54 protein-coding genes and 1 tRNA gene (1 of these 55 running past the window's edge) are annotated in these 57,671 nt (G+C 48.0%); 28 read left to right on the forward strand and 27 right to left on the reverse strand.

Annotated elements, in window-relative coordinates:
* Positions 1-137 precede the first annotated feature (137 nt).
* Positions 138-214, reverse strand: a tRNA-Ile gene (locus ICN12_RS06065).
* A 340-nt stretch (positions 215-554) separates the two neighbouring features.
* On the opposite strand from ICN12_RS06065, the gene ICN12_RS06070 reads away from it, so the two are divergent.
* Entirely contained in the window at positions 555-785 is a 231-nt protein-coding gene (locus tag ICN12_RS06070) for an AbrB/MazE/SpoVT family DNA-binding domain-containing protein (RefSeq protein WP_216271567.1), read from the forward strand.
* The gene (locus ICN12_RS06075) at positions 775-1,179 is read left to right on the forward strand and encodes a PIN domain-containing protein (RefSeq protein ID WP_216271569.1); all 405 of its coding nucleotides are present in this window, start codon (positions 775-777) and stop codon (positions 1,177-1,179) included. Before ICN12_RS06070 ends, ICN12_RS06075 begins: the two co-directional genes overlap by 11 nt.
* A 29-nt stretch (positions 1,180-1,208) precedes the next feature.
* Here ICN12_RS06075 and rpoD read toward each other — a convergent pair whose 3' ends face one another.
* The gene (gene rpoD / locus ICN12_RS06080; protein ID WP_370624958.1) at positions 1,209-3,344 is read right to left on the reverse strand and encodes an RNA polymerase sigma factor RpoD; all 2,136 of its coding nucleotides are present in this window, start codon (positions 3,342-3,344) and stop codon (positions 1,209-1,211) included.
* Between rpoD and ICN12_RS10980 the strand changes: the two genes are divergently transcribed.
* Positions 3,325-3,753 carry a hypothetical protein gene (locus ICN12_RS10980; protein ID WP_370624959.1) on the forward strand — a complete coding sequence of 143 codons (429 nt, stop codon included), beginning with the start codon at positions 3,325-3,327 and terminating at the stop codon, positions 3,751-3,753. The two genes, rpoD and ICN12_RS10980, sit on opposite strands and share 20 nt — an antisense overlap.
* A gap of 217 nt (positions 3,754-3,970) precedes the next feature.
* Here ICN12_RS10980 and dnaG read toward each other — a convergent pair whose 3' ends face one another.
* The 3 genes from dnaG to rpsU form a co-directional block, all read right to left on the reverse strand.
* Positions 3,971-5,920 (reverse strand): DNA primase, encoded by a 1,950-nt coding sequence (gene dnaG / locus ICN12_RS06085; protein ID WP_216271573.1) that lies wholly within the window; start codon positions 5,918-5,920, stop codon positions 3,971-3,973.
* A gap of 30 nt (positions 5,921-5,950) precedes the next feature.
* A complete protein-coding gene (locus tag ICN12_RS06090) occupies positions 5,951-6,397 on the reverse strand; it encodes a GatB/YqeY domain-containing protein (RefSeq protein WP_216271575.1) in 447 nt (148 codons plus the stop codon).
* 142 nt (positions 6,398-6,539) lie between these two features.
* On the reverse strand, positions 6,540-6,752 hold the full coding sequence (rpsU, locus tag ICN12_RS06095; RefSeq protein WP_011903537.1) for a 30S ribosomal protein S21: 213 nt from the start codon (positions 6,750-6,752) through the stop codon (positions 6,540-6,542).
* Between the two features lie 77 nt (positions 6,753-6,829).
* On the opposite strand from rpsU, the gene tsaD reads away from it, so the two are divergent.
* Positions 6,830-7,903, forward strand: a complete 1,074-nt coding sequence (gene tsaD, locus ICN12_RS06100) for a tRNA (adenosine(37)-N6)-threonylcarbamoyltransferase complex transferase subunit TsaD (RefSeq protein ID WP_216271577.1) — start codon at positions 6,830-6,832, stop codon at positions 7,901-7,903.
* A 3-nt stretch (positions 7,904-7,906) separates the two neighbouring features.
* Here tsaD and folE2 read toward each other — a convergent pair whose 3' ends face one another.
* The 4 genes from folE2 to xseB are packed head-to-tail and all read right to left on the reverse strand — an operon-like array spanning position 7,907 to position 11,849.
* Positions 7,907-8,734, reverse strand: coding sequence for a GTP cyclohydrolase FolE2 (gene folE2 / locus ICN12_RS06105; protein WP_216271579.1), 828 nt, complete (start codon positions 8,732-8,734; stop codon positions 7,907-7,909).
* Positions 8,735-8,759: 25 nt separating this feature from the next.
* Positions 8,760-10,676, reverse strand: a complete 1,917-nt coding sequence (gene dxs, locus ICN12_RS06110) for a 1-deoxy-D-xylulose-5-phosphate synthase (RefSeq protein ID WP_216271581.1) — start codon at positions 10,674-10,676, stop codon at positions 8,760-8,762.
* Between the two features lie 16 nt (positions 10,677-10,692).
* Positions 10,693-11,595 carry a polyprenyl synthetase family protein gene (locus ICN12_RS06115; protein ID WP_216271583.1) on the reverse strand — a complete coding sequence of 301 codons (903 nt, stop codon included), beginning with the start codon at positions 11,593-11,595 and terminating at the stop codon, positions 10,693-10,695.
* Between the two features lie 20 nt (positions 11,596-11,615).
* The gene (gene xseB / locus ICN12_RS06120; protein WP_216271585.1) at positions 11,616-11,849 is read right to left on the reverse strand and encodes an exodeoxyribonuclease VII small subunit; all 234 of its coding nucleotides are present in this window, start codon (positions 11,847-11,849) and stop codon (positions 11,616-11,618) included.
* A 162-nt stretch (positions 11,850-12,011) separates the two neighbouring features.
* Here xseB and ICN12_RS06125 point away from each other — a divergent pair, with 162 nt between their 5' ends.
* Together ICN12_RS06125 and ICN12_RS06130 are read left to right on the forward strand one after the other, a co-directional pair.
* Positions 12,012-13,118, forward strand: coding sequence for an aromatic ring-hydroxylating oxygenase subunit alpha (locus ICN12_RS06125; protein WP_216271587.1), 1,107 nt, complete (start codon positions 12,012-12,014; stop codon positions 13,116-13,118).
* Between the two features lie 38 nt (positions 13,119-13,156).
* On the forward strand, positions 13,157-13,987 hold the full coding sequence (locus ICN12_RS06130; RefSeq protein WP_216271589.1) for a sulfurtransferase: 831 nt from the start codon (positions 13,157-13,159) through the stop codon (positions 13,985-13,987).
* Here the strand turns inward: ICN12_RS06130 and ICN12_RS06135 are convergent.
* Genes ICN12_RS06135 through polA form a run of 3 tightly spaced genes read right to left on the reverse strand, consistent with a single transcriptional unit; the run spans position 13,984 to position 18,501 of the window.
* Positions 13,984-14,757, reverse strand: coding sequence for a ZIP family metal transporter (locus tag ICN12_RS06135; protein WP_216271591.1), 774 nt, complete (start codon positions 14,755-14,757; stop codon positions 13,984-13,986). The two genes, ICN12_RS06130 and ICN12_RS06135, sit on opposite strands and share 4 nt — an antisense overlap.
* Before the next feature lie 5 nt (positions 14,758-14,762).
* Entirely contained in the window at positions 14,763-15,656 is an 894-nt protein-coding gene (locus ICN12_RS06140) for a dienelactone hydrolase family protein (RefSeq protein WP_216271593.1), read from the reverse strand.
* Between the two features lie 16 nt (positions 15,657-15,672).
* Entirely contained in the window at positions 15,673-18,501 is a 2,829-nt protein-coding gene (gene polA / locus ICN12_RS06145) for a DNA polymerase I (protein WP_216271596.1), read from the reverse strand.
* An 81-nt stretch (positions 18,502-18,582) separates the two neighbouring features.
* Here polA and ICN12_RS06150 point away from each other — a divergent pair, with 81 nt between their 5' ends.
* The 3 genes from ICN12_RS06150 to ICN12_RS06160 are packed head-to-tail and all read left to right on the forward strand — an operon-like array spanning position 18,583 to position 20,791.
* On the forward strand, positions 18,583-18,990 hold the full coding sequence (locus ICN12_RS06150; protein WP_255537726.1) for a hypothetical protein: 408 nt from the start codon (positions 18,583-18,585) through the stop codon (positions 18,988-18,990).
* 44 nt (positions 18,991-19,034) lie between these two features.
* A complete protein-coding gene (locus ICN12_RS06155) occupies positions 19,035-20,012 on the forward strand; it encodes a homoserine kinase (protein WP_216271598.1) in 978 nt (325 codons plus the stop codon).
* Positions 20,009-20,791, forward strand: coding sequence for a BPSS1780 family membrane protein (locus ICN12_RS06160; RefSeq protein WP_216271601.1), 783 nt, complete (start codon positions 20,009-20,011; stop codon positions 20,789-20,791). The genes ICN12_RS06155 and ICN12_RS06160 overlap by 4 nt, the downstream gene beginning before the upstream one ends.
* A 24-nt stretch (positions 20,792-20,815) precedes the next feature.
* Here ICN12_RS06160 and ICN12_RS06165 read toward each other — a convergent pair whose 3' ends face one another.
* A complete protein-coding gene (locus ICN12_RS06165) occupies positions 20,816-23,206 on the reverse strand; it encodes a UvrD-helicase domain-containing protein (protein WP_216271603.1) in 2,391 nt (796 codons plus the stop codon).
* Between the two features lie 24 nt (positions 23,207-23,230).
* Here ICN12_RS06165 and ICN12_RS06170 point away from each other — a divergent pair, with 24 nt between their 5' ends.
* Positions 23,231-26,131, forward strand: a complete 2,901-nt coding sequence (locus ICN12_RS06170) for a valine--tRNA ligase (RefSeq protein WP_216271605.1) — start codon at positions 23,231-23,233, stop codon at positions 26,129-26,131.
* 30 nt (positions 26,132-26,161) lie between these two features.
* A complete protein-coding gene (gene galU / locus ICN12_RS06175) occupies positions 26,162-27,046 on the forward strand; it encodes a UTP--glucose-1-phosphate uridylyltransferase GalU (RefSeq protein ID WP_216271607.1) in 885 nt (294 codons plus the stop codon).
* A gap of 140 nt (positions 27,047-27,186) precedes the next feature.
* Here galU and ICN12_RS06180 read toward each other — a convergent pair whose 3' ends face one another.
* Positions 27,187-27,414: a sulfurtransferase TusA family protein gene (locus ICN12_RS06180; protein WP_216271749.1), complete on the reverse strand. Its 228-nt coding sequence runs from the start codon at positions 27,412-27,414 to the stop codon at positions 27,187-27,189.
* Between the two features lie 8 nt (positions 27,415-27,422).
* Positions 27,423-30,047 carry an alanine--tRNA ligase gene (gene alaS, locus ICN12_RS06185; protein ID WP_216271609.1) on the reverse strand — a complete coding sequence of 875 codons (2,625 nt, stop codon included), beginning with the start codon at positions 30,045-30,047 and terminating at the stop codon, positions 27,423-27,425.
* A gap of 125 nt (positions 30,048-30,172) precedes the next feature.
* Between alaS and ICN12_RS06190 the strand changes: the two genes are divergently transcribed.
* The 3 genes from ICN12_RS06190 to ICN12_RS06200 all read left to right on the forward strand — a co-directional run bounded on the left by ICN12_RS06190 (position 30,173) and on the right by ICN12_RS06200 (position 34,012).
* Positions 30,173-30,631, forward strand: a complete 459-nt coding sequence (locus tag ICN12_RS06190) for a tripartite tricarboxylate transporter TctB family protein (RefSeq protein WP_216271611.1) — start codon at positions 30,173-30,175, stop codon at positions 30,629-30,631.
* A gap of 19 nt (positions 30,632-30,650) precedes the next feature.
* Positions 30,651-32,156, forward strand: coding sequence for a tripartite tricarboxylate transporter permease (locus ICN12_RS06195; RefSeq protein WP_216271613.1), 1,506 nt, complete (start codon positions 30,651-30,653; stop codon positions 32,154-32,156).
* 83 nt (positions 32,157-32,239) lie between these two features.
* Positions 32,240-34,012, forward strand: a complete 1,773-nt coding sequence (locus tag ICN12_RS06200; protein ID WP_216271615.1) for a glutamine--tRNA ligase/YqeY domain fusion protein — start codon at positions 32,240-32,242, stop codon at positions 34,010-34,012.
* On the opposite strand, the gene ICN12_RS06205 is transcribed toward ICN12_RS06200, so the two are convergent.
* Complete coding sequence (locus tag ICN12_RS06205; protein ID WP_216271617.1) at positions 33,993-34,880, reverse strand: SDR family oxidoreductase; 888 nt, start codon at positions 34,878-34,880, stop codon at positions 33,993-33,995. The two genes, ICN12_RS06200 and ICN12_RS06205, sit on opposite strands and share 20 nt — an antisense overlap.
* Before the next feature lie 36 nt (positions 34,881-34,916).
* Here ICN12_RS06205 and ICN12_RS06210 point away from each other — a divergent pair, with 36 nt between their 5' ends.
* Both ICN12_RS06210 and ICN12_RS06215 read left to right on the forward strand, forming a co-directional pair.
* Positions 34,917-35,957, forward strand: a complete 1,041-nt coding sequence (locus ICN12_RS06210; RefSeq protein WP_216271619.1) for a CDP-6-deoxy-delta-3,4-glucoseen reductase — start codon at positions 34,917-34,919, stop codon at positions 35,955-35,957.
* A gap of 43 nt (positions 35,958-36,000) precedes the next feature.
* Positions 36,001-37,194, forward strand: coding sequence for an acetylornithine transaminase (locus ICN12_RS06215; protein ID WP_216271621.1), 1,194 nt, complete (start codon positions 36,001-36,003; stop codon positions 37,192-37,194).
* An 87-nt stretch (positions 37,195-37,281) separates the two neighbouring features.
* On the opposite strand, the gene ispH is transcribed toward ICN12_RS06215, so the two are convergent.
* On the reverse strand, positions 37,282-38,235 hold the full coding sequence (ispH, locus tag ICN12_RS06220) for a 4-hydroxy-3-methylbut-2-enyl diphosphate reductase (protein WP_216271622.1): 954 nt from the start codon (positions 38,233-38,235) through the stop codon (positions 37,282-37,284).
* 3 nt (positions 38,236-38,238) lie between these two features.
* Positions 38,239-38,685, reverse strand: a complete 447-nt coding sequence (locus ICN12_RS06225) for an FKBP-type peptidyl-prolyl cis-trans isomerase (protein WP_216271624.1) — start codon at positions 38,683-38,685, stop codon at positions 38,239-38,241.
* Positions 38,686-38,715: 30 nt separating this feature from the next.
* On the opposite strand from ICN12_RS06225, the gene radC reads away from it, so the two are divergent.
* The 3 genes from radC to rpmG all read left to right on the forward strand — a co-directional run bounded on the left by radC (position 38,716) and on the right by rpmG (position 39,968).
* Positions 38,716-39,411, forward strand: a complete 696-nt coding sequence (gene radC / locus ICN12_RS06230) for a RadC family protein (protein WP_370624961.1) — start codon at positions 38,716-38,718, stop codon at positions 39,409-39,411.
* A 144-nt stretch (positions 39,412-39,555) separates the two neighbouring features.
* Positions 39,556-39,789: a 50S ribosomal protein L28 gene (gene rpmB, locus ICN12_RS06235; protein WP_011903570.1), complete on the forward strand. Its 234-nt coding sequence runs from the start codon at positions 39,556-39,558 to the stop codon at positions 39,787-39,789.
* An 11-nt stretch (positions 39,790-39,800) separates the two neighbouring features.
* Complete coding sequence (rpmG, locus tag ICN12_RS06240; protein ID WP_015421876.1) at positions 39,801-39,968, forward strand: 50S ribosomal protein L33; 168 nt, start codon at positions 39,801-39,803, stop codon at positions 39,966-39,968.
* A gap of 93 nt (positions 39,969-40,061) precedes the next feature.
* On the opposite strand, the gene ICN12_RS06245 is transcribed toward rpmG, so the two are convergent.
* From ICN12_RS06245 to purN, 3 genes are read right to left on the reverse strand one after another with little or no spacing between them, the layout of a single operon-like run.
* Positions 40,062-41,261 (reverse strand): DesA family fatty acid desaturase, encoded by a 1,200-nt coding sequence (locus ICN12_RS06245; RefSeq protein ID WP_255537727.1) that lies wholly within the window; start codon positions 41,259-41,261, stop codon positions 40,062-40,064.
* 28 nt (positions 41,262-41,289) lie between these two features.
* Positions 41,290-42,879 carry an RsmB/NOP family class I SAM-dependent RNA methyltransferase gene (locus ICN12_RS06250; RefSeq protein ID WP_216271628.1) on the reverse strand — a complete coding sequence of 530 codons (1,590 nt, stop codon included), beginning with the start codon at positions 42,877-42,879 and terminating at the stop codon, positions 41,290-41,292.
* On the reverse strand, positions 42,876-43,505 hold the full coding sequence (gene purN, locus ICN12_RS06255) for a phosphoribosylglycinamide formyltransferase (protein WP_216271629.1): 630 nt from the start codon (positions 43,503-43,505) through the stop codon (positions 42,876-42,878). Before purN ends, ICN12_RS06250 begins: the two co-directional genes overlap by 4 nt.
* Before the next feature lie 51 nt (positions 43,506-43,556).
* Here purN and ICN12_RS06260 point away from each other — a divergent pair, with 51 nt between their 5' ends.
* From ICN12_RS06260 to dut, 5 genes are read left to right on the forward strand one after another with little or no spacing between them, the layout of a single operon-like run.
* Positions 43,557-44,507, forward strand: coding sequence for a bifunctional riboflavin kinase/FAD synthetase (locus tag ICN12_RS06260; RefSeq protein WP_216271630.1), 951 nt, complete (start codon positions 43,557-43,559; stop codon positions 44,505-44,507).
* Complete coding sequence (gene ileS / locus ICN12_RS06265) at positions 44,482-47,361, forward strand: isoleucine--tRNA ligase (RefSeq protein ID WP_370624966.1); 2,880 nt, start codon at positions 44,482-44,484, stop codon at positions 47,359-47,361. The genes ICN12_RS06260 and ileS overlap by 26 nt, the downstream gene beginning before the upstream one ends.
* A 30-nt stretch (positions 47,362-47,391) precedes the next feature.
* On the forward strand, positions 47,392-47,886 hold the full coding sequence (gene lspA, locus ICN12_RS06270; RefSeq protein WP_216271632.1) for a signal peptidase II: 495 nt from the start codon (positions 47,392-47,394) through the stop codon (positions 47,884-47,886).
* A gap of 9 nt (positions 47,887-47,895) precedes the next feature.
* Complete coding sequence (gene coaBC, locus ICN12_RS06275; protein ID WP_216271633.1) at positions 47,896-49,107, forward strand: bifunctional phosphopantothenoylcysteine decarboxylase/phosphopantothenate--cysteine ligase CoaBC; 1,212 nt, start codon at positions 47,896-47,898, stop codon at positions 49,105-49,107.
* A 51-nt stretch (positions 49,108-49,158) separates the two neighbouring features.
* Positions 49,159-49,608, forward strand: coding sequence for a dUTP diphosphatase (dut, locus tag ICN12_RS06280; protein WP_216271634.1), 450 nt, complete (start codon positions 49,159-49,161; stop codon positions 49,606-49,608).
* Positions 49,609-49,711: 103 nt separating this feature from the next.
* Here the strand turns inward: dut and clpA are convergent, their stop codons facing one another.
* Positions 49,712-52,018 carry an ATP-dependent Clp protease ATP-binding subunit ClpA gene (gene clpA / locus ICN12_RS06285; protein ID WP_216271635.1) on the reverse strand — a complete coding sequence of 769 codons (2,307 nt, stop codon included), beginning with the start codon at positions 52,016-52,018 and terminating at the stop codon, positions 49,712-49,714.
* Positions 52,015-52,371 (reverse strand): ATP-dependent Clp protease adapter ClpS, encoded by a 357-nt coding sequence (gene clpS, locus ICN12_RS06290; RefSeq protein ID WP_216271751.1) that lies wholly within the window; start codon positions 52,369-52,371, stop codon positions 52,015-52,017. The genes clpA and clpS overlap by 4 nt, the downstream gene beginning before the upstream one ends.
* 276 nt (positions 52,372-52,647) lie before the next feature.
* Between clpS and ICN12_RS06295 the strand changes: the two genes are divergently transcribed.
* Positions 52,648-52,851 carry a cold-shock protein gene (locus ICN12_RS06295; RefSeq protein WP_011903586.1) on the forward strand — a complete coding sequence of 68 codons (204 nt, stop codon included), beginning with the start codon at positions 52,648-52,650 and terminating at the stop codon, positions 52,849-52,851.
* A gap of 122 nt (positions 52,852-52,973) precedes the next feature.
* On the forward strand, positions 52,974-53,429 hold the full coding sequence (locus tag ICN12_RS06300; RefSeq protein WP_216271637.1) for a DUF192 domain-containing protein: 456 nt from the start codon (positions 52,974-52,976) through the stop codon (positions 53,427-53,429).
* A gap of 98 nt (positions 53,430-53,527) precedes the next feature.
* Here ICN12_RS06300 and ppnP read toward each other — a convergent pair whose 3' ends face one another.
* Genes ppnP through argF form a run of 3 tightly spaced genes read right to left on the reverse strand, consistent with a single transcriptional unit; the run spans position 53,528 to position 56,116 of the window.
* A complete protein-coding gene (ppnP, locus tag ICN12_RS06305; protein WP_215325668.1) occupies positions 53,528-53,833 on the reverse strand; it encodes a pyrimidine/purine nucleoside phosphorylase in 306 nt (101 codons plus the stop codon).
* Positions 53,834-53,878: 45 nt separating this feature from the next.
* Positions 53,879-55,108, reverse strand: coding sequence for an argininosuccinate synthase (locus ICN12_RS06310; protein ID WP_215301905.1), 1,230 nt, complete (start codon positions 55,106-55,108; stop codon positions 53,879-53,881).
* 60 nt (positions 55,109-55,168) lie between these two features.
* Entirely contained in the window at positions 55,169-56,116 is a 948-nt protein-coding gene (gene argF, locus ICN12_RS06315; RefSeq protein WP_216271639.1) for an ornithine carbamoyltransferase, read from the reverse strand.
* Positions 56,117-56,269: 153 nt separating this feature from the next.
* Here argF and ICN12_RS06320 point away from each other — a divergent pair, with 153 nt between their 5' ends.
* The gene (locus ICN12_RS06320) at positions 56,270-56,584 is read left to right on the forward strand and encodes a DUF3579 domain-containing protein (protein WP_216271641.1); all 315 of its coding nucleotides are present in this window, start codon (positions 56,270-56,272) and stop codon (positions 56,582-56,584) included.
* Positions 56,585-56,659: 75 nt separating this feature from the next.
* Here the strand turns inward: ICN12_RS06320 and rpsT are convergent, their stop codons facing one another.
* The gene (gene rpsT / locus ICN12_RS06325; RefSeq protein WP_015421893.1) at positions 56,660-56,926 is read right to left on the reverse strand and encodes a 30S ribosomal protein S20; all 267 of its coding nucleotides are present in this window, start codon (positions 56,924-56,926) and stop codon (positions 56,660-56,662) included.
* 153 nt (positions 56,927-57,079) lie between these two features.
* On the opposite strand from rpsT, the gene murJ reads away from it, so the two are divergent.
* A protein-coding gene (gene murJ, locus ICN12_RS06330; RefSeq protein WP_216271643.1) for a murein biosynthesis integral membrane protein MurJ crosses the window boundary here: on the forward strand, positions 57,080-57,671 show its start. Its footprint extends 962 nt past the window's final position; the window shows 592 of its 1,554 coding nt (coding positions 1-592); its start codon is at positions 57,080-57,082; its stop codon lies off the right edge, out of view.

Consider the following 57,671-nt stretch of genomic DNA (forward strand, 5'->3'; position numbering starts at 1 on the left):
GATATGGAGTCTTCTCGGGTACAGGCCCTAGAAAACCCATTTGGTCCCAAAGTATTGGGGATGTGATTGGTAAAGGTGTAAACCATGTGGTCGGTACCGGACGTAAAGCATGTGTCCGGTACGTACCTTTGCTTTTCTGGTGGGCCCACCAGGACTTGAACCTGGGACCAAAGGATTATGAGTCCTCTGCTCTAACCAACTGAGCTATAGGCCCGTTAATCTTTACATGCTGTTTTGTACTACTTAACCGCCTCAAAACCACACTAAAACTACATTTACTACACACCATGAAAAATGCCCTGGTGTGTAGTCGGTGTGTAGTGAATTTATACCGCCTAATTCACCACTAACCTCTTGAATCTATTGAGGTCTTTGTTACAAGACCCCTAGGGCTTCTTTCTTATGAGTCCTCTGCTCTAACCAACTGAGCTATGGGCCCTATGCCCTCATTGTAATTGAAGGGTCAATACATCCCCACATCCAGTGGGGGCGCTTGCGTTTACAGTAAGCAAGGATATACATTATTATATGTATATCTTAAGGAGCTAGTGATCATGATCGTTTCTAAATGGGGCAATAGTCTAGCGATTCGATTGCCTTCCCAAGTGGTTGAATATTTGAAACTTAAAGAGGGTGATGACATTGAGGTTCAGGTCACCGATAAAAAACATTTTCAAATTAGAAAGAAACCATCTCTGCAAGAGAGGATTGAGGGTCTGAGAAAATTCCGTGGACGTATGCCTAACGATTTTCACTTTGATAGATCCGAATTGAATGAACGCTAAGAAAATATTCTTTGATACAAATACCCTGCTTTACCTACTATCATCAGATAACAAAAAAGCAGATTGGGTAAGTAAAAATCTGCAGCAGAACAATGTGATCAGCGTTCAAGTGCTCAATGAATTTACTTCTGCTGGCCTGAGAAAGATAAAAATATCTAACGCTGAGTTGGATGAGTTTTTGGATCTATTTACATCCACATTTAATGTGAGATCGCTTGATATCGATACCTTTGAGACCGGATTGATGGTTTCCAGGCGATACGGCTATCAACACTATGATTCGATGATTATTGCTGCAGCGCTGCAGGCAGGTTGCGAAAGGCTCTACTCAGAGGATATGCAGCATCGACAAATCATTGATAAGAGACTGCAAATCGTGAACCCTTTTGCATAAAGGATTCACGATGTTTGAAGCTATAACTATCAATCTTCTTCGAGGAAGGTCTTGAGCTTGTCGCTGCGGCTTGGATGACGCATTTTTCTCAGAGCTTTGGCTTCGATCTGACGAATACGCTCACGCGTTACGTCAAACTGCTTACCCACTTCTTCGAGAGTGTGGTCGGTACTCATCTCAACACCAAAGCGCATACGCAATACTTTTGCTTCGCGTGGCGTTAATGAATCCAAGACATCCTTGACCACATCGCGCATCGAGTCATGCAAAGCCGCTTCTGCTGGAGCCAAGGTGTTGCTATCTTCAATGAAGTCACCCAAATTAGAGTCCGCATCATCACCAATTGGTGTTTCCATCGAAATTGGCTCTTTAGCGATCTTCATAATCTTGCGAATCTTGTCCTCAGGGATTTCCATCTTGAGAGCCAAGGTTGCAGCATCTGGCTCATGGCCAGTTTCTTGCAAGATTTGACGGCTAATACGGTTCATCTTGTTGATCGTCTCAATCATGTGCACTGGGATACGGATCGTACGTGCTTGGTCGGCAATAGAACGGGTAATTGCCTGACGGATCCACCAAGTTGCATAAGTAGAGAACTTATAACCACGACGGTATTCAAACTTATCTACCGCCTTCATCAAGCCGATATTGCCTTCTTGAATTAAATCCAAGAACTGCAAACCACGGTTAGTGTATTTCTTAGCAATCGAGATTACCAAGCGTAAGTTGGCAACAGTCATTTCACGTTTTGCTTCGCGCGCACGCTTCTCGCCCGCGATCATTTGCTTGTTCACTTCTTTTAATTCTGGAAGTGGCAATACAACACGTGTCTGGATATCGATCAACTTTTGCTGCAATTCCTGAATCGCTGGAACGTTACGTTGCAATAGCGCTGTATATGGCTTGTTTTCTTTAAGTAGCTTATTAGTCCACTCTAAATTCATAGACATCTTCGGGAAGTCCTTCAATACTTCACCGCGATTCACGCCAACCTTATCTACTAACAAGCTCACAATACCGCGCTCGAGCTTCCATACTTGGTCTACTTGTGAACGCATGGTGTCACACAATTTCTCAACACTCTTTGCAGTCAAGCGGAAACCAAGTAACTCACCACGAATTGCTTCTTGCGCCTTGATATAGGCTGGGCAGTTATAGCCCTCTTTATCAAAAGCACGGCGCATCTTGTCAGCTTGTGTGCGAACAATTGCAAACTTCTCTAAAGAGATCTGCTTCAATTCTTCTAATTGCTTAGCGTTGGCTGTAGCTGCACCGCCACCACCACCGCCTTCATCTTCACCCTCTTCGCCACCCTCTTCAGCATCCGGGTCAATCTCTGGCTCTTCAGGTCCTAACTTAATATCTTCAGCATTAGGGTCTACCAATCCGTCTACGAATTGATCAATCTCCATCTCACCACTAGCAATCTTATCGACGTTGCCAAGGATTTCAGCAATAGTGACAGGGCAAGCAGCCAGCGCCATCACCATGTCTTTAAGGCCAGCTTCAATCTTCTTCGCAATCACGATCTCGCCTTCGCGAGTCAGGAGATCAACAGTGCCCATCTCGCGCATATACATGCGCACTGGGTCGGTTGTACGACCAAACTCTGAATCGACAGTAGCTAAAGCGGCTTCCGCCTCTTCTTCGGCTTCTTCTTCGGAAGTAGTTGCTGAAGCATTTTCATTGAGCAACAGTGTTTCAGCATCTGGAGCCTGTTCGTAAACGGTAATGTTGATGTCGTTTAAGAGGCTAATCAACGTTTCCAATGCATCCGCATCAGACAACTCGTCTGACATCACATCATTCATTTCGCCATGAGTCAAGTAACCCTTGGACTTACCCATCTTGATCAATGTCTTCAGACGAGTACGACGCAACTCTTGTTGCTCTTCAGAGCCTAGCTGTTGTGCCGCGAATTCTTTTAAGAGTGCCTTTTCTTTTGCTTTACGCTCGCGCGCTTTTTGACGGTCCGTCAAAACTGGCTCAGCACCTTCAACTGGAGCATCTGCTTTTGGCTTGCGACCCTTCTTCACCTCTTCGGTCACTACAACCTCAAGCTCAACAGTCTTGGCTTTTTTGCCTTTAGTTTCTTTCACTTCTTTGGCTACTTTTTCTACTTCAGCCTTTGGGGCAGCAGTAGCTTTGCTTTTTTTAGCTGCCACAACCTTAACTTCTGGCTTAGCTGCAGACTTTGCTGCTGGCTTGACCGCTTTAACAGGAGTCTTGGCAGCTGGCTTGGCTGCAACTTTAGGCGCTGGTTTGGCTGGCGCTTTGACTGCTTTTGTAGGCGCTTTTGATACTGGTTTGGCTACTACCTTAGCCTTCACCGCAGGCTTAGCTACTACTTTAGCCACCGGTTTGGCTGCTTTTGCAGGCGCTTTAGGTGCTGGCTTAACTGGCTTGGCCACTACCTTTGCTTTTACTACCGGTTTAGCTGCTTTCGCTGAGGCCTTAGCTTTTACTGCCGGCTTAGCTGCAGCCTTGGCTTTTGCTACTGGCTTGGCTGCTGGTTTAGCTGCTGGTTTGGCTGCTGGTTTGGCTGGTTTTTTCTTGATATTTGGCATTTATTAGCACTTACTCACATTACTGATGATTGATCTCGGCCGATTCAGCATAGCCACGTTGTCCACTTGTCCTTAATTTCTTCAAAATAAAGCGCAAGTGGCTGAATTAAATCGGTTTTTTTCTGGGAATAGAGGATTATAGTCGATTGCGACTTTTTTACCCCAGCGCATACTAAAAATATGGGGTAAATTTCGGGTTTTTCTAGGGCTAAATCAGAAATTTCTTAAGAGAATTTCAATCTTTCACCCAGCTCGCGATATCGAGCTCGATCTTGCTCTGTTGCAGTGCTGCCAGCGATCTTTTGAGCAATCTCTGTCATCTCTGTTTTCAGGTGGGTAAGCTCCAGCTTTTTGAAGGCGCCATCCAAATCTGCAATCGCCCCTTCGATCTCCAAATCCGAGCCCATAACCCGCTTTCTCAGCACCTCATAGAGGGGAGCTAACTCGCTACGAGACAATTGTTCTTGGAATAAAGCAAAAGCGCCCGCACCAACAGCTGGTGGCTTGCCATTTTCACCAGGGATTAATTCAACCAAATCACACTGAGCCAATAAGTCCTTCATCAACTCCAGAGCTTTTGCAGACCGCAACTCAGAAGCTTGCAGAGCAAGCGCTCTCTTGTTGGCATCCAATGCTTTACCCAAATGCGGAAACTGAATCAACACACGCAACATCTGCTCTGCTAAATCTGTGGGAGCCTGTGGAGGAGGAATATTTTGCGTGGCCACTCTTTTGGCTGAGCCTTTGGATGCCTGCCATGGTGCGCCTTGTGTTCTATTGCCAGCATTACCCTGAATAAAGTTTGGTGCCCGCTGATTTGTATTGGCATAGGATCCCTGCTGTACTGGTGGGGGCACCACAGTCAGCCCACAGAAAGACTCTAAATCTGCAGGGGTAGAGTTAGTGCGAATCGCCAACTCTCGCAAAATTTGCGTACGCAAAGCAATCGGCGGCATGGATAGTAATAAGGGCTTTGCAGCGTGATGTGTTTGCGCCCTACCTTCAGGAGTGCTGAGCTCATGCTCTTGGCTCACGATCTTAAAGAAGAAACTTGAAATGGACATCGCTTCTTTAATGACTTTTTCAAATGCAGGTGCGCCATAGGCACGTACATAACTATCAGGGTCGTGCTCTGTAGGTAAGAATAAGAAACGAATCTCTTTGTCATCGGACATCAAAGGCAGGCAAGCTTCTAATGCGCGCTGTGCTGCACGTTGACCAGCAGAATCTCCATCAAATGAAAATACAACGCGGTCAGTTTGGCGCAATAACATGCGCACGTGATTAGCGGTACAAGCTGTGCCCAAGGTAGCTACGGCATTTGGGAAACCCAATTGCGCAAGCGCCACCACATCCATATAACCTTCACACACAAGCACATACTCTTGTGAGCGAATCGCCTGTCTTGCTTCGAACAAACCGTAGAGCGTATTGCCCTTAGAGAACAGTGGCGTCTCAGGAGAATTTAAGTACTTGGGCTCACCCTGATCTAAGATGCGTCCACCAAAGCCAATGGTCTGACCTTTGGGATTACGAATCGGAAACATAATGCGATCACGAAAACGATCGTAGCGACGCGCAGTTTGAGCGCTATCACTTTGCTCACTCTGAATGAGTAAGCCGCCCTCTAATAAAGTCTTAGCAACTTCATCATTGGCATAAGTACCAAAGACTGCTTCAAGGCCTTGCCAGCCATCCGGCGCATAACCTAATGCATAGCGTTTAGCGATTTCGCCAGTCAGACCGCGTCCCTTGAGGTATTCCACGGCACGGGGAGCTACCTTGAGTTGCTGGCGATACCAATCTGCTGCTGCACTCATCACTTCACTCAAGGCCATGGTTTGCTGTTGGCGCGCAACATCATTAGCGGTGCGTTCCTCACGCGGCACATCTAAACCTGCAGAACGCGCTAAGTCTTCAATTGCATCTACATAACCCAGGCCTGAGTACTCCATGAGAAAGTTAATCGCAGACCCATGTGCTCCACACCCAAAACAGTGATAGAACTGCTTCGTTGGAGAAACTGAAAACGAGGGAGATTTTTCTGAATGAAAGGGGCACAAACCTTGAAAGTTCGCGCCCGCTTTTTTTAACTTCACGTGCTGCCCAACGACATCAACGATGTCGACCCGATTTAATAAATCAGCAATGAAGGATTGGGGTATGAGAGCCATCAGTAATGGATGAGGCTTTAACTTAGCGGTCTACTTAGCCAGCGCAGCTTTTACCAAACCAGAAACTTTGCCCATGTCTGCTTTACCGGCCAACTGGCCTTTGAGAACGCCAATCACTTTACCCATATCTTGCGGACCAGCAGCACCCGTTGATGCTACAGCGGCAGCTACAGCAGCTTCCACTTCAGCATCCGACAACTGTGCTGGTAAGTAAGCTTGCAAGATAACCATCTCAGCAGCTTCAATCGCCACCAAATCATCACGACTGGCTTTTTCAAACTGGGAGATCGAGTCTTTGCGCTGCTTGATCATCTTCTCAACCGTAGCAATCACGCTGGCATCATCCATCACAATGCGCTCATCGACTTCGCGCTGCTTAATGGCTGCCAACAAAAGGCGAATTGTTCCTAAGCGTGCCACTTCTTTTGCGCGCATGGCGTTTTTCATATCTTCAGTGATTTGATCTTTAAGACTCATGGAATTAACTCCTAATAGGTTTGATGCTGATTCGATCTTTAGTGTATTGGCTTTTTGTGAATACCTTAAAAAGCAAAAACCCGCTGCGTTTCACCGTCAGCGGGTTTCAAAGCCTCTCGGTGAGGAGAGCTTTTAAATTCGATTAGTAAAGCTTCTTAGGCAACATCTGGCTGCGAATACGCTTGTAATGGCGTTTAGCAGCAGCAGCCTTCTTACGCTTACGTTCAGCCGTTGGCTTCTCGTAAAACTCGCGGGCACGCAAGTCGGTCAATAGGCCATTTTTTTCAATGGTGCGCTTGAAACGGCGCAATGCCACTTCAAAAGGTTCGTTCTCACGTAGGCGGACTGTAGTCATACTTGTTTAACTCGTATATGCTCGAAAAATATCGAAAAATTAACTGAAACGCGATTCTAGCACGACCAAGCAAAAAAATGATTGTTTTAGGCATAGAAACTTCCTGTGACGAGACCGGGGTGGCTGTATACAACACCACCCCCTGGGAAAACCACGCCCCAGCCCATGAGGGCATATTGGGGCAGGCCCTACACTCCCAAATCGCCATGCACCAAGAGTATGGGGGCGTTGTCCCTGAACTAGCCTCTAGAGACCATATACGGCGGGTTTTACCCCTCCTAGATGACGCCTTGCATGAGGCGGGACTTCAATTAAAGGATATCGATGCCGTGGCCTATACCCAGGGTCCTGGCCTGGCAGGCGCCCTACTAGTGGGCAGCGCTTTTGCTAAATCCCTTGCCCAAGGCCTCAATTTGCCGTCAATTGGAGTTCATCACCTCGAAGGGCACCTGCTTTCTCCGCTTTTAGGGGTTTCCGTACCGGAATTCCCTTTTATTGCCCTACTAGTCTCAGGCGGGCATACCCAACTCATGCTGGTGAGCGGGGTTGGCAAGTACCAACTTCTCGGTGAAACCCTGGATGATGCTGCTGGCGAGGCCTTTGATAAAACCGCCAAATTACTCGGTCTGGACTACCCAGGTGGCGCCGCCATCTCCAAATTGGCAGAAAAAGGGCAATCGGGGCGATTTGACCTACCCAAGCCGATGCTGCATTCAGGGGATTTGGATTTTTCCTTCTCCGGACTCAAAACAGCTGTTTTGAACCAAGTGAAAAAATTTGAGGCACTGGGAATTTCCGATCCTGATGCGATTGCAACATTTCAGGCGGATCTTGCACGAAGCTTTGTCGACTCTTTGGTAGCCGTCTTGGTCAGCAAATCAGAAAAAGCGCTCAAGCAAACTGGCTGCAAACATTTAGTGCTTGCTGGTGGTGTGGGTGCAAACCTGCAATTGCGTGCCGCCTTGAACGCGAATGCCAAAAAGAATCGATTTGAAGTGCACTATCCACCAGTGGATTTATGTACCGATAACGGCGTGATGATTGCTTTTGCTGGAGCGCTGCGCATGTTGGCAGAAAACAATGGCTCAACTACTTCAGGTGCTTTTGATATCAAACCCCGCTGGGATTTAGCGAGCAACAATCTCGCTTAAGAATTACTTAGCTAGACTAATCCTAGCGTAAGCACTGTGATTGTGAATAGATTCAAAGTTCTCAGCCTCAACCACTAAAGACAAAATGCGTTGATCGTCTTTGAGTTGCCCAGCCACATCACGTACAAGATCTTCCACAAACTTTGGATTGTCGTAAGCACGCTCGGTAACCCACTTCTCATCCGGGCGCTTAAGTAAGCCCCATAACTCGCTAGAGGCTTGGCTCTCCGCGGCTGCTACCAAATCTTCTACAGTCATTTTTGTCTGTGGATCAAGCTCTACCGACATCGTGACGTGGGAGCGTTGATTGTGCGCACCGTACTCAGAAATCTCTTTCGAGCAAGGGCACAAACTCATTACCGGAACTAAAGCGCGGAGGTTTAGCTCAACATCGATTGCACCGGACGCATTTTGCTTAGCCTTCGCCATCCAAGTCACTTCGTAATCCATCAAGCTTTCAACACCAGAAACTGGGGCGGCTTTTTTAACAAAGTGCGTATAAGTAAACTCAATGCGACCTTCGCTTGCGTTTAGTAGTGGCAACATCTCACGCACCATCGCAACAACAGAGGTGCTGTCAATCGGCTCATGGTGGTCTTGTAAGAGCGCGATGAAGCGGGACATGTGCGTACCCTTGACATGCGCAGGCAATGCCACATCCATTTCAAAATTACCAACCGCCGGCATCTCACCAGACTTGGTGCGAATGATCAGCGGATGACGCAAACCCCGAATACCCACCCGCTCAATTGGCAATGCACGCTCGTCATGCAAAGACTGAATGTCTGGCATGGCTTGCGGTTTGAGAAAAGCGGTATTGATATCGTTCATGGCTCTATTTTCAGACAAAAATGACTTATTTGCCCGTAAGCACGGTATTTACTTCCGTTTTAGCAGAATTTAGCCCTGGAAAACGCTGGGAAATCGACTTGGCAATCCCAGCTGCATCAAGTCCGCACCTACTCATCAAGAGCTTGTAATCGCCATGCTCCACAAATTCATCTGGAAGACCTAATTGGAGTAGGGGTTTATTGATACCCATAGCGGAGAGCGCCTCTAGACAAGCACTACCTGCGCCACCCTGAATTGCACCATCTTCAATCGTCACAAAATAATCATGGTCTTGCGCTAAAGATTTGAGGAGTTCGATATCCAATGGTTTTACAAAACGCATATTGGCAACTGAGGCATCAATCCGCTCAGCAACTTCGAGGGCTGCATACAGCAAAGTGCCAAAGGCCAAAATTGCCATACGCTGACCCGCTGGCGCATTAGACTTGCGACGCAATTCGCCCTTACCTAATGGAACGGTGCGCAACTCTTTGGATGGAATAGTTCCGACACCAGCGCCGCGCGGATAGCGCACTGCACTTGGATGCGGCTGATGAAATGCAGTCGTCAGCAAATCGCGGCACTCTGCCTCGTCAGCAGGCGTCAACACCAGCATGTTCGGAATACAACGCAAGAATGGAATGTCATACGCGCCCGCATGCGTTGCACCATCAGCGCCCACTAGACCAGCGCGATCTAAAGCAAACAACACTGGCAGATCTTGAATTGCCACATCATGAATGAGTTGATCGTAAGCGCGCTGTAAGAAAGTGGAGTAAATTGCAACAACAGGCTTCATACCTTCGCATGCCATACCCGCCGCAAAAGTCACCGCATGTTGTTCAGCAATACCGACGTCGTAATAACGCTTCGGGAAATTCATTTCAAACTCAACTAAGCCGGAGCCTTCACGCATGGCAGGCGTAATGCCGATTAAAAGTGGATCAGCGTGTGCCATATCGCACAACCACTCACCAAAGACTTGAGTGAAAGTTTTCTGCGATGGAGTGATTGATTTCTTGATACCCTCTTCTGGATTGAACTTACTAGGGCCGTGATAGAGCACTGGGTCAGCCTCTGCGAGCTCATAACCCTGACCCTTGCGAGTGACTACATGCAAGAACTGCGGGCCACGACCCTCCAGCGCCAAGCGACGGACGTTCTGCAGCATGGGAATCAAGGCGTCTAAATCATGCCCATCAATTGGCCCAAAGTAGTTAAAACCAAATTCTTGAAAAATGGTTGATGGTGAGACCATGCCCTTAGCATGATCCTCTAAACGTTTTGCAAACTCACGCAAAGGAGGGGCGATCGATAAAACACTATCAATCCCCTTCTTCGTTGCGGAATAAATATTGCCACTCAGCAATCTCGCCAAGTGACGATTCAGGGCACCCACTGCTGGCGAGATCGACATATCGTTGTCGTTCAGAATCACCACCAAAGGCAAATCGTCATAGACGCCAGCATTGTTCATCGCCTCAAATGCCATACCACCCGTCATCGCACTATCACCAATCACTGCAATAGCTACTTGCTTCTCACCCTTGGTCTGAAAAGCGCGAGCCATACCCATCGCCGCAGAAATACTCGTAGAAGAGTGGCCGGTACCAAAGGCATCGTATTCACTTTCAGCGCGACGTGGGAAACCAGACAAACCGCTGAACTGGCGCAAGGTATTCATACGATCACGACGACCAGTCAAAATTTTATGCGGATAACTTTGATGTCCCACATCCCATACGATCCGATCATGTGGCGTATCAAATACATAGTGCAGAGCAATCGATAACTCCACTGTTCCTAAATTAGAGGAGAGGTGTCCGCCGGTTTTAGAAACAGAATCCAGCACGAATTGACGCAACTCATCAGCAAGCGCAGGCAGTTGCTCTCGAGGAAGTTTTTTTAACTCTGCAGGGGAGTGAATGGAATTTAAAGTCATCAAATCTTCAGTAATCTTATTTACCTCTATTAACCACTAACAGAGCCAAATCTTTCAGAGCTTGGGCTTTAGCACCAAAACTCTCTAGGCTAGCAATTGCCGTTCCTTGCAAATCTTTTGCTGCCTTCTTTGCATAGTCTAAACCCATCAAGGTCACATAGGTCGGCTTATCGTTGGCAGCGTCTTTTCCTGCGGTTTTGCCTAAGGTGTTGCTATCTGCGGTTGCATCCAAAACATCGTCCACAATTTGAAAGGCCAAGCCCAAGGCTTCAGAATAATTCGCGAGATCTTGCATCTGGCTCGGCTTCAGTTGGGCGGCAATGCCACCCAGTTGCACCGAACAAGAAAGTAAGGCGCCTGTTTTCATTGCATGCATTTGCTTTAGGCCCGCAAGATCTAATTTTTTTCCAACACTCTCTAGATCAATCGCCTGGCCACCAGCCATGCCACGCGAACCTGAGGCACTAGCTAATGCAGCAATCATGGCCAAACAGGTCTCTGCATCGCATTGCGCATTTGCCAAAATCTCAAATGCGCGTGTTTGCAAGGCATCGCCTACTAACAAAGCAGTCGCCTCATCAAATGCCTTATGCACTGTTGGTCGTCCACGACGCAAGTCATCGTCATCCATACAAGGCAAGTCGTCGTGCACCAATGAGTAAGCATGAATACACTCAATCGCAACAGCGGCTGCATCTAAAGCTGCTTGTGTTTCTGCGCTAGCGTCATCACCCAATTCACCCGCGGCATAAACCAATAAAGGGCGAATGCGTTTACCACCACCCTGCGCGGCATAACGCATAGCTTCATGCAAACGAGCGGGATTGGCATTGGCAGCATCGAGCAAATTCTCCAAAGCCAATTCTGTTCGCTGCCCATGAGCGCGAATCCAGTCATCAAAAGAAAAGAACTTATTCATAAAAGAAGTTTTGGTGGAGCCTAGGCCTCAAATACCCGAACTTGCTGCTCAACTTGAGCCAGCATGCCCTGACAATGCTTCAAAAGTGCTGCGCCGCGCTGATAGGCCAAAAGTGTCTCCTCCAGCGAGAATTTGCCAGATTCCATGTCAGAAATAAGCTTTTCCAACTCCTTTACAGCCTGCTCGTAACGCAGGCTAGGGTCGATTTGAACCTCAAGACCGGGTTTCTGACCCTCAGATTTCTTTGCTGGCATTGGATTCATTCCTTCAAATTTCTTACAGATATAGCCCTACATATTAAAGCGAGACGGGGTTCAGATGGGTATAATCCCCTCCTTCCTTTCCAATATCGATCCGTCGATGGTTGGATTGGTTATTCCGCTTAGCTTCGGCTGACGTTTTCGGGGGTGGGGAGAATGACTAATCTGGCTACCGCGCAGCAGCTTGCGCCGTCCAATCTACAACTGCCGGTTTCGGCATATTTCGACGTTGATCTCTATCAGCGCGAAATTGAACTGCTTTTTAAACAGGGCCCAGGCTATGTAGGTCACGAACTCATGGTTCCTGAAGTTGGGTCCTATCAAACCCTGAGCTCGGAAAATGAAGGTCGTTTACTGGTTCGCAACCAGCAAGGCGTTGAACTCCTTTCCAATGTCTGCCGCCATCGTCAAGCACTGATGCTTAATGGCTCCGGCAAAACAGATAATATCGTGTGCCCACTCCATCGCTGGACCTATGATTTAAATGGCGAATTATTAGGCGCGCCCCATTTTGAAGATAAGCCCTGCCTGAATCTTGGCAAATCTCCTTTGCAAAATTGGCAAGGGCTCTTATTTGAAGGTCCTCGTGATGTTCGCGCCGATCTCGCCAAACTCGGTGTTGCAGGCGATCTCCAATTTGACGGATATGTGCTCGATCATGTTGAAGTCCACGAATGCAATTACAACTGGAAAACCTTCATCGAGGTCTATCTTGAGGATTACCATGTTGTCCCGTTTCATCCGGGCTTAGGTAAGTTTGTTTCCTGCGAAGACTTGCGTTGGGAATTTGGTGACTGGCATAGCGTACAAACTGTCGGCATTCATAAAGACCTAGAGAAGCCAGGCTCACCGGTTTATCAAAAATGGCATGAAGCAGTATTGCGCCAGCACGAAGGCAAGACACCGCGCCATGGCGCCATCTGGCTCACCTACTACCCCAATGTGATGGTGGAGTGGTATCCAGGCGTTCTGTGCGTTTCTACCTTACACCCAATGGGACCAAATAAAACGCGCAACATCGTGGAGTTTTACTACCCCGAAGAAATCGCCCTCTTTGAGCGAGAGTATGTACAAGCAGAGCGTGCGGCCTATATGGAAACCTGCATTGAGGATGACGAAATCGCCGAGCGCATGGATGCTGGACGTGCAGCGCTACTGGCTCGCGGCGAAAATGAAGTGGGTCCCTATCAAAGCCCCATGGAAGACGGCATGCAACATTTTCATGAATGGTACCGTCGCGCAATGAACTATCAAGACGCATAATCAAGTAACACTACATTCGCCCGAAATAGGAAGCCTTCATGACGCCTCTCATCACTGCAAACCAGTTAGAAGAAATCATTAATAGCGGCGAGAATGTTTTGCTTTGCGATTGCCGATTTGATTTAGTCGATCCGCAGGCGGGCAGAAAATCCTACTTAGAAGGTCATATTCCAGGGGCTGTTTATGTCGATCTTGATCAAGACCTATCTGGCCTCAAAACCGGCCAAAATGGTCGTCACCCATTGCCCACCCCAGAAGCTTGGGCCCAAACTAAGTCGCGCCTAGGAATTGACTCCAATACTTTAGTAGTTGCCTATGATGGTCAAGGCTCTGTGTATGCCAGTCGAATATGGTGGATGCTCAAAGCAACCGGTCATGCCAAAGTGCAAGTCTTGGATGGTGGCCTAGACACCTGGAACGGCCCAATCAGCACCCTGCCACGCGAAGCAAAACCGACAATCATGCCAGTAGCAGCAATGCCTTACGTTGGCCTGGTTTTGGTAGACGGTGTGATTGAAAATCTTCAAAGCAAAAAGAGTGTTGTGATCGATGCCCGTGCAAATGATCGCTTCCATGGTCAAAATGAAACCTTAGATCCTGTCGGTGGGCACATCCCCGATGCGATTAATTATTTCTTTAGAGATAACCTATCCGGAAAATCGTTTAAGTCACCTGAACAACTCTATAAAGACTTTTATGCTCTCCTGGGATCAACCAAAGCATCTCAGGTGATTCATCAATGCGGCTCTGGGGTGACAGCTTGTCATAACTTGCTAGCCATGGAAATTGCTGACCTTAAAGGCTCACGACTGTATGCGGGCAGTTGGAGTGAGTGGTGCGCTGACCCTAGCAGGCCAGTAGCGCTTTAATGCAATAGCGATAGCAAGATTACCAAGCCAACCCCACAGGCAATCAAAATCGTTTGACGTAAAGACTCAGCCCAATGCGGGCGACGATGCATTTGCGGAATGAGATCACTCACTGCGATATAAATAAAGCTACTTGAAGCAATCACCAATAGGTAAGGCATTGCTGCATGGGCTTTCTCCAAGAAGAAGTAAGCCAATACGCCGCCAACCACCGCTGATAAACCACAAATGAAGTTGTAGAACAAAGCGCGCGTGCGGGAGAAGCCCGCATTGAGCAGCACAATGAAATCCCCAATCTCTTGCGGAATCTCATGCGCGATGATGGCAATAGCAGTAAAGATACCCACTTGGTAATCCGCCATGAATGCAGCAGCAATCAAAACACCATCCACAAAATTGTGCAGTCCATCACCCACCAAAATCATCCAACCGCTACGACCGGCTACTTCAGCATCATGACCGTGGTGATGACCATGACCATCCCCTTCGTGATGATGGCTGTGACGCAATAGTGCAATTTTCTCCAGCAAGAAGAAGCCAAGGAGACCTGCAAGCAAAGTAGCAAACAGCAACTGTGGACTTGCCCCAGGCATTGTGAAAGCCTCAGGTAAGGAGTGCAGTAAGGCAGTGGCCAGCAAAATACCGACAGATACACTCACCATGCCATGAACCATCTTCGAGAGCAAAGATAATGAAAAGCTCGCTGCAACCAAGACGCTAGCCGTGCCCGCTAGCGCTGTTACCAACAAGATGCTTTGCAGTACTGACATATAAATTACGCTACCCCATTTTGTTTAAACCAAGCAATGCACTTTTCCCAGCCGTCTTTCGCTGGGCCTTCGCGATAAGTGGCGCGATAGTCTGCATGAAATGCGTGTGGGGTATCGGGATAAATTTCGAAGCGACATGCTTTGGCTGCTGGATTTTTGGGAGCCGCCTTTGCAAGCGCTTCACGCATTTGCTCAACACTCTCCAAAGAAATGCCAGTATCGGCGCCACCATATAAACCTAAGACTGGAGCCTTGAGGTCGGCGGCGATGTCCACTGGGTAACGAGGATTGCCCTCAGTTTTTTCACCGATAACACGACCATACCAAGCTACGCCAGCCTTAACCTGTGGCAATGTGGCTGACAGCCAAGTAATGCGGCCACCCCAGCAAAATCCAGTCACGCCTACTTTTTTCAAGTCACCGCTATTTTTTCCAGCCCAAATCAATGCAGCTTGCAAGTCATTTAGGACCTGCATATCCGAAGTTGGAGCCACGATATTTTTTTGAATCTCAGCAACAGTGCCATAGGCATTCGGGTCACCGGCACGGGTAAAGAATTCTGGGGCAATGGCCAAGTAACCTAATTTAGCAAAACGCCTAGTGACATCTGCAATGTACTCATGTACCCCAAAGATTTCGCTAGCGACAATCACAATCGGCAAACTTCCTTTGGCCTTCTCTGGACGAGAAACATAAGCGGGCATCTGAAAGCTACCGACTGGAATCATTTGCTCACCCGCTTTAATGCCAGTGAAATCCGTTTCAATCGCTGCAGCTAGGACTGGCTCAGAGGCGGCTACAAAACCAATGCCCATCGTTGTTGCAGTAATGGCAGAGGCTTTCATGAAACCCCTTCTATCGCTAGACACTATTTTTGAATCTTGATCTTTTTTTGTCATTTTTTAGTCTCCTGATTTAATGCGCTTCTTCCCAATTATCGCCAATCCCAATGCCAACCACCAAAGGAACCTTGAGCTCAGCCACCTTACACATCAAGTCGGGCAACTTTGCCTGCAAGAGCTCCAATTCATCCAAGGGTACGTCAAATACCAATTCATCATGCACCTGAAGCAACATACGGGTCTTTAACTGCTCCTTTTCAAGCCAGTTCTCGACCGCAATCATGGCCAATTTAATTAGGTCAGCCGCAGTTCCCTGCATCGGTGCATTAATCGCAGCCCGCTCTGCGCCTTGGCGACGAGGACCATTGGAACCCTTGATCTCAGGCAACCAGAGCCGTCTGCCAAAGACCGTCTCCACATAGCCATTCTCTCGCGCCTCGAGGCGAGTGCGCTCCATGTATTGAGCAACCCCAGGATAGCGATCGAAATACTTCGCAATATAGCTTTGTGCTGCCGAGCGTTCAATGCCGAGGTTACCCGCTAAACCAAAAGCACTCATGCCATAGATCAAGCCAAAGTTAATTACCTTAGCATAACGACGCTGCTCTGAAGTCACGCTTTCCAATGGCACACCAAAAATCTCAGCAGCAGTGGCTTGGTGCACATCCTTACCAGCAGCAAAAGCGGCCAGTAGATTTTCATCTTCAGCAATGTGCGCCATGATGCGCAATTCAATCTGAGAATAATCAGCTGACAGTAACTTACAGCCTTCTGCCGGAATAAATGCCTCCCGAATGCGACGACCCTCTTCTGTTCGCACGGGAATGTTTTGCAAATTCGGCTCGCTAGATGCCAAGCGTCCTGTCACTGCAGTGGCTTGAGAAAAATTGGTGTGTACGCGCCCAGTCTTAGGGTCGGCCATGCGTGGAAGTTTTTCAATATAGGTCGACATTAATTTAGCTAAGCTGCGGTAATCCAAGATCCGCGCTGGCAAGGGGTAATCTTCAGCTAACTTCTGCAAAACCTCTTCATCGGTTGATGGCGCACCCGATGGCGTCTTCTTAATAACGGGTAACTCCAACTGCCCAAACAAAATTTCTGCAATTTGCTTGGGTGATTGAATATTGAATGGTTGTCCTGCTAGCTTGTGAATCTCCCCCTCTAAAGCAAGCAGGCGCTTACCGACCTCTTGACCTTGTTGAGAGAGTAATGCCGAATCAATCCGAATGCCGTTGCGCTCCATGATGCCCAAGACGCGCATGGCCGGCATCTCAATGTTTTCATAAACATAGAGCAGCCCAGGGCTACCCTGAATTTGTGGCCATAAAGCTAAATGCAGGCGCAGGGTAATGTCGGCATCTTCAGCGGCGTAATCTGTCGCGATCTTCAGATCGACTTGATCAAAGCCAATTTGATGAACACCTTTTCCACAAACCTCTTCGTAACGAATCGTCTTCATGCCGAGATGTCGCTCAGCGAGGTTATCCATGTTGTGCGGCATATGCGATTCGAGCACATAGGACTCAAGCAAAGTATCAAACCGAATGCCCTGCAAAGTAATGTTGTAGTTTGCAAAAATATGTGCGTCGTACTTTAAGTTTTGCCCCACTTTAAAATGCGTAGAACTTTCGAGCCAAGGCTTTAGTTTTTCTAAGACCAGCTCGCGACTGAGTTGATCTTCTCCGTTGCGATGCGCCACCGGAATGTAGCAAGCCTCGCCCGGAGTCACACAAAGCGAGATGCCTACGAGCTCGGCAGCCAGAGCGTCTAAGCCGGTAGTTTCTGTATCAACAGCAGTCAGTTGCGCGCCCTCAATTTTCAAAAGCCAGCGATCTAATGCGGCTTCATCGACAACACATTCATAGTGCTTAGCAATAGCTCCTTGAAGATCGGTTGTTTCTTGAGATAAGGCAGTTGTAGCTGCTGTAGCAGTGGGGCCAAATGGATTGCTTGTAGCTTTTTCCTTCACTTCTGGCGCAGTTTTAATAGGGCTGCCTGCCAAATCAAAGCCTTCGCTGACTTCAGCGCCAGATCCACCAAGCTGTTTCTCCACATCACGTAGCCAAGTCTTAAACGCATAACGCTCAAACAACTCTCGCAACAGTGGAGCGTCTTCTGGTTTCGCATGCAGATCATCTAGCCCCGGCAAATGGGGGGATAAATCACAATCGGTTTTGACGGTAATTAATTGGCGCGCCTGTGGAAGCCACTGCAAGCTATTGCGCAGGTTTTCACCCACAACACCCTTCACCTGATCGGCATTCGCCATCAAACAATCCAAGTCACCAAACTCAGCTAACCACTTGTTAGCAGTTTTAGGTCCCGCTTTAGGAACCCCGGGAACGTTATCGACCGTATCACCAATGATCGAGAGGTAATCCACAATCCGCTCTGGAGGCACGCCAAATTTTTCGATCACGCCAGCAATATCTAGCTTTTCATTGGTCATCGTATTAATCAGGGTGACCGAAGGGTTGACCAACTGCGCTAAATCCTTATCACCCGTAGAAATGATGGTTTCCCATCCGGCTTGGGTTGCCTGACAAGCCAAGGTGCCAATGACATCGTCGGCCTCAACCCCAGAAACCATCAGTACTGGCCAGCCTAGAGCCTTGACCATGGCATGAATTGGCTCAATCTGCTTTACCAAATCCTCAGGCATGGGAGAACGGTGCGCCTTGTACTCAGAGTACATTTCGTCTCGGAAAGTCTTCCCCTTGGCATCAAAAACACAGGCAATATGGTCAGCCTTGAGTTCCGAGCGAGCCCGGCGCATCATATTAACCATTCCATAGATTGCCCCCGTCGGATCGCCCGCCCCATTTCTGAGGTCTGGCATGGCGTGAAAGGCGCGATAGAGGTAGCTAGAACCGTCTACCAACAAGAGTCTATGTTTAGTCATACCGCAATCGTACAATCTAGTTGCTAACTGCCTACAGATCAGGTTCAAATCCTCCTGAAAAGAGGCCTAAAAAGGTGAAAAATGATGCACGCTCTTACTAACTTACTCCACTCTTCCCTGAGCCAAACCCTTGTTCTTACAAGCTTTTTTGTGGCTTTTGCCTCTTTTGGCCTGCATTCAGCACACGCACAGAACAATAGTCAGGCCCTCAGCCCATCAGAACTGCAGCGCATTAATAGCCAGCCCTTGGCGCCTGCAGTGAGCGCATCCGAAGTGACAAACGCTCCTGAAGGCCGCAAACCGAGCTTTCAACATAAAGAAGCAACTGGCACTGAAGTTACCGAATACAAAGATGCTAATTCGCCGACCCAAGTGGACGTGAAGACGCGCTACACCAGCTACGAAATGGCGCCGCCAGCAACAGTCATGCCAGGCGCACCTAAAGAAACTGATCTGATCAGCGTACCTAGCATCAGCATCCCTTTCTAAATTTGATGATTGCATTTCATCTACCTATTTTTTCTTAATTAGTCATGGCCGTCTTCACCCCCATTGAACTAAGTGATATCTCCAGCTGGATTGCCAACGATTTTGATATTGGGCAAGCAAGTGATATTCGCGGAATTCATGGTGGCATTGAGAACTCCAATTTCTTTCTCGATACTGAGAAAGACGGCAAGAAACAAGAATATGTTCTGACTATTTTTGAAAGATTGTCAGCAGAACAACTTCCTTATTATTTAGAGTTGATGAGGCACTTGGCGAATAAGGGCATTCGAGTGCCCAAGCCACTTGAGAATACCAATGGAGAAATTCTGTTTTCTCTTAAGGGCAAGCCAGCCGCGATTGTCAGCAAGCTACCAGGCCTATCTAGACTGGCGCCAGAAGCCAAACACTGCGCATTGGTTGGCGAGAACTTAGCAAAGATGCATTTAGCGAGCGCAGACTTTCAGCAGACCCAAGAAAATCTTCGTAGCCTTTCTTGGTGGAAGAAAACCGTTCCGCAAGTTCTTTCACATCTTAGCGATACACAAAAAGAATTGCTCTCTACTGAACTTGCTACTCAAGAGCAATTCTTCGCGTCGGAGGCTTATGCCTCACTGCCCCAAGGCGCAAGCCATTGCGACCTGTTTAGGGATAATGTACTCTTTGATCCTCAAGGCGCCAGCGACACCTCACAAGATCAACTGGGTGGCTTCTTTGACTTTTATTTCGCCGGCACAGATAAATGGTTATTTGATTTAGCAGTCACTGCAAATGATTGGTGTCTTGCTGAAAATAAACAAGATTTAGATCCTGTACGGTTCAAGGCGCTGATGGATTCCTATCGGGCTGTTCGCCCACTTACTGACATAGAGCAACGTAGCTGGCCGCTGATGGTGCGTGCAGCAGCCCTACGTTTTTGGATTTCACGCCTGTGGGATTTTTACTTACCACGCGATGCTCAAATGCTCACGCCCCATGACCCCCGTCATTTTGAAAATATTCTCTTAAGCCGCAAAGCAATATGAAACTAAACTCCGTCGCCCCTAAAGAAGGCTACACCTGGATACGCCAAGGTATTTGGCTATTCAAACAAAATCCTCTCGGATTTCTGATGCTGGTATTTATGTACGTATTTGTTGCACAGTTAGCGGTGCTCGTACCAGTGATTGGTGTGTTTGCCGTTCTATTATTGACACCAACCTTATCAGTTGGCTTCATGACAGCCTGTCGACAAGCGATTCAAAAAGAACGTATCCGTCCAACGGTATATTTGATTGCCTTGCAATCAACCCCCCTGATTCGCAAGCGCATTCTGCAACTGGGCCTTGTGTACTCAGCACTCATTCTTGTCCTTAGCTTTATCTTAAGCATGCTGGTGGATTTTGAATTACTGCTACCGCTCATGACTGGTGATAAGCCGATTACACCCGAAGCCGTGCGCCAAATCTATTTGATTCTCTTTTTTGGCGGCTTACTCTACGTACCTGTAGCCATGTTGATGTGGTTCTCACCTGTGCTGGTTGCTTGGGCCGAGATGTCTGTGCCGCAGGCGCTTTTCTCTAGTGCGATCGCCTGCTGGGCAAATCGCGGAGCGTTCTTTTTATATATCGCTATTTGGGGTGCGATCTTGATCGCTATTCCCCTGACGATTGGCTCTATTTTTGATGCGCTCGATTTTGGTCAAGCCGCATCCTTCATCATCGCCCCACTCTCAATGGCGGGATTGACTGTGATGCACTGCTCTTTCTTTGCCACCTGGAAAGCGTGCTTCGCTGAAAAAGAATCAGCAACTTTAATTGCTTAATTGCTTGCTTAGTTGCTCAGCTAGTTAATCTATCGCAGCAAGCTTGGCAATACTAAGCTGCAACCACTTCACGCCATGACGCTTGAAGTTCACTTGTGCACGAGCATCGGCATCATTACCCTCTAAGCCTGTCACACGCCCCTCACCAAACTTGGTATGGAAAACATTTTGCCCAATCGTGAATGGGTAATTGCCTCGTGGCGGTGAAGCCATTCTGGTTACGGAGCTAGAGGCAGAGCCGACACGACCAAGTTGCTTAGCGGGTCGCTGACGATCACTGCCGGAGTCAAAGAAATCATTGGTGTCAGAATCACGCTGACGCGTGTAGCCATCTTGCCAAGTGGAGCCGGAGCGACCGCCATTACCGTAATTACTGCCTCCGCCCCAACGGGCATCCTTCACTTTCGGAGTGAGCCACTTTAGTGAATCAGATGGCAACTCTTCCAAGAAGCGGGAAGGCATGTTGTAACGCACTTGACCATGCAGCATTCTGGATTGGGTATGCGAAAGGTAGAGGCGTTCTTTGGCGCGAGTAATCGCCACATACATCAAGCGTCGCTCTTCCTCTAGGCCATTCTGCTCATTAACGCTGTTCTCATGAGGAAATAATCCCTCTTCCAAGCCGGTAATAAATACGGATGTGAACTCCAGCCCCTTCGCTGAGTGCACCGTCATGAGCTGCACAGCGTCTTGTCCAGCTTGCGCTTGGTTGTCGCCAGCCTCTAGTGAGGCATGCGATAAGAATGCAGCCAAAGGAGAAACCTCGACTACACCAGGCGCATTCTCGCCCGGTGGGGTGGCAGCAGTGGCATCTTGACCATAACCCTCTTCCGCAATAAATGCGGTGGCGGCGTTAATCAATTCTTGTAAGTTCTCTACGCGGTCTTGACCTTCACGCTCAGAGAGATAGTGCTGAATTAAGCCACTATGTTGGATAACGAACTCTACAGTTTCCGGCAAAGTGTTGTGACGTGTTGCTTCGCGCATGTGATCTACCAAGCGCACAAAGCCACCGAGAGTGGCACCCGCTTTACCATCCAATGTTGATGCCGCTAAATACAGAGAGCTATTCTGAGCACGTGCAGCATCTTGCACGGCCTCAATGGATCTAGCGCCAATACCGCGTGTCGGAAAATTAACTACCCGTGAGAACGAGGTGTCATCGTTGGGGTTTTCTAGAAGACGTAAATACGCTAAGGCATGCTTAATCTCAGCGCGCTCGAAGAAGCGCAATCCACCATAAACACGATACGGAATCGCCGCAGAAAATAAAGCGTGCTCAATGATGCGTGACTGCGCATTGCTTCGATAGAGCAAAGCAATCTCTGTACGCTTGATGCCACTATTAACTAGCGCTTTGATTTCATCAACAAGCCACGCGGCTTCTGCATGATCGCTTGGGGCGTCATAGATGCGGACTGGCTCACCATGGCCTGCGTCGGTCCGCAGGTTTTTACCAAGACGATCTGTGTTGCTAGAAATCAGATAGTTAGCGGTATCTAAGATGTGGCCATGCGAGCGATAGTTTTGCTCGAGCTTGACCATCATCGGGTGATATTGCTTTTCATAAAGGCGCATGTTCTCTACATCAGCACCACGGAAGGCGTAAATACTTTGATCATCATCACCTACAGCGAAGACTGCACTACTTCCAGCGCTGCTGACATTGACGCGGCTGGCATCGTGCCCAGAAAGTAATTTAAGCCAAGCGTATTGCAAGGCATTGGTATCTTGGAACTCATCAATCAAGATGTGACGGAAACGCTCTTGGTAATGTGTGCGAATCGCTTCGTTATGTTTGAGCAATTCATAACTGCGCAATAGGAGTTCAGCAAAGTCAACTACGCCCTCCCGTTGGCACTGCTCATCGTAGGCTTCATACAACTGAGCCATCTTGGCCTGGAAATCATCCCCTACGGATAGTTCGCGAGCGCGCTGACCACGCTCTTTGGCGTGGGCAATGAAATATTGCAGCTGCTTAGGGGGATATTTCTCATCATCGACCTTTAAACCCTTCAAAAGGCGCTTAATGGCAGATAGCTGGTCTTGGGTGTCCAAAATCTGAAAAGTAGATGGCAAACCGGCTTCTTTGTGGTGCGCACGCAATAAACGGTTACAAAGTCCATGAAAGGTGCCAATCCACATACCCCGGGTATTGATGGGCAACATGGCACTTAAACGCAGCATCATCTCCTTGGCAGCCTTATTGGTAAAGGTCACCGCGAGGACGCCAATAGGCGAAACCTGGCCTGTTTGGATCAGCCAAGCTATGCGGGTGGTGAGCACGCGGGTCTTGCCGCTGCCCGCGCCAGCCAAGATCAGGGCGGACTGGGCCTGACCATGTTGATTGACGGGCGGGAGGGTCACTGCCTCGCGTTGTTCTGGATTAAGGTTTGCGAGGAGGTCTGAGTACATCGCCCCAATTATAATTTGCCTCTTATGCCAAATGCTTCGAATACCCCTAATTCATCCAATTCTCAATTAGCTAGCTCTGTAGACGAACTAGCCAAATCCTACGAACCTGCCCCCATTGAAGCTTATTGGGGTCCGGAATGGGAACGCCGAGGTATTGCCGACGCTACTCTAGATGAAGGTAAGGAAGATTTCTCGATTCAGTTGCCACCACCGAATGTGACCGGCACTCTGCATATGGGTCACGCCTTCAACCAAACTATCATGGATGGCTTGGTGCGTCATGCTCGCATGTCTGGCAAAAATACTTTGTGGGTACCGGGTACAGACCACGCTGGTATCGCCACACAAATCGTTGTTGAGCGTCAGCTTGATGCGCAGAAAATATCTCGCCATGATTTGGGTCGCGAGAAATTCTTAGAAAAAGTTTGGGAGTGGAAAGAAACTTCGGGCTCTACCATTACCCGTCAGATTCGTCGCTTAGGTGCTTCGATTGATTGGGGTAAAGAATATTTCACCATGGACAGCAAAATGTCTAAAGCAGTGGTCGAAGTGTTTGTTCGTTTACATGAACAAGGTCTGATTTACCGCGGCAAGCGTCTCGTGAACTGGGATCCAGTCCTTGGCACTGCAGTTTCAGATTTAGAAGTGGTGAGCGAAGAAGAAGATGGCTCGATGTGGCATATCCGCTATCCCTTAGCCGATGGCTCAGGGCACCTGACCGTTGCTACGACTCGCCCAGAAACTTTATTGGGTGACGTTGCCGTCATGGTGAATCCAGAAGACGAACGCTACAAACATCTGATTGGCAAGTCTGTACATCTACCACTTTGCAATCGTGAGATTCCGATCATTGCAGATGACTATGTTGATTTAGCTTTTGGTACTGGTGTCGTAAAAGTAACACCGGCACATGACTTTAATGACTACGCCGTTGGTCAGCGTCATCACTTACCACTCATTAATATTCTGACTCTCGATGCAAAAATTAATGAGAATGCCCCAGAAACTTATCAAGGTCTTGAGCGCTTTGCGGCACGCAAGCAGATCGTTTCAGATTTAGATGCTGCTGGTTTATTAGAAAAAGTTCAGCCTCACAAATTGATGGTGCCGCGCGGTGACCGCACGCAAACCATCATCGAGCCCATGCTCACAGATCAGTGGTTTGTTGCAGTATCTAAGCCAAGCCCTGATAACAAATATCAACCTGGCTCATCCATTGCCGGCGCCGCTTTAGATGCTGTGACTAAGGGTGACATCAAACTCGTCCCCGAAAACTGGATTAGCACCTACTCCCAGTGGCTTGAAAATATTCAAGACTGGTGCATCTCTCGTCAACTCTGGTGGGGTCATCAAATCCCTGCCTGGTATGGCGATGATGGGCAGATCTTTGTAGCGCGCTCTGAAGAAGAAGCCAAATCCAAAGCATCAACTGCTGGCTATACAGGTCAACTCAATCGCGATCCCGATGTCTTGGATACTTGGTTTAGTTCTGCACTCGTACCGTTTAGCTCATTGGGTTGGCCTGAAGAGACACCCGCACTCAAGCACTTCTTACCATCATCAGTATTGGTGACTGGCTTTGACATCATCTTCTTTTGGGTTGCCCGCATGGTGATGATGACCTGCCACTTCACTGGCAAGGTGCCATTTGATACCGTGTATGTGCATGGTTTGGTACGCGATGCTGAAGGCCAGAAGATGAGTAAGTCCAAAGGTAATACTTTGGACCCAATCGATTTGATTGACGGCATCAAGATTGAAGATTTAGTTGCCAAGCGTACAACCGGCTTGATGAATCCTAAGCAAGCTGAAAGCATTGGCAAGAAAACCAAGAAAGAATTTCCGGAAGGTATTCCGGCGTTTGGTACGGATGCTCTGCGCTTTACCTTCGCCTCACTCGCCTCACTTGGTCGTAACATTAACTTTGATCAGAAGCGTTGCGAAGGCTATCGCAACTTCTGTAACAAGCTGTGGAATGCAACGCGCTTTGTACTCATGAATTGCCCTGGCAATGACGAGGAGAATGGTTTTGCACCGTGTGATAACCAATGCGGACCAGAAGGTTATTTAGACTTCTCTCCTGCAGATCGATGGATTGTTTCACTATTGCAAAGAACTGAGGCCGATGTCGCCAAAGGTTTCCAAAACTACCGCTTTGACAACATCGCTACGAGTATTTATCAGTTTGTTTGGGATGAGTATTGCGATTGGTATTTGGAGTTAGCCAAAGTTCAATTGCAAACAGGCACTCCTGCACAACAACGTGCGACTCGTCGCACCCTCTTGCGCGTGCTGGAAACCATCTTGCGTATGGCTCACCCACTCATTCCATTTATCACTGAAACCCTTTGGCAAACCGTTGGGCCTAAAGTGGGTAAAGAGTTATCCAAGCAAGACAAACAAACGATTGCCTTACAACCCTACCCAGTTGCTCAACTCGACAAGATTGATGAACAAAGCGAAGCTTGGGTTGCCCAAATTAAATCTATCGTAGATGCTTGCCGCAATCTGCGTGGTGAGATGCAAGTCTCTCCCGCGCTAAAGGTGCCTTTGTGGATTAGTGGGCCACAGGATTTCTTGAAGCAAGCTAGCCCATACCTGACCGCCTTGGCCAAGCTGTCTGAAGTCAAAATCTATGATGATGAATCTGCTCTTGAGAAGGATGCGCCAGGTGCCCCAATGGCTCTAGTCGGCAACTCCAAATTACTACTCAAAATTGAAGTGGATGTTGCAGCAGAGAGAATTCGTCTGGGCAAAGAAATTGACCGCTTAGCTAATGAGATCACCAAAGCCCGCAGTAAGCTCGGTAACGAGAGCTTTGTGGCTCGCGCGCCAGAAGAGGTTGTTGCCCAAGAAAAACAACGCCTTGCTGGCTTTGAGCAAAACCATGAGAAGCTTGTTGCACAATTAGAACGACTGAAATAAAAGTAGCTCCTTTAAGCGATCGGAATTTCCATGCCATTAAGCACTAAAGCTGTTACCAAAGCCGTCTTCCCTGTTGCGGGTCTAGGCACACGCTTCTTGCCAGCCACCAAAGCTAGCCCGAAGGAGATGCTGAATGTCGTTGATAAGCCACTGATTCAGTATGCGGTTGAAGAAGCCATTGCCGCTGGCATTACTGAAATGATTTTTGTGACTGGTCGTAGCAAGCGTGCGATTGAAGATCACTTTGATAAGGCCTACGAATTAGAAGCTGAGCTCGAAGCTAAGAACAAAACTGCTTTACTAGAGATTGTGCGTAGCGTTAAACCAAGCCATGTGGATTGTGTTTATGTCCGTCAACCGGAAGCACTAGGTCTTGGTCATGCCGTCTTGTGCGCAGAAAAGCTAGTGCGTGATGAGCCTTTTGCCATCATCCTCGCTGATGACTTACTTGATGGACAACCCCCGGTTCTAAAGCAAATGCTCAAAGTCTTTGATGAGCAGAACAGCTCAGTATTAGCGGTGGAGAAAATTGATCCTGCTAAGAGCAGCTCTTACGGCATTGTGGACGGCATCGAAGTAAGCAAGGGCATCTATCGCCTGAATGGAATTGTGGAGAAACCACAACCAAAAGATGCACCATCTAACCTAGCGGTAGTAGGCCGCTACGTTCTTTCTTCGGACATCTTCAAACATATTCGCAATCTCAAGCCAGGTGCCGGCGGTGAAATTCAGCTAACCGATGCAATTGCCTCTTTGTTGAAAGAAGAGCCCGTCTTCGCTTATGAATATGATGGGGTGCGCTATGACTGCGGAAGCAAGCTTGGCTACCTCAAAGCTTCAGTAGAATTTGCTTTGCGTCACCCCGAGGTCAGCACTGAATTTGCGGCATATTTAAAGAATCGTTCTTTGACTTAAGCCGCATCCCTAGTTCAAAGGGTGTTTTTACATCCCGCGAAATAGAATACAAAAAAGGCAGAAATTACTTTCTGCCTTTTCTTTTGCACTGAGATTTCTAATGCTTGCATCCAATGCTTGTTTCTAACACTTAAGAAGCCTTATCTTCTCCTTAGGAAGAAGACCAGAACATCACCCTCCGTAGTGCTGGACAAGAGCTCGTTACCAGTCTGCTTAGCGAACGCCGGGAAGTCATGTGCCGCGCCAGAATCCGTTGCCTTCACCTTCAAGACCTCGCCTGATTGCATCGTGGCTAAGGCTTTCTTAGTACGCAAGATCGGAAGCGGGCAGTTCATACCAATGGCGTCTACTTCGAGATTAAATTCGATGGTATTACTCACTTAGATGCCACCCACTCTTTAACGCCAGCTAAAGCTGCACCTAGCTTACTTGGATCAGTGCCACCTGCCATTGCCATCTCTGGCTTACCGCCACCTTTACCGCCCACTTGTTGCGCCACAAAGTTCACCAGATCGCCTGCTTTGACTTTAGCAATCGAATCTGCAGTCACACCAGCAATCAAGCTCACCTTGTCACCTTGAACTGAAGCCAACACAATTGCTGCAGTCTTCAACTTTGCCTTCAGGGCATCCATGGTCTCGCGCAGTACTTGAGCATCAGCACCATCCAAACGGACAGCTAATACTTTCAGACCGTTGACATCAATTGCTTGGGTAGCCAACTCATCACCTTGGCTTGCAGCAAACTTAGAGTTCACTTTATCCAACTCGCGCTCAGCCTGGCGCAAGCTATCTTGCAGTTGCGCAACCCGATTCACCAAATCGCCTGGATGAGTCTTCAGAATCGTGGCAGCTTCATTAATCTTGTCTTCGAGACCTTGCAGGAAGTTCAATGCGTTTCTGCCAGTGACCGCTTCAACACGACGAATGCCTGCAGCAACGCCGCCTTCAGAAACAATCTTCAAGCTACCAATATCGCCAGTGCGACCCACGTGAGTTCCGCCACAGAGTTCTTTAGAGCTGCCGATTTCTAGAACACGCACCTCGTCACCGTACTTCTCGCCGAAGAGCATTGTGGCGCCCGTCTTTTGAGCATCATCTAATGACATGACTTTTCCGGAAGTCGCGGTATTGGCCAGGATCTCGGCATTAACAATATCTTCCACACGACGAATCTCTGCCGCAGTAATCGGTGCGTTGTGGGTGAAGTCAAAACGGGTTTTGCTAGCATCCACTAAGGAGCCCTTTTGCTGAACATGATCGCCCAACACTTCGCGCAATGCTTTGTGCAAAATATGCGTAGCGCTGTGATTGCGCATGGTTTCAGTTCTTTGCTGGGTGTCCACTAAAGCATTGAGCACATCACCGACTTTCAGCTCGCCTTCCTGTACTTCACCTTGATGACCAAATACATCCGCCTGAATCTTGAAAGTGTCTTCAACCGCAAAGCGCACTGCTTCATTCCGCAATTCACCCTTGTCGCCAACCTGTCCACCGGACTCCGCATAGAAAGGGGTGTTGTCTAAAACGATTACTGCAGCATCGCCAGCCTTTACTGACTGCACAGCAGATCCATCGACATAAAGCGCAGTTACTTTGGCACCATCATGCTTTAAGGTGTCGTAGCCGTGGAACTGGGTCGGCTTGCCGGAATACTCCAAACCTTGTGCGACTTTGAACTTACCAGCAGCTCTAGCTTGATCGCGTTGCTTTTGCATTGCCAACTCAAAACCTTCAGCGTCAACCGCCACATCACGCTCACGACAAACGTCAGCAGTCAAATCCAATGGGAAACCAAAGGTATCGTGCAAACGGAAAGCGGTTTCACCATCAACGGTCTTAGCACCACCAGCAAGTGCACCCTCCAAAATTTCCATGCCATTAGCAATAGTCTGAAAGAAGCGCTCTTCCTCTTGCTTAATCACTTCACTCACTTTATCTTTTGCGGCTTGTAATTCTGGATAAGCGAGACCCATCTCTTTGACAAGCGCTGGAACGAGTTGATAAAAGAATGGTTTGCGTGCACCCAATTTATAGCCATGACGAATTGCACGACGAGTAATGCGACGCAGGACATAGCCACGACCAGCATTACCAGGGATGACGCCATCCACAACAATAAAGCTGCAAGCACGAATGTGGTCGGCAATAACTTTAAGGGATGGGCTAGTGGGGTCGCAATTCTCACCACCAGCAGCATCCACAGCCTCTTTAGCCGCTTTCAGTAAATTAACAAAAAGGTCGATCTCATAATTGGAGTGGACGTGTTGCAACACTGCTGCAATACGCTCGAGTCCCATACCAGTATCAACGCTAGGCTTTGGCAGCGGATGCATATTGCCAGCTTCATCGCGATTGAACTGCATGAACACGTTGTTCCAGATCTCAATATAGCGATCGCCATCTTCCTCAGGGCTTCCAGGAGGCCCACCAGGAATATGAGGGCCATGATCATAGAAAATTTCAGTGCAAGGACCGCACGGACCTGTATCGCCCATCATCCAGAAATTATCTGAAGCGTAACGCGCGCCCTTGTTATCGCCGATGCGAATAATGCGCTCAGCAGGTATACCAATTTGCTTATTCCAAATCTCGTAAGCCTCATCATCTTCAGCGTAGACAGTGACGAGCAGTTTTTCTTCGGGAAGCTTAAAGACCTCAGTCAATAAGCCCCAAGCAAACTGAATTGCATCTTTCTTGAAGTAATCCCCAAAGGAGAAATTGCCCAACATCTCAAAGAAGGTATGGTGACGGGCTGTATAGCCAACGTTATCGAGATCGTTATGTTTGCCGCCAGCGCGAATACACTTTTGGGCTGTCGTAGCGCGGTTGTACGGGCGTTTATCGAAACCTAGAAAAACGTCCTTAAACTGATTCATACCCGCATTGGTAAATAACAAGGTTGGGTCATCTCCCGGCACTACTGGGCTGGAGGGAACAATTTGATGGCCATTTTGGGCGAAGTAGTCCAGGTATGCCTGGCGAATTTGGGAGACTTTCATGCGAATAATTATCGCATTGGCACTAGTCGGGGGAAAACCCTAGGAAAACCTACGCTATCCTGCCTTACAATCCCGTAACATTAATAAATAGATCGACATGCAAGTCGATACACAAGGAGTTCAACTTGAAAATTCGCAATCAACGGGATTTTGGCGCCGGAATCATGTACATGGTTATTGGCCTATTCTTCTCAATTGTCGCCATGCAATACCCCATGGGTACTGCGGCCAAAATGGGTCCTGGCTACTTCCCCTTCTTCCTCGGCCTTCTGATGACCTTCCTGGGTCTCTTGGTTCTTGTGAAGTCCTTGGGTGCCAAGGCTGCTATTGAAAGTATCCCCAAATTCCATTGGCGCATTATTGCCTTAATTACTGGCTCCGTAGTCCTCTACGGCATCCTCCTGCCAACCATGGGCTTCATTGTGGCCGTGTTTGTGCTGGTGTTTATGTCAGCTAGCGCTAGTCATGAATTTCACTGGAAGGGCACATTAATTAATGCCACCTTCCTAGTTGTCTTTACCTACTCGGTATTCGTATTGGGACTAAAGCTTCAGTTCCCATTACTGCCTTTCTTTCTTCAATAACGAACCGGGATACTAAAAAATGGACTTATTTACTAATTTAGCCCTCGGTTTCGATACCGCATTTACCTTACAAAACCTCCTCTACTGCTTTATTGGTTGTATTTTAGGGACCTTAATTGGTGTTTTGCCTGGCCTAGGCCCTATCGCTACGATCGCGATGTTGTTGCCAGCGACCTACGCATTGCCTCCAATTGCCGCCTTAATTATGTTGGCAGGCATTTACTATGGCTCACAGTACGGTGGTTCAACTACCGCTATTTTGCTCAATATCCCAGGGGAAACGTCCTCGGTAGTCACGGCAATTGATGGCTACCAAATGGCTAGAAATGGTCGAGCTGGCGTAGCCCTCTTTACTGCGGGTATGGGTTCATTCTTTGCTGGTTGCGTAGCCACCTTGGTGTTGGCAGCATTTGCAGCACCACTCTCTCAACTGGCATTTAAGTTTGGTCCTGCCGAGTATTTCTCCCTAATGGTATTAGGGTTAATTGGTGCGGTTGTTCTAGCATCAGGCTCTTTGATCAAAGCAATAGGCATGATCATCCTCGGTCTATTGATGGGCTTGATTGGTACCGATGTGAACTCTGGCGTATCACGCTACGCGTTTGATATCCCCGAGTTGAGTGACGGCATTGGTTTCGTAGCCGTAGCAATGGGTGTATTTGGCTTCGCTGAAATCATGGGTAACCTTGAGAAAAAAGGTGAGGATGAGGGCTTCTTGAACAAGATGACCACCATGATGCCAACCAAAGAGGATGTGAAGCGCATGATTCCATCGATCTTGCGCGGCACAACCATTGGCTCTGTTTTGGGCATCTTGCCAGGTGGCGGTGCAGCCTTGGCTGCCTTTGGCGCCTACTCAGTTGAGAAGAAATCCTCCAAGTACAGCCATGAGTTTGGTAAGGGTGCGATTGAAGGTGTTGCAGGTCCTGAAGCAGCCAATAATGCTGCAGCTCAAACCTCATTCATTCCATTGCTTACCTTAGGTATCCCACCAAATGCTGTGATGGCTTTGATGGTTGGCGCAATGACGATTCACAATATTCAGCCGGGTCCACAGGTAATGACCAGCAACCCAGCCTTGTTCTGGGGTCTGATCGCCTCCATGTGGATTGGTAACGTGATGTTGATTCTCTTGAACTTGCCGCTCATTGGTATCTGGGTAAAGCTCTTGAAGATTCCGTATCGCTTTATGTACCCTGCTATTTTGGTGTTCTGCTGTATCGGCGTATACACCGTTAACAACGCTGTTTTTGACGTTTATGTCACTGCAGCCTTTGGCTTAATTGGTTACCTTTTCTTCAAACTCGGTTGCGAACCTCCTCCATTGCTGCTCGGTTTCGTACTTGGACCAATGATGGAAGAGAACTTCCGCCGCGCCCTATTGTTATCCCGCGGTGATTTCACAACCTTCTTAACCCGCCCATTGTCTTTAGGCTTGCTCATCGCAGCAGCCCTCTTGGTGGTGATCGTGGCATTGCCAGCCGTTAAGAAAACCCGTGAAGAGGCTTTTGCCGAAGAGGATTAATACCCCTGCCTTCACTAGAACGAGCCCGCAACAGTTTGCGGGCTTTTTTCTTTATGGGCGGGGCTTTTCTCTACAATGAGCCCATGTCCCAAGATAGCAAACCATCCAAATCGCCTGCCGGCACTATTGCCGAGCCCTCTAACTTTTTGCGCCAGATCATCGATCATGACCTGGCGAGTGGCGCTTACCAGAACCGCAGCAACCGAGAGGGTGAATCTATTCCCTCCATCATTACGCGCTTTCCACCAGAACCCAATGGCTATTTACACATTGGTCATGCAAAAAGCATCTGCCTGAACTTTGGCTTAGCAGCGGATTACAACAATCAAGCGGGTGGTGCTCGTTGTAATATGCGCCTGGATGACACCAATCCAGTAAAAGAAGATATTGAATACGCTGACAGTATTTTGGATGCAGTCAAATGGCTTGGCTTTGATTGGGGTACACATCTTTATCACGCGAGTGATTACTTTGATGAGCTCTACAAATTTGCAGAACTATTGATTGAGAATGGCAAAGCTTATGTCGATAGCCAAAGTGCGGATGACATTCACACTAATCGTGGCAACTTTGGTCAGGCTGGAAAAAATAGTTCTTACCGCGATCGGACTCCTGATGACAATCTCGCACTCTTTCGTGAGATGCGTGATGGAAAATACAAAGATGGCGAACATGTTCTGCGCCTGAAGATTGATATGGCGCATCCGAACATTGTGATGCGCGATCCTGTGGTCTATCGCATTCGCCACACTGATCATCATCGCACTGGCAGTAAGTGGTGTATCTATCCTTTGTATGATTTCACGCACTGTATTTCAGATGCACTAGAAAATGTTTCACACTCTATTTGCACTCTCGAATTTGAAAACAATCGCCCACTCTACGATTGGATCGTCAATGCTTTGGCCGAGCTGGGAATCTTCAAAAACCCTGTTCCACATCAGTATGAATTCGCCCGCCTGAACTTAACTTACACCCTCACCAGCAAGCGCAAGCTACTGCAATTAGTAGAAGAAAAACATGTGGATGGCTGGGACGACCCACGCATGCCAACTATTGTCGGTATTCGTCGCAGGGGTTATACGCCTGAGAGTGTTCGCTTGTTTTGCGAGCGCATTGGTGTTTCTAAGGCCGATAGCTGGATTGATATGAGCACCCTAGATCAAGCCTTACGCGATGACCTAGAAGCTAAGGCGCCTCGGGCTACTGCGGTTCTCAAGCCGCTCAAGCTAGTGATTGAAAACTTTGATACATCGGCCAGCGAGCCTTGCTCGGCGCCGCGCCATCCACAGCACCCCGAGTGGGGTAATCGTGAGCTTCATTTTACAAAAGAATTGTGGATTGAAGAAGATGACTTCATGAAAGAACCGATTAAAGGTTTCTTCAGACTCTATCCACCGATTGGCGATCAGCCCGGTGGACGTGTACGCTTGCGTCATGGCTTTGTGATTGAATGCACCGGCTTTGAAGTAGACGCCAATGGCAATGTGACTCAAGTGAATGCCACCCACTTTGCTGATAGCAAGAGCGGAACCCCTGGCTCAAATAATTACAAAGTTAAGGGAAATATTCATTGGGTAAGCGCAGCAGAGGCGGTGCCTGCACAAGTACGCCTCTATGATCACTTGTTCAGCGACCCGTATCCCGATAGCGGTGATAAGAATTTCTTAGATGCGATTAATCCGAATTCAAAGCAAACGATTACTGCGTACTTAGAGCCTTGTATGAAAGATACTAAAGCTGAAGAACGCTTTCAGTTTGAGCGCCACGGTTATTTTGTTGCCGACCAAAATGATTCAACGCCTGGCAAGCCAGTGTTTAATCGTACAGTTGGCCTTAAGGATTCTTGGAAATAGTTTTCAGAAACTCTGCCACGCTGGGATAGCGTAGTGGGGTTTTTAATTCTCTTAGTCGCGCATTCGTTACACGCCGTGACTCCCGCATAAAAGACCAGAGCATCGGAGATACGATTTTCTCCAACTGCGCAGCCGGCAATCTTGGTGGTCGCTCCAAACCAAATGCATCCGCTACTTTATCAAAGTAATCACCCATTTTGGTTTCACCACCATCACAGGCATTAATTACGCGCTGTGGTTTACCGTGATACACGGCCGCACACACAAGCCTTGCCAAATCATCGCTTTGGATGTGATTCGAGTACGCATCTTCGGTCGAAATTAAAGCGGGTGTTCCAGCCTGAATCCGATCAACCGGCAATCGGTCTGCAGCATAAATACCCGGGACACGGAGGATGGTGAGGACTACCCCATGAGCTGGCGCCCATAGACGTAGGCAATCTTCTGCATCTACCCGTCGCTTAGCTCGCTCGCTTTGAGGGTTAACTGGGGTGACCTCACTCACCCTGCCTCCCGCATGATCCCCGTAGACGCCAGTCGTACTCACATAAATCAGGCGCCTGACGGTGCCAGAGCCTTGGGCTAAAATTCGGAGGAGGTTGCGAGTTCGGCAATCACGATGACCTGCATTTTGGGGTGGTGCTAAGTGAATCACGGTTTCTGCTAATCCACTCAAACGCCACAAGCTATCGGACTTATCCAGATCCCCCAAAATCGGAATCGCGCCAACCGCTCTCAAGTCCTGAAAACGTGTTTTCTGGGAAGTTAAGGCGTAGACGCGGCAAGTTTTCGTAAGTTGCTTGGCAACGCGAAGGCCAATATCACCACAGCCGATGATCAGGATTCGAGATTTACCAAAAGATTGCATAGGTCACATCGTAACGATTTATTGAAAGGAATGAGAGTGTCTTACCAAGTCACGCTCAAAGCGAGCGGCAAACAATTTACTGTCCAAAAGGATGAGACCCTCTTAGAGGCCGCCCTCCAGCAGGGCATCACCCTCCCTTATGGCTGTAAAAACGGTGCCTGCGGCTCCTGTAAAGGAAAGATCCTAGAAGGTCGGGTAGAGCATGGCCAGCATAGTGCGGCCGCCCTCAGCCCAGCCGATGAAGCGGCGGGTAGCACCTTATTTTGCTGCGCCCATGCCAAATCCGATCTCCTGATTGAAGCGCGTGAAGTTCAAGGTGCCGGGGATATCGCAATTCGTAAGGTGCCTTGTCGCGTGAATTCGATTTCAAAACCCAGTGAGGATGTGGCGATTCTGAAGTTGCAATTGCCAGCAACCGAACGTTTTCAATTTCTGGCTGGTCAATATTTAGAATTTCTGCTGAAAGATGGTCATCGCCGCGCCTACTCGATTGCGAACGCACCCGATCAAGAAGGTCCAATGGAGTTGCACATTCGCCATCTACCAGGCGGACTATTCACCGATTTTGTCTTTGGTGCAAAAGAACCAGCCCTCAAAGAAAAAGATATTCTGCGTTTCGAAGGGCCGTTAGGCAGCTTTTTCTTAAGGAAAGGCTCCAAGAAACCGATTATTTTTGTTGCTGCAGGTACTGGCTTTGCGCCCATCAAATCGATTGTTGAACAGATGCAGTTTAAAAAAATTCAGCGCCCGATTCATCTGTACTGGGGTGGACGTCGCCCGAGCGACCTCTATCTCGACACTCTCTGCCGGTCCTGGGCGAAAGAAATTCCAGAATTTAAATACATCCCCGTGATCTCAGATGCACTCCCAACTGATCAGTGGAGTGGCCGTACGGGCTTTGTTCACCAAGCCGTCATTGCCGACCACGCTGACATGGGCAACTTCCAGGTGTACGCCTGTGGCGCCCCTGTCATGGTCAACGCAGCCCGCCAGGACTTTTCATCTCACTGTCATTTGCCTGAGGAAGAATTCTATGCAGACTCCTTTACCAGTGCTGCTGACCTCGCAACGAACTAAGCCTGATAATAGAAACCTGATTTGATCTCACCAAGCAAACAACATGAATAAGCCAGCCCAATCCGTAGATGCCCACTCCGTGATGTTTATTACCCCACGACCTGAACTGGTCATGGTTGAGGGTAATGGCTCATGGCTTACCGATAACAATGGCAAGCGCTACTTGGATTTCTTGCAAGGCTGGGCAGTGAACTGTCTCGGCCACAGCAATCCAGGCATGATTGAGGCACTCAATGCGCAAGCAAAGAAACTGATTAATCCGAGTCCAGCGTTTTATAACGAGCCAATGATTCGCTTATCAAACCTATTGACGGAGAACAGCTGCTTCAATAAGGTTTTCTTTGCTAACAGCGGTGCAGAAGCCAATGAAGGCGCAATTAAATTAGCGCGTAAATGGGGACAGCTCAATAAATCTGGCGCCTTTGAAATAATCACCTTTGATCACAGTTTTCATGGTCGTACCCTAGCTACCATGAGCGCCTCTGGTAAGCCGGGTTGGGACACCATGTTTGCCCCACAAGTTCCTGGTTTTCCAAAGGCAGACTTAAATGATTTAGAGTCCGTAAAAAAACTGGTCACCGATAAAACAGTTGCAGTAATGCTCGAGCCTGTTCAAGGTGAAGGCGGCGTGATTCCAGTAACAAAAGAATTTATGCAAAGCTTGCGCAAGTTCACCAATGAAAACAATATTCTCTTGATCGTTGATGAAGTGCAGGCTGGCTGTGGCCGTACCGGCACACTATTTGCATACCAGCACTATGGCATTGAGCCAGATATCATGACTTTGGGTAAAGGCATTGGTGGTGGCGTTCCTTTGGCTGCATTGATGGCGACTGATGCTGTGGCTTGTTTTGTGCCCGGAGATCAAGGTGGCACCTATAACGGCAACCCGCTCATGACTGCAGTGGGCATTAGCGTCATTGAGCAACTCTTGGCGCCAGGTTTCTTAGAGTCTGTTCGTACAAAAGGTGAATTACTTAGCAAAGAACTGCTTTCCATCTCCGCAGAATTTAATCTAGCTGGTGAGCGTGGCGAAGGACTATTGCGCGCCCTGATGCTCAGCAGTGACATTGGCGGAAAGTTAGTTGAACTAGCGCGCGATAGAACTCCAGAAGGTTTGCTAATTAACTCACCAAGACCCAATCTGTTGCGCTTTATGCCAGCACTCAATGTCGCCGATGATGAAATCCGTCAGATGTGCAACATCTTGAGAGAGTTACTCAAGCAAGTCGTCTAAAAACATTAAGCTTGAATGCAATAAAGGGGCCTCGAGCCCCTTTGCTTTTTGCTACATGAATCAAACTACTGAGCTACCAATGAGTTGCTAGCCAACTAAATTTTTGGGCAATGAGAATGTAATGTCCTCCACTACACCTTCCAAGTTACGAATGCTCCGTGGACCAAATTCTTGAATCTTTTCCACAATTGACTGTGCAAGACTCTCAGGTGCTGATGCACCCGCAGTCAAACCCACTCTTTTCTTGCCGACAAACCATTCCGCCTGTAATTGCTCGGGCGCATCCACCATGTAAGCCGGTACGCCGAGTTTTTCAGCCAATTCACGCAAGCGATTCGAGTTAGAGCTCGCCTTACTTCCCACCACAATCACTACCTCAACCTGCGGCGCCATGAATTTCACGGCATCCTGGCGATTTTGTGTGGCGTAGCAAATATCTTGTTTACGGGGCTGAACAATATTCGGAAATTTTTTCGTTAGAGCGTCAACGATTTCTTTTGTCTCATCTACGGAGAGTGTGGTTTGCGTTACAAAAGCAATTTTTTCATGTTCAGCAAAAGGCAGGCTGGCAACCTCGGTGACTTTTTCAATCAGATAAACACCTTCTTTTACCTGCCCCATCGTGCCTTCGACCTCTGGGTGACCAGCGTGACCAATCATCAAGACCGTGAAGCCTTCTTTACACATCTTCACGACTTCAAGATGAACCTTAGTTACCAATGGGCAAGTTGCGTCATATACCTGCAGTCCGCGTGATTCAGCATCCGCACGAACTTCTTGAGAAACACCATGTGCACTAAACACCACAATGCCACCTTTAGGAACCTCATGCAATTCCTCAACAAAAACTGCACCCTTATCACGCAAACCATTCACGACATAAGCATTGTGAACAATCTCGTGACGCACATAAATTGGTGCACCAAAACGCGTGAGCGCTTCATTGACGATGTTGATGGCCCTATCCACGCCCGCACAAAAGCCGCGGGGCTGGGCCATCAAAATTTCTGCGGAATCTTGCGCAGTAGTTTGCTTGCTCATCGATTAGAGAATCGCAACGATTTCAGCTTCAAAGGTTACGGGCCTTCCAGCAAGCGGGTGGTTGAAATCAAACCAAGCACCCTTTTCGTTAATCGATTGCAATACACCAGCGTATTGCGCGCCACCAGGCGCATTAAATTCAATCACATCGCCCGGATTAAATTCCACATCATCATCGCGCCCTTCTTTGAGTGCGCTCAAAGAGACCCACTGAATTAATTCTTCTTTACGCTCACCAAAACTTTCTTCTGGTGGCAATAAAGCACTTTTCTTTTCACCTACAGCCAATCCAATCAACACCTTTTCAAAACAAGGCGCAAATTGTCCAGAACCCATCATCACCGTCGCAGGCCGATCGATAAAAGTATTGATGTAATCATCTCCGCTAGGCAAAGTCAGCCGGTAGTTGAGGGTCAGGAAGGAATTGGGCAAAACCGTAAGCTTAGTCATAAGGTAATTGTATCTAGACCGGCCACCAGCGTGCACTCCCCAATTAGCGAATGGCCAAAAATAGAGCGACCACGGGAAAAACTGCGCGCCCTAGGGGCGACGGCCCTAAGCGATGCCGAGTTACTCGCCATCTTTCTTCGTGTCGGCGTGAAGGGTAAAACCGCGGTGGCCTTGGCGGAAGATTTACTCCATCATTTCGGCAATCTGCCTCGCCTACTATCCTGCTCCCCGGAGGAATTAACCCAGATTCATGGAATGGGTATTTCCAAATGGTCACAAATTCAGGCCGCCTATGAGCTCGTCAAGCGCAGTCTCGAGGAAACTCTTTCCCAGGATTCTGTTTTTTCTTCACCAAGCTATGTCAGAGAGTTCTTGCAAGCTAGATTTGGGCGCCTACCGCATGAAGTCTTCCTTTGCCTATACCTCGACTCCCGGCTACACCTGATTGAGTGCCAGGAGCTCTTTAGAGGCTCCCTAACCCATACTGCCGTCTACCCCCGAGAAATCCTTAAGGAGGCCCTTGCCAGGAATGCCAGTGCCCTCATCGTGGCACACAACCACCCCAGCGGAAACCCACTCCCCAGTATTGCCGATCAAGAATTAACCAAGATGTTGGCAAAAGCCTTGCAGTTGGTTGATATTCCGCTTTTAGATCACTGCATTGTGAGTAATAGCGGTTTTTTCTCATTTTCTGATGCAGGCCTTATGAAAAATGACTTAAATTAGAAGTAATCACTAACTTAATGGCTAATTTTGACCATTATTCCCAGTTGGGCAGTTAAATCCTTAAAACTAAAGCCAATTAGGGGTAGATCAAAGTGGGTGGAGACTGATACAATCTTCTTTTTTCGCAATTAATGGAGTTATGTCATGGCAAAAGTTTGCCAAGTCACTGGGAAGAAGCCGATGGTTGGCAACAATGTATCCCATGCAAACAATAAAACGAAGCGTCGCTTTTTGCCGAATTTGCAAAATCGTCGTTTCTGGGTTGAATCTGAAAACCGTTGGATTAGCTTGCGCTTAACCAATGCTGGTTTGCGCGTTATCGACAAGAACGGCATTGATGCTGTGTTGTCTGATCTCCGTGCACGTGGCGAAATTTAAGGAGCGCACAAATGGCTAAAGGCGGCAGAGAAAAAATCAAATTAGAGTCATCAGCTGGTACTGGTCACTTCTATACAACTTCAAAAAACAAGCGTACAAAGCCTGAGAAAATGGAGATCATGAAATTTGATCCAACCATTCGCAAGCACGTTGCTTACAAAGAAACAAAGCTCAAGTAATTTATCGATTCGATATTTATTTGCTGCAAATAAAAAACCCGCTACATCAGCGGGTTTTTTATTGTCGCCTTGGTTTTTAGCCGAGTCACAGACTTAAACATAACGACGCAACCTTAATGAGAAGTCACGCAAAGTGCTCAAGCCACTATCTTCTGCCCGCTGACACCATGAATGCAATTGCGATACCAGTTGTTCGCCTGTCGCATTAGAACGGCTCCAAATAGCCTGTAAATCACGACGCATTTCAATCATCTTTCGTAGCTGTGCATTCGTTGCCATCAACTCTTCCAGATTGGTTTTTTCTTCTACAGTCAAACGGGATTCATCTTTACCCAACCAAGTGCGGGCGTCCTTCAGGTGGGCGGCTAACACTTGCATATGTTGAACTTCATTATTGAAGAAGCTACGCAAAGTCTTGCTATAGCGCGCCATGATTTCATAACGGTTTGCAATGATGGCTTCGAGCGTGCCTTGATCGGCAGGACGCAAATTACTTAAAACCGGCTTAGGAGAAGTCTTCTTCACCTTAGCTAGGCCAACGGCACTCATCATCTGAATGTACATCCAACCAATATCAAACTCATACCATTTACTAGAAAGCTTAGCGCTTGTAGCGAAGGTGTGATGGTTGTTGTGCAACTCTTCTCCACCAATCAAAATGCCCCAAGGGAAAATATTGGTTGAAGCATCTTCATAGTCGTAATTGCGATAGCCCCAGTAGTGACCGATGCCATTAATAATTCCTGCGGCGGTAATTGGGATCCACAGCATTTGCACTGCCCACACTGTCAAACCAATTGCGCCAAACAAGAACACATCAATGATCAACATTAAGGCAACACCCTGCCAAGAAAATTTAGAGTAGATGTTGCGCTCGAGCCAGTCATCTGGCGTGCCATGACCAAACTTATCTAAAGTCTCCTGGTTGCGGGATTCCTTTTTATAAAGCTCAGCGCCACGTGTAAGCACTGTGCCAATACCTAAAATTTGTGGGCTATGCGGGTCATCAATCGTCTCGCACTTGGCGTGATGCTTGCGATGAATTGCCGCCCATTCTTTGGTCACCATACCCGTTGTTAGCCAAAGCCAGAAACGGAAAAAATGGGACATGATCGGATGCAAGTCCAAAGCACGGTGCGCCTGGCATCGGTGCAAGAAGATGGTTACAGCGGCAATCGTAATGTGCGTCACCACCAAGGTGAAGACGATGATTTGCCACCAAGCCCAATTTAAGTGGCCGTGAGAAAGCCAGTTAAGGAATAAATCAAAACCTGAGGCTGAAGCTGTATTCAAAAGGGGCATCCCTAAAAGATCTAAACCCCTATTTTAGTTCTTTAACAACTTTCTTGCTTTTGACTTTTACCGACTTTTCGTCATCTTTATCGACAGTTACTGCAGAAACAGCGGCTTTTTTCTGGAAAACAGCACCAAAGAAGCCATCCGTACCATGAATATGCGGCCACAACTGCCACCAAGGATTATCAGAACTACATCCTAAAGGTAATTTATCCTTTGGAAACAGGGGCTTAAGAACTTCAGCAGCAGGAACAGCCTCAAAATTAGGGTGTTTTGCCAAGAAATCTTCTGCAATTTGCTGGTTTTCTTGTGGCAGCAAGCTGCAAGTGGCATAAACCAAGCGGCCACCTGGCTTGAGCAAGCGGCTTGCGGAAGCCAGGATATTCATCTGCTTTTGATTGAGCTCTAGAACGCCTTCTGGGGTCTGACGCCACTTCAAATCCGGATTGCGACGCAAAGTTCCCATGCCGCTACAAGGGGCATCTACTAAAACTCGATCAATCTTTCCAGCTAAACGCTTGATCTTGGCATCATTCTCACTATCAATCCATACAGGATGGACATTAGAGAGGCCACTACGGGCTTGTCGTGGCTTTAAATTGGCCAGACGACGCTCAGATGTGTCTAAAGCATACAAGCGCCCTGTAGAACGCATGATCGCTCCAATCGCCAAGGTCTTTCCGCCAGCACCAGCACAAAAGTCCACCACCATCTCGCCACGCTTTGGGGCAAGTAAGTAAGCCAAGAGCTGGCTGCCTTCATCTTGAACTTCAAACATCCCCGCCTTAAAACCCACGGTATTTTGCAAGGCGGGCTTGCCCATGATGCGAACACCATCGGGTGCGTACGGAGTTGGGATAGCTTGATAGCGACCGCCTAATGCATTCATCTCGACAAGCAATTGCTCACGAGTGGTTTTCATGGTGTTGGCACGCAGATCCAAAAGGGCTGGATGCATCAGTGATTTAGCCAGTGCTTCACGCGTTTCTTCGCCGGGATATTTTCCAAAAGCATCCCAAAGCCATTCCGGTAAATTGTTACGAACCAATGGATTAAGCGCACTTGGATCAACCGTTGCAAAACGTTGCAACCACTCGTATTCACCAGGCTTTAGCACGTGAGCCAGATCAGCAATCGCACTCTCCGCACGATTGGCAGAACCCAGTCCACCCTCGGTTAGAGCGGACATCAAACCCAATAGGGCTAAGCGTCTAGCTTGCGAGCCTTCACCGCTAGAGGCAAATTGAGAGAACTCATTTTTGCGACGCAAGATGGCAAATGCACTCTCCGCAATCAGAGCACGGTCACGATTACCCAGCTGTGGCTCGGAGCGGAAATACCGACTCACAACCCGATCAGCAGGCTGCTCGAAATTAAGCAACTCTGGAAGCAATCGTTCTAAATGAATCGCATGCTGAGGCAAAGCCTTCGCATTGGAAAAGTTTTTTTGACCTTCAGGCGCAATGATGTTGCCGCTCGCATTACGACGCTCTGGGCGACGCAAAGGATCTTTTGATTTAGCAGCGTAACTTTTTTGTGGGCCTAGCCTGGATCCGGATCTAGATCCAGATTTACTGCCAGCGCTGGCTCCGCGGGATGAACGTTCTTTACTCATAATTTTATTAATTGCGACTCCGGTGGTTGAACCTGAACTTGATTACCTTCTATTCGCAATCGTCCATCTAGGAACCATTTTACGGCCCGCGGGTAAATCTGATGCTCTGCAGCTAAAACCCGGGCGGCCAAACTATCGACGTCATCTCCTGGGAGCACTGGAACTGAGGCTTGGCAGATGATGGGACCCTCATCCACCCCCTCGGTGACAAAGTGCACGCTAGCCCCATGCTCAGTGGCGCCAGCCTCTAAAGCACGCTCATGAGTGTGCAAACCTGGGAAGGCGGGCAGCAAGGCTGGGTGAATATTGATGAGGCGACCCTCAAAATGGCGAATAAAGCCTGGGGTCAAAATTCTCATAAAACCGGCCAAAACCAATAAATCAGCCCCCAATTCATCGATTTTCGCGATGAGGGCAGCATCAAAAGACTCGCGTGTGGCGTGCTCTTTGTGCTCAATGGCAAAGGCAGGAATGCCCTGGGAGCGAGCAAAATCAAGGCCCTTAGCTGCAGAGTGATTAGCAATCACCCCTGCAAAAGTGACTGGCCAATGCTCTTTTTGAGCAGTTTTGACAATGGCCTCGAAATTGGATCCGCGGCCTGAGATTAAGGTGACGATAGAAGGCATGCCCACAATATAATTGATGGTTACCCCGAAAGCGACCCTGAGAGCAATTTAGTGAACGTATTCCGTGGACCTACCCAGTTTTCTGCAGGACCGGCATGTGCCTTAAGCATCGGTAATTTCGATGGCGTGCACAGGGGTCATCGCGCCCTACTCAAACAACTGCAGGATGGCGCTCAAGAACGTGGCTTAGTTAGTTGCGTCATGACATTTGAGCCACACCCCAAGGAATTTTTCTCGCCAGAGCAAGCGCCCCCACGGATTCTGAATTTACGCGACAAGCTTGCCGCCTTTGCCGACATCGGCATTGATCGTGTAGTAGTGGAGCATTTCAACAAGGCATTCGCTCGCCTGACGCCAGAAGAATTTGTTTCTGAAATCATTGTCAAACAACTTCATGCCAAATGGATTTTGATTGGAGATGATTTTTGCTATGGCGCAAAACGCGCTGGCAATTTTGCAAGCCTGAAAGCTGCTGGTGAAAAGTATGGATTTGAAGTTTCGAGTATTCATACAGTGCTCGAAGATGGTGAAAGAATATCTAGCTCAGCATTGCGCAATGCATTAGCCAATGGAACTATGGAACAAGCTAGTAAATTATTAGGTCGCCCTTACGGAATTTCCGGGCACGTCATTCATGGCCAGAAACTGGGGCGCACACTAGGCTTCCCCACATTAAATCTTGCTGTTGCAAATCACCTGCATCACCGTAAGCCAGCAACCAGCGGAATCTTTACCGCTCAAGTGATTGGCCTTGGCGATAAGCCGCTCCCAGCCGTTGCTAGTCTTGGCGTCAGACCCACAGTTGAAGATGCAGGTCGCGTATTGCTGGAGACGCACATCTTCGATTACAACGCTGATGTCTACGGAAAAATTATTACCGTAGAACTCTTAGAAAAAATTCGTGATGAGGCGAAGTACTCCGACCTCGAAACCCTTACCAAAGCGATTGCATCTGATGCAGCGCATGCCAGAAATTATTTCCAGAAAAAATCATATGTCTGAAAAAGAAAATACTTATCCCGTCAATCTTCTAGAGACCTCATTTCCGATGCGGGGAGATCTGCCAAAACGTGAGCCTCAGTGGGTTGCTCAATGGCAGAAAAATAAACTCTATGAAAAGATTCGTGCAGCGCATGCCAATCAACCAAAATTTATTTTGCATGATGGTCCTCCATATGCAAATGGCGATATTCATATTGGTCACGCAGTAAACAAAATCCTCAAGGACATGATTGTGAAGTCCCGTTGGTTAATGGGTTTTGACTCTGTATATGTCCCAGGTTGGGATTGCCATGGCATGCCAATTGAGATTCAGATTGAAAAACAGTTTGGCAAGAATCTGCCGACGGCTGAAGTGCAAGCGAAAGCACGTGCCTATGCGCAAGTGCAGGTTGACAAGCAAAAGATCGACTTTGAGCGCTTAGGAGTTTTGGGTGATTGGAACAACCCTTACCTGACCATGAACTTTCGCAATGAGGCTGATGAGATTCGTGCGCTTGGGAAGATCTGGGAAAAGGGTTATGTCTTCCGCGGCTTAAAGCCAGTGAACTGGTGTTTCGATTGCGGCTCCGCCCTTGCGGAAGCTGAAGTGGAATACCAAGATAAGACAGATCCAACAGTAGATGTTGGTTTTGCATTTGATGATGCACAGCGTCCACAGCTGGCAAAAGCATTTGGCCTACCTGAGATTCCAGCCAAGCCTGGAATGATTGTGATCTGGACAACAACCCCTTGGACTATTCCATCAAACCAAGCATTGAATGTTCATCCTGAGCTCAGCTACGCCTTGGTAGACACTGGCGATAAGTTGCTGATCTTGGCAGAAGATCGCGTAGAAACTTGCTTAGATGATTTCGGGCTTGAAGGCAAAGTCATTGGCACTTGCTTGGGTAGTCAGTTGGCAAATATTTCATTCTGGCACCCTCTTGCTCCATTGCATGAAGGGTACAAACGCCTTTCCCCAATCTACCCCGCAGAATATGTGACGCTCGACACCGGTACTGGTGTAGTGCACTCCGCACCAGCCTATGGTGAGGAAGACTTTAAGTCCTGCAAGGCAAACAAGCTGGCCGATAAAGACATCTTGAACCCAGTGATGGGGAATGGTGTCTATGCTTCTTGGCTACCACTCTTTGCAAATGAATATATTTGGAAAGCCAATCCCAAGATTGTGGAAGCAATGCGTGAAGCAGGGAGCCTGCTCAGAGATAAGACTTATACCCACTCTTATATGCACTGCTGGCGCCATAAGTCACCGATTATTTATCGCGCGACTTCTCAGTGGTTTGCGAGCATGGACAAAAAACCATCCGATGGAAAAGCGAGTCTGCGCGAAGCAGCATTAGCTGGCATTGAAAATACTGAGTTCTTCCCAGCGTGGGGTAAGCAGCGCTTGAGCAGCATGATTGCCAATCGTCCGGATTGGACTTTGTCACGTCAGCGCCAATGGGGCGTCCCAATGGCTTTCTTTGTTCACAAGGAAAGCGGTGAACCACATCCCCGCACGGTGGAATTGCTGGAAGAAATTGCTAAGCGTATTGAAAAAGAAGGTATTGAAGCCTGGCAAAAACTGGAAGTGGCTGAGCTACTTGGCGAGGAAGCGGCTCAATACGAAAAGAATCGTGACACTTTGGATGTGTGGTTTGACTCCGGCACCACCCATTGGCACGTTATTCGTGGTTCGCATCGGGATGAGCTCTATCGTCCAGAAGCCGAGAATGCAGATGGTCGTTTAGCCGACTTGTATCTTGAAGGCTCAGATCAACATCGCGGTTGGTTCCACTCTTCTTTGCTGACTGGCGCCATGCTGGATGGCAAGCCGCCTTATAAAGCGCTCCTGACTCACGGTTTTACTGTGGATGGCCAAGGTCGCAAGATGAGTAAGTCTGTGGGCAACGTGATTGCCCCGCAGCAAGTTGCTGACAAGTTAGGGGCAGAGATTATTCGTCTGTGGGTAGCCTCCACTGATTACTCCGGCGAGATGACCATCTCGGACGAGATTCTGAAACGCGTAGTGGAGAGCTATCGTCGCATTCGCAATACATTGCGTTTCTTGCTGGCCAACCTATCTGACTTTGATCCCAGCAAGGATGCGATGCCTTCAAGTGAATGGCTAGAGATTGATCGTTATGCCGTTGCCCTTGCCAATCAATTACAGCAAGACGTACAAGCGCACTACAAAGCTTACGAATTCCAACCTGCTGTAGCGCGCATGCTCACTTTCTGCTCAGAAGATTTGGGTGGCTTCTACTTAGATATTCTGAAAGACCGCCTCTATACAAATGCTCCGGATTCGAAAGAGCGTCGTGCCGCACAAAATGCGCTTTTCCATATCACTCGCAACCTACTGAAATGGTTGGCACCATTCCTCTCTTTTACTGCTGAAGAAGCTTGGTTGGCATTCCCACAGGGTGCAGGTGAGAAACCAAGTGAATCCATCTTCATGGAAGAGTTTGGCACCTTCCCCGAAATTGTTCAAGCAACAGAGCTGCTCGCCAAATGGAATCGTATTCGTGAAATTCGCTCTGAAGTCACCAAGGCGATTGAGATTGAGCGTGAAGCTGGCAATGTAGGTTCATCCTTACAAGCGGAACTCACTATTAAAGTAGGTGATGTCGATTTTGCAATTTTGCATTCTCTTGAAGATGACTTACGCTTTGTCACTATTACTTCTAGCGCAAATCTCCAACTCAGCAATGAGGGCCTAGAAGTGTTGGTACGTGGCAGTCAATATAAGAAATGTGGTCGCTGCTGGCATCACACTCAAGATGTTGGCGCTAATGCGGAACATCCAGAGTTGTGCGGTCGCTGCATTAGCAATCTTTTTGGGGATGGCGAAGCACGCTTGTTTGCATAAACAAGACAGCACACAGACCACCACAACATCATGACTACAAACCTATCTTTTCTCCGTTATCTAGCTATTGCAATCATTGCGCTATTACTAGACCAACTGAGCAAATGGTCAGCCTTGAGCAATTTGCAGTTGGGAGTGCCTAAACCTGTTTTGCCATTTATGAATTGGCTCCTATTATTTAATCCAGGGGCAGCGTTTTCATTTTTAGCGCAGGGATCTGGCTGGCAGCGCTGGTTCTTCACCATCCTTGGCCTAGCAGCTTCTGCTTATATTATTTGGCTGCTGCACAAGAGCTTGGGCGACAAAATGCTCTGCTGGGCTCTTAGTCTGATCCTGGGTGGCGCACTAGGCAATGTCCTCGATCGCATCATGTATGGCGCTGTAGTGGACTTTATTGACCTACATTACGCCAACTGGCATTGGCCAGCCTTCAATATTGCTGATAGCGCTATTTGTATTGGTGCAGCCCTCATTATTTGGGGCGAGCTACGCAAGTCATTTGGCAAAACCTCCCAATCCCTTTAAGCTGGCGCCATGCAATCACTTTTAAATAAGAAAATCGTTCTAGGCATTTCTGGTGGCATTGCAGCCTATAAGTCTGCCGAGCTAGCGCGCCAGTTGATGCAAGAGGGTGCCAGCGTCCAAGTAGTGATGACAGAAGCTGCTCAGCAGTTTGTGACGCCAGTCACCATGCAAGCACTCACAGGCAATCCGGTTTACACCAGTCAGTGGGATAGCAGCATTGCCAACAATATGGCCCACATTGAACTTTCCAGAGCGGCCGATGCAATTTTGATTGCCCCAGCAAGTGCCGATCTCATGGCAAAGCTTTCTTTAGGTTTGGCTGATGATTTGCTAAGCACGCTGTGCCTAGCAAGAGATTGCCCGCTCCTATTAGCACCGGCAATGAACAAACAAATGTGGGAGCATGCAGCGACACAAAGAAGTGCGCAGCGTCTCACAGAAGATGGCGTTGCATTGCTTGGCCCAGCAAGTGGCTTTCAGGCTTGTGGTGAGGTCGGCTTTGGACGCATGCTCGAACCCGCAGAAATTACCGAGCAACTGATTGCCTTTTTTCAGAAAAAACCATTAGCGGGCAAACGGGTTCTCATTACTGCCGGCCCCACTTTTGAAGCCATTGATCCCGTTCGCGGCATCACCAATCGCAGCTCAGGCAAGATGGGTTTTGCGATTGCGCGTGCAGCAGTTGAGGCTGGCGCAGAGGTTCACCTCATAGCCGGTCCTTGCGATCTAGATACGCCATTAGTTGCAACAGGGAAAATTACGCGTACCAATGTAGTTAGCGCTAAAGAGATGCATACAGCCACAATGCAATCTACTGACTGCGATATTTTCTTTGCCGTTGCTGCAGTCGCTGACTGGGGCATTGCCAAACCAGCTAAAGACAAGATTAAGCGCCAAGGTAAGCAAGCTCCAAGTTTAGAGTTTGTGGCCAACCCAGACATCCTTGCCGATGTTGCCAAGACGGTTAAAACCAAAGGCGGTAAGTTACACCCATACTGCGTTGGCTTTGCAGCAGAATCTACCGATCTCCAAAAACATGCTGAAGAGAAGCGTAAACGCAAAGGCATTCCGATGGTCGTCGGCAATATTGGCCCAGATACTTTTGGTAGCGACCTCAACCAACTCCTCATCATTGATGAAGGCGGTAGCAAGAAAATTGCTAAGGCGGAAAAGCTCCAGCTTGCACGTCAGCTCATCCTGCTAGTCGCAAAAAAAATCTAATCTCTTTCTCGCTTTCATTTCAATTATTTCTATCTCGCTTTAGGAACTTCCATGCAACAACTTCAAGTCAAAATTCTCGATGAGCGTATGCGCGATCAATTACCAGCATACGGCACTCCTGGTAGCGCAGGCTTAGATTTACGCGCTTGCATTGATGAGATCATTGAAATTGCGCCAGGACAGACAGTGCTCGTACCGACAGGCTTAGCAATCTACGTAGAAGATCCGAGATATGCAGCATTCATCCTCCCGCGCTCTGGCCTAGGCCATAAGCATGGCATCGTACTGGGGAACCTTGTAGGGCTAATTGATTCGGATTACCAAGGTCAACTGATGGTGAGCACATGGAATCGTGGCTCCGCGGCATTTAAGCTCGAGCCAATGGAACGCTTGGCTCAGCTGGTGGTGATGCCTGTACAACAAGTAGAGCTCAAGGTGGTTGAAGAGTTCACAGAGAGTAGTCGTGGGGCCAGCGGGTTTGGAAGTACCGGCCGAGGCTAAGCAAGAGCCATAAAGCCATACTGAATTAATCTCGTTGCTCAAAAGAAAAACCACCCTCAGGTGGTTTTTCTTTTCCATCAAACGCTTATACAGCTATTGAAATTTAAATTTCCTCAACTGGTGCAACATCAGCCTTGGGTGCCTTGCCGGTAAGGGCTGGAGCATCAAACTCTAGCTGCACCTTGCCATCAGCATCGATGTCGACATCTACATGACCACCCTGAGCCAATTTACCAAATAGCAATTCGTCAGCGAGCGCTTTGCGAACGGTGTCTTGAATAATGCGCTGCATTGGTCTTGCGCCCATGAGAGGATCAAAGCCATGCTTAGCAAGATGTGCGCGCAATGCGGAGCTAAACGTTGCATCCACCTTCTTCTCGTGTAGTTGTTCTTCTAGTTGCATCAAGAACTTATCAACTACGCGCATGATGATGCTTTCATCAAGTGCTTTGAAGGAGACAATCGCATCTAAACGGTTGCGGAACTCTGGCGTGAAGAACTTCTTAATATCCGCCATCTCATCACCAGACTCACGCGCATTGGTAAAGCCGATAGTGGACTTCTGCATCGCTTCGGCACCAGCATTGGTTGTCATGATGATGATGACATTACGGAAATCCGTCTTACGACCATTGTTATCCGTGAGGGTACCGTGATCCATTACCTGCAAGAGAATATTGAAAATATCTGGATGTGCTTTTTCAATCTCATCAAGCAAGAGAACGCAATGCGGTTTCTTGCTGACGGCCTCAGTTAACAAGCCGCCTTGATCAAAGCCAACGTAGCCAGGAGGCGCGCCAATTAAACGGCTGACTGCATGACGCTCCATGTACTCAGACATATCAAAGCGGAGAAGCTCAATCCCCAAAATATATGCAAGCTGTTTGGCAACTTCAGTTTTACCAACACCAGTTGGGCCTGAGAACAAGAAGGAACCAATCGGTCTATCAATCTTGCCAAGACCAGCACGAGTCATCTTGATAGCACTGGCCAATGCCTCAATTGCAGGATCCTGCCCAAACACCACGCTCTTAATGTCGCGATCGAGCGTTTGCAACTTGCTGCGATCATCCACAGTGACGGACTGTGGCGGTATTCGGGCGATCTTCGCTACGATCTCCTCAATCTCTGGACGACCAATGGTTTTCTTCTGCTTGGATTTGGGCAAAATGCGCTGAGCGGCACCAGCCTCATCAATCACATCAATTGCCTTATCTGGCAAATGACGATCATTAATGTAGCGCGCAGAAAGCTCGGCGGCCGCTACCAAAGCGGCGGCGGCATATTTAACGCCGTGGTGCTCCTCAAAGCGAGACTTGAGGCCACGCAGGATTTGTACAGTCTGATCAACGGTTGGCTCAACGACATCCACCTTCTGGAATCGACGTGACAAGGCCGCATCTTTTTCAAAAATGCCGCGGTACTCAGTAAAGGTGGTTGCGCCAATGCATTTGAGCTGACCATTCGACAAAGCAGGCTTGAGTAAGTTGCTTGCATCTAATGTGCCACCAGAAGCAGCGCCCGCACCGATCAAGGTATGAATTTCATCAATAAATAAGACGCCATGGGCACTATCTTTTAAAGACTTGAGAACGCTTTTCAAGCGTTGCTCAAAATCTCCACGGTACTTAGTGCCCGCCAATAGCGTGCCCATGTCCAATGAATAGACTGTGGCATCAGCCAAAATCTCTGGTACATCACCCTTAACAATGCGCCATGCTAGACCTTCAGCAATTGCAGTCTTACCAACGCCCGCCTCACCCACCAATAAGGGATTATTTTTGCGACGACGGCAAAGCACCTGAATGACTCGCTCGACTTCGCTATCGCGCCCGATTAGCGGATCAATTTTGCCTTGCTTGGCTAAGACATTGAGGTTCTGGGTGTATTGCTCTAAAGGACTCTCTTTGCCACTTGAGCCAGCCTCTTCAGTCTCTTGAGCAGATTCAGCAGGTTTCACATGCTCGGTTTGATCTTTGCGCACACCATGACTAATAAAGTTCACTACATCTAAACGAGTTACACCTTGCTGCTGCAAGAAGTAAACCGCATGAGAATCTTTTTCACCAAAGATAGCAACGAGCACATTCGCTCCAGTGACTTCTTTCTTACCATTCGATGTGGATTGCACATGCATGATGGCGCGTTGAATCACACGCTGGAAGCCTAAGGTTGGCTGCGTATCGACTTCATCATTACCGGGGACAACTGGGGTATTGTCATTAATAAAATTTTTGAGCTGTGCGCGAAGCTCAGCAATATTGACGGCGCAGGCTTTTAAGACCTCCACTGCAGTTGCGTTATCCAACAAAGCAGCAAGCAAATGCTCGACCGTAATAAATTCATGTCTTGAAGCTCGCGCATCAACAAACGCCATGTGCAAACTGACTTCTAGTTCCTGGGCAATCATGCTTCCTCCATAGTGCACTGTAGTGGGTGACCCGCTTCGCGGGAGAGCTCGATAACTTGATGCACTTTTGTTGCCGCAACATCACGTGTAAATACACCGCAAATGCCTTTACCAACCAAATGAACCTGCAACATGATCCGTGTAGCCGTCTCATGATCTTTATTAAAATACTCCTGAATCACCATCACCACAAATTCCATTGGCGTGTAATCGTCATTCAATAGTAAAACTTTATACATCGAAGGCGCCTTTAATTTCTCGGCCTGCTTTTCGAGAAGAATGGTGTCCTCAATGTGGGGGTTGCCTGGACTGCCAACCGTCGGATTTTTCGTTGTACGACTCATGAGAAACATTCTAAACACAGATATATAAATTTGGATTTGAGGGCTTTGTTGCAAAAAACCATCAAGAAAGGCCTCTTAACCCCATATTGGGGCATTTTTCGATAAAAAAAGGGGTCTTTACAAGTAACTATCTTTGCCCAACCCCTTGACACCCCACCATAAAGGGCAAACAATCAGGGGGGTAGGCTTTATTTAAAGTCCTATTTAGGCGTGTTGTAGAGCGAGACTGATTAAAAAGTATTCACCCTCATCACGGTTGTTTTAAGTTTATGTAATGGAGTTCGCATGGCGACCGGAATTGTTAAGTGGTTCAATGATGCAAAAGGTTTTGGCTTTATCAAACCTGATGATGGTGAAGAAGAGTTGTTTGCGCATTTCAGCGCAATCACAATGCCTGGGTTCAAAACCCTCAAGGAAAACCAAAAGGTAACGTTTGATATTACCCAAGGCCCTAAAGGCAAACAAGCTACTAATATCCAAGCAGCTTAATCTGCTTTAGATCATTATTAAAAACCCAGGACTTGTTCCTGGGTTTTTTTTCGTCTGCATTTTCTGACTTCATTAGCCCTGCCTTAGAATTACCCTCACCCACACATACCAATTAAAACACTATGCGTTTACCCAACATCAAACTATTCACCTCCTCACTTGCAGTGATCGCCAGCATCTTTTCAGCCGTTGCTTTTGCACAGCAAAATGTTGGTCTACCAACCATTGAACTCAAGGCTGGAATCTACCGCATTCAGGCGGAAATAGCTGATACGCCAAAGGCGCGTGAAGTTGGGCTCATGAATCGCACCAGCATGCCAACAAATTCAGGGATGCTCTTTATCTTCGAGCAAAAGGCAGGCCATTGCTTTTGGATGAACAACACCAAGATTCCACTGTCGATTGCCTTCATTGCCGATGACGGCAAGATCGTCAACATCGAAGAGATGCAAGCGGAGACTACCAACAACCACTGCCCTAAAGCGGCTGTGCGTTATGCGCTTGAGATGAATAAGCAATGGTTCTCAGAAAGGGTGATTGTGCCAGGCACAATCATTCAGGGCTTACCCAAGAAATAAAAGGCTGCCTGCCCGTAGTCATAAAACAAAAAACGCAGACCTCAGTCTGCGTTTGCTTTTGGGCGCAAGAGAAATTATCCCCTTGCTAATAAACTCAATTATTCAAAGTGACAAACATAGTGCACTGGAGACTCGGCACGGATGATGAAATAACCACCCTTCTCCACTTCCCAGCTTTGACCGGCCTTGAACTCAACTTCTGGAGCACCGTTAATACTAACAAAAGCATTGCCATCGACCACCTCCATGATCTCTTTAGTACTCAGGTCAAAACGCAAAGTGCTTGGCAACACTACACCAACAGACTTACGAATACCATTTGGCAAAGTTACGGTATGGGATACACACTTGCCATCGAAAAATACATTGGCTTTTTTGCCTACAGATACTTGATCAAATTGCATCTTTATTCTTTCTAATTTGAATTACTAGCTTGTTGTTTGTCTAAATTATTTGGCACGCTTGCGTCTTGCAGTTTCAGCAATCCGCATACGTAAAGCATTGAGCTTAATAAATCCACCGGCATCCGCTTGGTTATAAGCACCGCCGTCATCATCAAAGGTGGCGATTGTCTGATCAAACAAAGTATTCGCCGAGTCACGTGAGATCACCGATACAGATCCTTTGTAAAGCTTCAGACGCACAACACCATTGACCATCTGTTGCGTGTGATCGATCAAGGTTTGCAGAGCCAGACGCTCTGGCGCCCACCATAAACCGTTGTAGATCAAGCTGGCGTAGCGTGGCATCAAATCATCTTTAAGGTGAGCTACTTCACGATCCAAAGTAATACTCTCAATACCGCGGTGCGCTTTTAACAAAATAGTGCCGCCAGGGGTTTCATAACAGCCACGGCTCTTCATGCCAACAAAGCGGTTCTCGACTAAGTCAAGACGACCAATGCCATGCATGCCACCGATGCGATTGAGCTCAGCCAATAACTCATGCGGCTTGTAAGCTTTGCCATTAATTGCCACTGGATCACCAGCGCGGAATTCAATTTCAATAATTTCTGGGGCGTCAGGAGCCTTCTCGGGAGATACCGTCCAACGCCACATCGATTCTTCTGCCTCCGCATTCGGGTTCTCGAGGTGACGACCTTCGTAGCTGATATGCAAGAGATTGGCATCCATTGAATAAGGTGACCCGCCCTGCTTATGCTTCATCTCAACTGGAATGCCATGCTTTTCTGCATAGGCCATCAATTTTTCACGAGAGAGGAGATCCCACTCACGCCAGGGAGCAATTACTTTGATTCCTGGCTCGAGTGCGTAGTAACCCAGCTCAAAACGTACCTGGTCATTACCTTTGCCAGTCGCACCATGCGATACAGAGTCCGCACCAGTCTGACGAGCAATCTCAATTTGACGCTTGGCAATCAATGGACGCGCGATGGAAGTGCCTAACAGGTACTCGCCCTCATAAATGGTATTGGCGCGGAACATAGGAAATACAAAGTCGCGCACAAACTCTTCACGCAAGTCATCAATAAAAATGTTTTCTGGCTTGATGCCGAACTGCAAGGCTTTAGCACGCGCTGGCTCAAGTTCCTCACCCTGACCCAAGTCAGCAGTAAAAGTAACAATCTCGCATTGATAGGTATCTTGAAGCCACTTCAAGATTACACTGGTATCAAGACCACCGGAATACGCTAGAACTACTTTTTTAATATCAGACATGATTTTTATTCAATCAAAAAATTAATTAACAACTTACCAAGATAAATTACTTAAAAAAAATTAATCCAAACGCCCGCAGAGCAAGTATTCCATCAAGGCCTTTTGAACATGTAAGCGATTTTCTGCCTCTTCCCAAACAATGCTTTGAGGACCATCAATCACTTCAGCAGACACTTCTTCACCGCGATGTGCTGGCAAGCAATGCATGAACAATGCATCCGGCTTAGCCAATGCCATTAACTCTTCATCAACCATCCAGTCTTTGAAAGCAGTCATACGAGAAGTATTCTCATCCTCATAACCCATGCTGGTCCAGACATCAGTTGTTACTAAATCAGCATCTTTGCAAGCATCCTTTGGATCAGCACAAACAGTCAGGTGTTTCAAAGCCTTTTCAGTCAATCGAGAGGCATCTAACTGATAACCGACCGGCGCAGAGAAGCGAATCTGGAAATCCAAGCATTCGGCAGCCTGGATCCAGGTGTAAGCCATATTGTTGGCATCACCTACCCAAGCGACTGTTTTGCCCTGGATTGGGCCGCGCGCCTCTACAAAGGTAAAGATATCGGCCAATACTTGGCAGGGGTGGTATTCATTGGTAAGGCCATTGATGACAGGCACACGAGAATTGGCTGCAAAGCGCTCAATAATCTCTTGACCGAAGGTGCGGATCATGATGATGTCAGTCATTCTTGAAATCACCTGTGCAGCGTCCTCCACAGGCTCTCCACGACCCAGCTGGGTGTCGCGGGTGTTCAGATATACGGCATGTCCACCAAGCTGGTGTATGCCCGCCTCAAAGGAGAGGCGAGTACGAGTGGAATGCTTCTCAAAAATCATCGCCAGAGTGCGATCGTGCAAGGGATGCCAAGTCTCATAACTCTTGAACTTGGTCTTGAGCCATGCGGAGCGCTTGAGCAAATAGTCGTACTCTTCGCGTGTCAGGTCAGCAAACTGCAAGTAATGCTTAACCTGGCCAGGCACTTGAGGCTTTGCCAATGATGTCATTGTTGAGCTTTCTACTAGAGTTTTAGCTTGCATTTTTTGTTTGGGGCATCGAACTGCACGAAAATAGTTCCTAAAGTCATCCTAAGGCCTTCTCAGACTGTTAAGCTAGAGGGCTGAGCAACACTTATTTCTTACAACGATTTCTACGCCAACTTGAACCACAAAAAGCTTTTCATTCAAGGCATTACAACTTCTGGCAAACCTTTTCGTCCCAGTGACTGGGCCGAACGTCTTTGCGGGGTAATGGCCACTTTTCGCCCGCCAGGCGATGCTGGCGACCCCCGCTTCACTTACTCGCCCTATGTCAGACCAGTGGTAATTGCAAAAGTGAAATGCGTTGTTATTGATACCAGACTAGGAGAGCTTGATCCGAGAGCACTCGACTTTGTCATTAACTTTGCCAAAGACAACAGCCTGCCAATCGAAGAAGCCTGCGAATTCGAACCGAATTCGCAATCCCAGTCCTAAAAACAAAAACCCGCCCTGATAAGGAGCGGGCTTAGGCCCAGATCACTCTAGAGCCTGCCTAAAACTATATAAGTCTTACGCTGCCATTGCCTTGATAGCTGCAGACAAACGTGACTTCTGACGTGATGCAGTATTTTTGTGAGCAATCTTCTTATCAGCAATCTTATCGATTGTTGATTGAGTTGCTGCGAACACTTTAGCTGCAGCAGCCTTGTCGCCAGTTTCAATTGCTTTACGAACTGCCTTGATGGAAGTGCGGAGCTTTGAACGCAAGCTAGAGTTGTGTTCATTCTGTTTTACTGCCTGCCGTGCGCGTTTACGCGCTTGTGCGGTATTGGCCATCTTTAAACCTTGCTATATAAAAAATACAAAATACGGTTAACTAAAATTCTGTGTGGGTTCGCCAAATTTGTAAGCTGACTCACCAAAACCCAAGATTTTACATTAAAGGACTAAAAAAGCCCAGCCGCTTGATAAATAGGGGAAAATTAGCCCATGAATCTGCTTTCTGCTGCCGCCAAGGTTAGCTCCCTCACGATGCTCTCCAGGATTACTGGACTCCTCCGGGAAACCCTGATTGCCCGTAGTTTTGGGGCCTCGGAGTGGACTGACGCCTTTAATGTGGCCTTCAGACTACCCAATTTGCTGCGCCGACTCTTCGCCGAAGGCGCCTTTTCCCAGGCATTCGTGCCCATTTTGGGAGAAATTTCCAGCCAAGGCGACGTAAAACAGTCCCAAATCCTCGTAAATGCCGTTGCCACGCTCTTATTCTGGGCTTTGCTGCTCACAGTACTCCTTGGGGTCGTTGGCGCCCCCCTGTTGATTCTGGCCATTGCTACAGGCTTTGAAGGCGGTCCAGCCTATGAGGCAAGCGTAGTCATGACCCGAATCATGTTTCCGTATATCGGCCTCATTTCCATGGTTTCCCTATCAGCCGGAATCCTGAATACCTTTGGCCGCTTTGCTATTCCGGCATTTACCCCAGTTTTACTCAATTTAGCCCTTATTGGCAGCGCCATCTTTTTGGCACCCTATCTGGATCAACCGATTTATGCCCTCAGCATCGGGGTTCTTTTGGGCGGCGTAC

Source organism: Polynucleobacter sp. AM-25C3, assembly GCF_018882335.1.
Classification (GTDB): domain Bacteria; phylum Pseudomonadota; class Gammaproteobacteria; order Burkholderiales; family Burkholderiaceae; genus Polynucleobacter.

Coding starts and splice junctions, on each gene's coding strand:
- argF (WP_216271639.1), bottom strand. CDS start 56,116: ATGACATCATTGGCAAAGCCTCAAGTGCCTGGCCAGGTTAAGCATTAC.
- ICN12_RS06155 (WP_216271598.1), top strand. CDS start 19,035: ATGGCCGTCTTCACCCCCATTGAACTAAGTGATATCTCCAGCTGGATT.
- coaBC (WP_216271633.1), top strand. CDS start 47,896: ATGCAATCACTTTTAAATAAGAAAATCGTTCTAGGCATTTCTGGTGGC.
- polA (WP_216271596.1), bottom strand. CDS start 18,501: ATGACTAAACATAGACTCTTGTTGGTAGACGGTTCTAGCTACCTCTAT.
- ICN12_RS06200 (WP_216271615.1), top strand. CDS start 32,240: ATGTCCCAAGATAGCAAACCATCCAAATCGCCTGCCGGCACTATTGCC.
- clpA (WP_216271635.1), bottom strand. CDS start 52,018: ATGATTGCCCAGGAACTAGAAGTCAGTTTGCACATGGCGTTTGTTGAT.
- ICN12_RS06205 (WP_216271617.1), bottom strand. CDS start 34,880: ATGCAATCTTTTGGTAAATCTCGAATCCTGATCATCGGCTGTGGTGAT.
- ICN12_RS06195 (WP_216271613.1), top strand. CDS start 30,651: ATGGACTTATTTACTAATTTAGCCCTCGGTTTCGATACCGCATTTACC.
- ICN12_RS06135 (WP_216271591.1), bottom strand. CDS start 14,757: ATGTCAGTACTGCAAAGCATCTTGTTGGTAACAGCGCTAGCGGGCACG.
- rpsT (WP_015421893.1), bottom strand. CDS start 56,926: ATGGCCAATACCGCACAAGCGCGTAAACGCGCACGGCAGGCAGTAAAA.
- dnaG (WP_216271573.1), bottom strand. CDS start 5,920: ATGGCTCTCATACCCCAATCCTTCATTGCTGATTTATTAAATCGGGTC.
- ICN12_RS06165 (WP_216271603.1), bottom strand. CDS start 23,206: ATGTACTCAGACCTCCTCGCAAACCTTAATCCAGAACAACGCGAGGCA.
- ICN12_RS06225 (WP_216271624.1), bottom strand. CDS start 38,685: ATGACTAAGCTTACGGTTTTGCCCAATTCCTTCCTGACCCTCAACTAC.
- lspA (WP_216271632.1), top strand. CDS start 47,392: ATGACTACAAACCTATCTTTTCTCCGTTATCTAGCTATTGCAATCATT.
- rpsU (WP_011903537.1), bottom strand. CDS start 6,752: ATGACTACAGTCCGCCTACGTGAGAACGAACCTTTTGAAGTGGCATTG.
- ICN12_RS06300 (WP_216271637.1), top strand. CDS start 52,974: ATGCGTTTACCCAACATCAAACTATTCACCTCCTCACTTGCAGTGATC.
- ICN12_RS06140 (WP_216271593.1), bottom strand. CDS start 15,656: ATGACAAAAAAAGATCAAGATTCAAAAATAGTGTCTAGCGATAGAAGG.
- ICN12_RS06130 (WP_216271589.1), top strand. CDS start 13,157: ATGACGCCTCTCATCACTGCAAACCAGTTAGAAGAAATCATTAATAGC.
- tsaD (WP_216271577.1), top strand. CDS start 6,830: ATGATTGTTTTAGGCATAGAAACTTCCTGTGACGAGACCGGGGTGGCT.
- ppnP (WP_215325668.1), bottom strand. CDS start 53,833: ATGCAATTTGATCAAGTATCTGTAGGCAAAAAAGCCAATGTATTTTTC.
- folE2 (WP_216271579.1), bottom strand. CDS start 8,734: ATGAACGATATCAATACCGCTTTTCTCAAACCGCAAGCCATGCCAGAC.
- ispH (WP_216271622.1), bottom strand. CDS start 38,235: ATGAGCAAGCAAACTACTGCGCAAGATTCCGCAGAAATTTTGATGGCC.
- ICN12_RS06160 (WP_216271601.1), top strand. CDS start 20,009: ATGAAACTAAACTCCGTCGCCCCTAAAGAAGGCTACACCTGGATACGC.
- ICN12_RS06090 (WP_216271575.1), bottom strand. CDS start 6,397: ATGAGTCTTAAAGATCAAATCACTGAAGATATGAAAAACGCCATGCGC.
- galU (WP_216271607.1), top strand. CDS start 26,162: ATGCCATTAAGCACTAAAGCTGTTACCAAAGCCGTCTTCCCTGTTGCG.
- dut (WP_216271634.1), top strand. CDS start 49,159: ATGCAACAACTTCAAGTCAAAATTCTCGATGAGCGTATGCGCGATCAA.
- dxs (WP_216271581.1), bottom strand. CDS start 10,676: ATGACTTTAAATTCCATTCACTCCCCTGCAGAGTTAAAAAAACTTCCT.
- alaS (WP_216271609.1), bottom strand. CDS start 30,047: ATGAAAGTCTCCCAAATTCGCCAGGCATACCTGGACTACTTCGCCCAA.
- ICN12_RS06150 (WP_255537726.1), top strand. CDS start 18,583: ATGATGCACGCTCTTACTAACTTACTCCACTCTTCCCTGAGCCAAACC.
- ICN12_RS06125 (WP_216271587.1), top strand. CDS start 12,012: ATGACTAATCTGGCTACCGCGCAGCAGCTTGCGCCGTCCAATCTACAA.
- xseB (WP_216271585.1), bottom strand. CDS start 11,849: ATGCCAGCAAAGAAATCTGAGGGTCAGAAACCCGGTCTTGAGGTTCAA.
- ICN12_RS06170 (WP_216271605.1), top strand. CDS start 23,231: ATGCCAAATGCTTCGAATACCCCTAATTCATCCAATTCTCAATTAGCT.
- purN (WP_216271629.1), bottom strand. CDS start 43,505: ATGCCTTCTATCGTCACCTTAATCTCAGGCCGCGGATCCAATTTCGAG.
- rpmB (WP_011903570.1), top strand. CDS start 39,556: ATGGCAAAAGTTTGCCAAGTCACTGGGAAGAAGCCGATGGTTGGCAAC.
- clpS (WP_216271751.1), bottom strand. CDS start 52,371: ATGTTTCTCATGAGTCGTACAACGAAAAATCCGACGGTTGGCAGTCCA.
- ICN12_RS06295 (WP_011903586.1), top strand. CDS start 52,648: ATGGCGACCGGAATTGTTAAGTGGTTCAATGATGCAAAAGGTTTTGGC.
- ICN12_RS06215 (WP_216271621.1), top strand. CDS start 36,001: ATGAATAAGCCAGCCCAATCCGTAGATGCCCACTCCGTGATGTTTATT.
- ICN12_RS06310 (WP_215301905.1), bottom strand. CDS start 55,108: ATGTCTGATATTAAAAAAGTAGTTCTAGCGTATTCCGGTGGTCTTGAT.
- ICN12_RS06250 (WP_216271628.1), bottom strand. CDS start 42,879: ATGAGTAAAGAACGTTCATCCCGCGGAGCCAGCGCTGGCAGTAAATCT.
- ICN12_RS06075 (WP_216271569.1), top strand. CDS start 775: ATGAACGCTAAGAAAATATTCTTTGATACAAATACCCTGCTTTACCTA.
- ICN12_RS06115 (WP_216271583.1), bottom strand. CDS start 11,595: ATGAATAAGTTCTTTTCTTTTGATGACTGGATTCGCGCTCATGGGCAG.
- ICN12_RS06070 (WP_216271567.1), top strand. CDS start 555: ATGATCGTTTCTAAATGGGGCAATAGTCTAGCGATTCGATTGCCTTCC.
- rpmG (WP_015421876.1), top strand. CDS start 39,801: ATGGCTAAAGGCGGCAGAGAAAAAATCAAATTAGAGTCATCAGCTGGT.